Origin of the sequence: Alteribacillus persepolensis, from assembly GCF_900099605.1 — a bacterium.
Taxonomy (GTDB): domain Bacteria; phylum Bacillota; class Bacilli; order Bacillales; family Marinococcaceae; genus Alteribacillus; species Alteribacillus persepolensis.
Map to the genome: position 1 here is coordinate 1 of NZ_FNDK01000019.1, position 57,671 is coordinate 57,671.

The following is a 57,671-nucleotide window of genomic DNA, read 5'->3' on the forward strand; positions in this document are numbered from 1 at the left end:
ACTGCATCTTGACCGCCACTTAATGAGAGCGTTTCAGTAGCAGATCCTCCGTCAATTGAATCAGATCCTTCAGCAGTAACACTAAAGGCAGTCATATCTAATCCAGAAGGTTTATTAGTGTCACCATCTGAACCCTGAATTAGTCCTTCTATGTCAGAAGCTGAATAAGTTATTGCATCATCTAAAGTAATAGTAAGTTCATCCCCCGCAGTATTAAACGATGCTGTTTCATTTCCAGCACCCAAGCCATTTGAATTTGCAAAGGTAATATCAATATTACCTGTACTTTCATTGGAAATTCCAGCTTCAATGGTAAAGTCGTTAGACCCACCGATGGTCCCTGTAGCTTCTGCTTGTGCTGCGTCTTGTCCAGTACTATTTTCAGTAGCTGTAGCATTAACATTTGCAGCTACTTTACCACCTGTTAAGGTATCAGCAGAAATTTCTGCATTGGCAGTAATTTCACGTCCACCGTCTAGCAAGCTTTGCGTGTTAAATTCAGTAGTATTACCGATTCGGTTAATTTCAGAGGTCAATTGATTCATTTCTTTTTGAATTTCTTCACGATCCACTTCTACGTTTGTATCGTTGGATGCTTGTGTTGCTAATTCACGCATACGCTGAAGAATAGAGTGTGTCTCATTAAGTGCACCTTCAGCAGTCTGAATCATGGAAATACCATCTTGTGCGTTACGGGATGCTTGATCCAAACCATTGATTTGCGCACGCATTTTCTCGGAAATCGCTAAACCTGCTGCGTCATCACCAGCACGGTTAATACGAAGGCCGGAAGAAAGCTTTTCCATAGAATTTTGTTGCGCTTGTTGATTGATTCCCATTTGACGATGAGTATTCATCGCTGGAATGTTGTTGTTAATAATCATACTAAAATCCCTCCATAGATTTTTAAGTTCTACGTCCGTGTAGAACTTTTAATATATTTCAAATCTCAAGATAAATAAGAGTTCATCCAGATCTCTTGCTTCCATCCTTGAAAGCTATGTATCTACCTTGAGGATTTGACAAAATTAGTTGAAACTACTTCGTTTCTGTAAACTTACTTATTGTAGTCTTCATAAATTTCTTCTCGGAGTACGGGAATATCTTTTGGGGCCTCGATTTTTAACCTAAAGATATCTTTCTCCTTATCTTGTTCAAGCATGGTAATCTTAATGTTATTACCAATGATAATGCTTTCTCCAGATTGCCTTCCTACAACTAACCCCGTAATTCACCCATCCTCCTTGATGTTATCTACTATTTGTATCGGTCATAACATAAAAACATTAAGACTAAGAACTTGTTTTTTGTTAAACTTTTTATTTTAATATGTAATTTTTTATACAGTGGGGTACATTTCCTACTTGGGAAATGTGATTGATATTAAAAGTATCCTTTCGTTCATTTTGATACTTTCCTCTGTAAGTATTTCCTTCTAAATAAAAAAATCTATTAACTATACCAATTATTTAAAGAAAAAGTTAATTAAATAAATGTACATAAAAGGAGATTGCTAGAATTTAAATTTCACCTATAATATATGTAGATAACCTACTAATGCTTTCTTTTACATCTCCCGTTTATTTAAGAATAATTCCTAGAAAAGACGGTGATATCAATTGAACACTGTGTCTTTTATGACTCAATCCTATCAATACTTGTATGCTATTGAAATGAGCCTACGTGAAACAATAACCCGTGAATTATTGTCCGCCTACGGTACAGCTTGGGAGCAGCAAACTGGAGAAAAACATACATTTTCAACCTGCTACTATCATGAATTAATTCCTTACTTCGCCAAACACTCTCCCTTACAAAAATTCTTTACTGCCACAGAACGCAAACAACTTTATCAACTCACTCCAATCAGAAATAAAATCTGCCACATGCGAACATTAGAAGAAAAAGAATTTAAACAATTAGAGAGCTGTTATCAACTGGTAAAGAGGCGACTTCATAAATTCGAACTACAAGCATAAGCGTACGATTTACAGATTTCCAACATACATTTATGAAGAAAAAAGACTAAATAAGATTTTAATTAAATCAAAAGCTTAAAATTTATTTGACGTATTCGGCAATCAGCTCATGTAATAGACAGTATTATGTTTGTTCGTTATTTCCTATGAATATACAAAAGCAGCTTAGTGTTTAACGTATAGCCTCCGCCAGCATAATTTTGAACAGGTATTCTGCTTTTCCAACAATTTGTCCACTGCTATTGCCATAAACAGCCACTAATTACGGTAATGTTCAAACTAATTAGAAAGGAATCTTGTTATGTCTTTATCTCGTTCATTATTTTTATGCTTAAAAGAATGGATGCACTACCTCTTATATTTTTTGAAACTTTACTTTAAATCCTCACATGATATTAAATTAGAAAATATTGCCCTCAGAAGCCAACTTGCACTTTACATCCAACGCTGTGACAAACAAAAACTGCCTAAACCAACGCCAACACCTGCTTTTAGACAACTATGGCTTTTCCTCTCTATGCATTTGAAGCAGTGGAAGTCCCACCTTATTCTTGTCAAACCTGACACAGTTATTAAATGGCATCGAACAGCTTTTACATTTCATTGGAAAAGAAAATCAAGGAAGGTTGGGCGACCGAAAATATCTCGTGAAACGATTCACCTTATAAAGCGTGTACATCAAGAAAATCCGTTGTTATCACCTGAGAAAATTCATGAAAAACTCAAGCTGCTAGGAATTGAGAAACCTCCTGTACCAAATACGATTTCTAAATATCTCCCTAGTACGCGTCAACCACCTACTGAAAAACAAATGCAGTCTTGGAAAACTTTTCTCAAAAATCATCAGTCTGATACTTGGGCTACCGACTTCTTTACCATTCCGACTTTAACTTTTGATGTACTCTATGGCTTAGTCATTATTCATCACCAAACTCGTAAGATTATCCATTTTGAAGTAACAACCAATCCAACCGCGGAATGGATGATTCAACAATTTAGAAATGCTACACCTTATGGAAAAGCACCTAAGTATCTTATCCATGATAATGACAGCATCTTCCGTTCCAAAGCATTTCAACGTTTTTTAACTTCATCAGGAATTACTACAAAAAGAACGGCGTTTCAATCACCTTGGCAAAATCCGTATGCGGAAAGAGTCATTGGCACGCTACGGCGAGAATTGCTGGATCATATTATTCCATTAAACGAAACGCATTTAGAGCAGTTACTGACAGAATACATTGAACAATATTACAATACAGAACGCACACACCAAGGAATAAACGGTAAGACACCAGTTCCATCACCTGAATATATACCTACTGATTTAAAAAATATAAAAATAAAAGCAACTCCTGTGCTGAATGGACTTTACCATACATACAAAAGAGTTGCTTAGACAACATAAACCAACTTTTCTTAAACTCCAGCCTTTAAAAAATGCTTTTACAAGGCTTGTTTGTCATGTCTTATTTTAATTTTGGCTTTATCTAATGAAGACATTCTACTAGACGCTTCTAAAAATCTTCCCTTTTCCCCCCTTTTTATCAATAACCTTCTACATATTTTAGTAGGTACTAGCTGTTTTTAGTTACGGATGGACTTTTTGAAGGGTACAACTTCCTTCTTATAAAACATTTGTTAGATATGTTTTTTGCAGTGACAGGCATTCTACCAAGAAAAAGACACCGAAGTAAGACTCAGTGTCTGTACTCGGTGTCTTTTCTTCACTTCTTTCCCTCAATTAATGAAGTTATGAAGTAACGTTTCGGTTATTATTCAGCAATTGCAAGTCCCCAAGTGCTATCAGTTTCATTCCAAGTAGCAGTGTATGTTACTTCATTTCCTGCTTCATCGGTAACTGTGAATTCGATTGTCTCTCCATCATTAGCACCATCTTCTGTGTTTAGAGTAGCTGCTTGAGCGTTGACGGACGCATCAAATGTTACACCAGCCCCCGTACCCTCATCAACCACAGCTACGCCTGAAGCATTTTCGCTAAATTCTACGTCAAATGTTGTATTATCATTTGTACCGTCTGCAGCTTCTGACACTGTTGGTGCTTCAGTATCAATTTCAAAATCGAAGTCATTGTCATCGCCTGTAGCATCTGAAGTTTCGTCGCCACTTGTTACAGTTGCTTTTACAGTGTATTCACCATCATCAAGACCATAAAGATCTAGTGTAGAAGTCACTGTACCACGAAGTAGGTCACTTGATGCAAGTTCTTCAGTAGCAAATTCAAAACCATCAACTGTAACAGTGATAGTATCTCCTGCTTCTACTTCAGACTCTTCAAAGTCTATCACGAAATCTACTGCTTCAGCATTAGCCTCAGTGTATTCCTCAGCGTCGAAGACACCATCCTCTAAATTATCATCAGAAACAGAGACTGTTGGTGCTGTTAAGGATTCTTCACTACCGTTGTCATCACCGCTACCACTGTCGTCGCCCTCATTTGCAACATCTTCTTCCCAAAGAACTACAGCTTCAGCAAAGCGACTATTGTCAGCTGTCAACGCTACACTTACTTCATCTCCAACTTCAATGTCACGCAGTGATTCTGCTGACCAGTCATCTTCATCGGAATCAGTTGCATCATATACTGCATCAGTGAACTCCAATTCATAAGTCTCACCGTCCACTTCGATTTCATTATTACTAACACTTACATCAGTAACAATTCCATTACCTTCATGGTAATATTCATCGGTGGCTACGTCAGTAACAACTGTTCCTGCTTCATTGATAGTAAGTCTATCAAGAGTTCCTTCTTCAACATTAATGTCGGAATCACTTACGTCGTACGTTACTTCTTCACCCTCTACTAAAGCAGTGATACGTACAACATCTCCATCGGATACTGCAACATCTGTAATGAGAGCATAAACGTCTTCTTCATTAGCTACAGTGTCTTCGTATGCAACGATATGAGTGACGTTTCCATCTTCATCATAATAGATAACAGCTTCCTCAGCACCAATGTCCACGCCATCTTCTTTTAGTTCGCCCCAAGTAGTTACGTCTACATCATCAGTGTCAGGGTCACTGTAGTCATCAGCATCAGATACGTCATAGACAACTGTGCTGTCCTGTAAACGGTAACCATCTGCAAAACTATCATCTTCATCGATAGCACTTTCAAGAACCTGAGAGTTCTGGTTAAATTCTAATTCAGTTACATTGCCATCGTCATCTTCAATAACATTAAGGATGTTACGAACTCTATCGTTATCCTCATTCTCTTCAAGGTATTCATCTAGGTCGACAACTACCTCTGCATAACTTTCATCATCATTTACTGCAAGAATGAAACTAGCATTTTCTCTATTGTCGATGTCTGTGTCAAAAGTTTCATTGTCAGTGAATGATTTCGCAAATACAAATTCATCAACTTCTTCAGGGTCATCAGAGTCATCACCTGGGAAGTCTCTATTGACTCTAAATTCTGTTTCAGAGTCGCCATCAATAACCGTGATTTCATCTAATTGACTGAGTGCAAAGTCATAAAGGGAAGAGTCCCCATCTGCATTCACACCTTCGATTTCAACACGGTCATTGTCTAGGTTATCAAAGTATGGAGTAACTCCATCTTGAAGGTAGAGATGATTATCATTTGAAGCAACTTCTTCAGTGTTACCAGTAACGTATACTAAGTCACCCTTATGGTTAAGGTATAATGTTACTTCTCCACCAGCTTGAAGCTCTTGTGCTTCATCTTCATCGAGGTCTTCAAAATCTCCGTCCTCATCAAGATATTTCGCACGTACTTCATCGTCGGATACGTAATCGTATCTTTCTCCATCAATTTCAAAGCTGTCTTCAAAGACGTTTTCAATTTCACCTGTGACTGTATTGTTATAAACAACGGCGAACCCGTCTCCATCATAAGCATCTTCGTTAAAGAATACTAAATCGCCTTCTTCAATGTCATCAATAGAGATTTGTTTACCATCTTTAACAATGATGTAATCTTCAAGATCTAACTCGTTATCATCTTGACCTAAAATGTAGTTGCCATCTACTTCTTCAACCAACACTGGGTCCTCTTCTAGGTCATAAGCATAAACACGTGCTACATCGCCATTGTCATCAAAGATAATTTTTGCATAGTCGTACTCTTCGTCAATTAAGTCTGCAACTTCATCTTGACCTTCCGCAACTACCTCACCATCATCAGAACCAGCTTCATCATTAACGATGAATACTACGTCTTCAGCAAGGTCATACTTTGTGCCTTCATCTACAGTTTCGATTTCATCGTCTTTATTTACTTCGATGGCATCGTAAACAACATCTTCATGAGTGATAAGTTCAAAATCTTGTACTACATCATCAGAGTCAAACCATACACGAATTTCTTGACCAAGAGCTTCTTGGAAGTTAAGTTCAAAGTCTTCAGGTACATCTAATGTAACAGACTCTGCTTCAGGATTATCGGAGTCGCCATAAGTAACTTCAATTTCACGCTCTTCAGAATCAACTTCTGTAACACGAGCATAATCGTCGTCATCAAGGTAAGCTGGACGAACGAAAGTATCTTCTAAATCTCCAAGTTGGATAGTGTACTCTGTAAGACGTTCAATTTCATAGTTATCTTCATCGTCATAAAGAACGATTTCTGCAGACATACCATCAGATGCTAGTTCTACACTCTCTACACCTACACGCTCAAGGCTTGCAGATTCAAAGATGCGGATATCACTGCGGTCAAGCTCCTCACGATAAGGGCTAGTGAAGTCAACTTGAAGTACGTGACCATCTTCAGTAAGCGCACTTACGCCTGCAATTTCAGTTGGCTCGGCAACTTCTAGTGCACGGTCAAGGAATACAGCGAATTGCGCACGGTTTACTGTTTCGCCTGGACGGAATTTGCCGTCTGCTGTATTGGTAATGCCGTATTGAGCAAGGATTTCAATGTTTTCTTTATGGCTGGCGTTTGCTTCGTCAATGTCTACAACGCCTGGGTCTTCGCCTTTGTCTTCAAGGTCGAAAGCACGCACAAGGATAGTCGCCATTTGCTGGCGGGAAAGATCCATGCCGCCTGCGAATACAGTGTTGTCTTCACGACCTTTGATAAGGCCGGCTTCTTTCACTGCTGCAGCGTATGGAGTGTAATAGCTGTCGTCTGTAAGGTCTTCAAATGGAGCAGACGCGTTTTCATCTACTTCCAAATCAAACGCTCTTACAAGAAGTTCTGCTACTTGACCACGCTTGATTTCTGCACCAGGGGCATATGTACCGTCAGGGTAACCATTAATAACGCCTTGGTCAGACAAACGTTGGATTTCTTCAGACGCCCAATAATCGTTGGATACGTCGGTAAAAGATTCAGCTGCTTGAGCATCTTGTTGTACGACTGCTGGTGCAGCACTTGCTACAACGGCAGCAGAAAGGGATGTTGCAAGAAACTTGCGGTAAGACTTAGGTTGGTAAGCCATTTGCAAATCTTCCTCCTTTTTATTAGGTACTCTACTCTAGTATTAGTAGAATACTAGTTTCTAATGTTCAGAGACGATCACGCCATCTGGTTCCTCAACGATCTATTGTCGGGTCATCGGAATACAGAAGCGTTCGCATATCCTACATTAGAATGATATAATTTCCGTTTTTTCTCAAAAACTGCAAAAATTATTATACTTGCCAGTTTTTAGGCTGTCAAACACCCTGCACAAGTGCTAAATGCACTGTAATATAATGGATAATTGAACAGAATACGGCAATTATTGTACACATTTTACAATGAATTCTACTACATTCTACTCATATTTACTACCCATAAGAAAAATTATTTAGATAATTTTCATAGATTACCGCGGCTTTTGTTTTACATATCGTTTTTCTTGGAACGACATTTTTAAATTGGCAACAGAGTCTATCGTCTCTTTTTGTTTTTCCAATGTTTCCCTCACCTTACATATTGAAACATACAAGTTACAGTTCTGTCACGCAAATATTACGTTTTTATAAAAAATGAGCCATTGGTTGCTCCATCGTCTGTCCTGCATACACCGTACGCGGGGATGAAGGGGGACAACCGCTTCTAAGAAAAAAGAACTCCTTCCAAAAGCATACACAGCCTCTATCACACACAACGAAGGGTATGCTTCAAATAGAGAAGTATGCTGCACGTTCTGTGAAAGAGTACAGTTATTTATGTAAAAATATGAAATGTCACAGATCACTCATACGAAACAGCAAAAAAAGCAGCCTGCGCATCATAGTGACACAGACTGCTTTTCTTCCTATTATTCATTGTTTTGTTTATTATTCTTCGTTGTCTTCCTCTTCTTCTGCTTGCATTTGTTCTTGTTGAATTTCTTTTATCTTTTCCTCGATAAACGTTTCTAAATCACCTTCTGCCTCGTTGTAATCGTCGTAGCGGACACTCGATGTTTCATTAAAGGTTTGCAGCTCACCGGCTAATTCAATCGTAAACGTAAACCGGCTGTCATAGCCGCGCAGGCGCATGTCGTCTTTATTAATGTAGGCCGCCATATCAATGCGGTCGAGCTGAATGGATGACTGCTCCTCTTCCCCCAGGCCGTCTCCATCAATAACACCTAAGCTTTGCAGTTTCTTTTCTACTAATGACACATGCCTTTCATCGGTTCCTTTGAACGATACTTCGTAATACTCTTCTTCCTCTTTCATCAGAAACTCGTCTTCAAATTCAAGAAAGAAGCGCATATCTTCTGTTGGCTTGATGAGCGGCTGCAGCTCGTCTGCGTTGGTATCATGATCTTCCCATTCTTTGTTTTCTCTTACTTCTACATCGTCTCCGTTCACACGAAAGTCCAGCTCTACTGCTTCGTTGACATCAATCACATTCATGTTCGATTCTATGTACGCTTGCAGGGGTTCATCATATTGCACTGCCCCGCGCGCAAAGCTTGAAACGGTTTGTTGTTCGGCACTGAGCGTGTCAGAATGCGTGAAATATACGCTGTCAATCTGCTCCATTTCCTCAATGGACTGTTTGTATACATCTTCTGGCAATTGTTCTTCGCCGCATGCACTTAGCAGCACCACGCTGGCACCAGCTGCAAGTACAGCCGCTTTTTTCGCTATCTTCATAGGGTCTCTCCTGCTTTTTCATAATTAATAGTCGCACCCTGTATTTTACAAGCCTCGTCCATAAAAGGCAAAGGCCATTGCTGTTGTCATCGTAATGAATATATATATCACTTGTTATTGGCTGTCAAATCAATGTATATTTTGACAATTATGTGACACAAGTCCGCTTTGTTACATCTGTGTTACAAGAAGAATCCCCTCTGTTACAACCATCGTACCAGTGACAAAAAGCACTGTTTTCATGTATTAACTTGTCACTTTTTTCCTATAAAACGCGGGATATTGGTGATAATTGTATCATTTTGTCTTTATCTTGTTACACAAATGTAAAATCACAGAAGATTCTTAGATGCTAGACTATGAATTGTGTTTAAAAGAGATACAGTTAGACAAGCCTCGACATAATCTTAGAAACAATGAAACGTTACATACAACACATCAGTGCATTATCGACCTTTACGTACTTTCTGCCAAAAGTCGCACACACCTTGTGTCCTAAGCAGAAGTTAACACATGTTAGGCAAGCAACCATTTTTTAATGAAAGAAAGGGGTGGCCATTGTGGTCAAAAAGAGTATTGCAGCATTGTGCAGTTTCGTGCTGCTGCTGTCTGTCTTTGCGATGCAGCCGCTGTCGGCTGATGCGAACTCCAAAGCAGATGGCATTATTGCAGAAGCAAAAAAACATATGGGAACACCTTACAGTTACGGAGGAACAACACCGAGCGGATTTGACTGTTCCGGCTTTATCGGCTACGTTTTCGAAAAAGAGGGAGTTGACCTGCCTCGTACAGCGTCTCAGCAATACAACGTAGGAGATTCTGTAAGCAAGTCCAACTTGAAAAAAGGAGATTTGGTGTTCTTCTCCGGGAACGGTTCATCGATTACACATAACGGGATATACATAGGAAATGGAAAGTTTATTCACTCTGCTTCTTCCAAAGGGGTCAGCATCTCCAAAGTAGATGATCCATACTATTGGGGAAGCCGTTACGCTGGAGCAAAGCGCGTGCTTGAAGATGAAACAGAAGCGGTTAAATCAGAAACGCTCGAGCCGCTTCCGCAAGGTGAATTCCACGACGTAGATGAAGACTTTTGGGCGTACGGCAGTATTACAACACTAGCAAAAGACGGTATTATTAGAGGCTATGAAAACAGCACATTCAAACCATCAAAAGCTTTAACAAGAGCGCAAGCAGCTTCTCTTCTTGCTCGTGCCCTTGATTTACCGCAAGAAGGAACAGACACTGGATTTAACGATGTCAGCAGCAGCAACGTTCACGCGGCTGCCATTAAAGCCGTCAAAGAAGCCGGCCTTTTAAACGGTAACTCAGACGGGGAATTTATGCCAAGTGAACCAATGAAGCGCCAGCACATGGCTGTTGTTTTCCACGCTGCCTTTGACCTTGAAGGGGTGGAATACGACGGAGAATTCGTGGATGTAGGCAGCGACCATCCATATTATGAACATATTCAAGCTGTCGCCGGAAGCGGTATTGCAAACGGAAATGCGGATGGAGAATTCCAACCGAACCGGGAAACAACACGTGCCCACTTCTCCGTCTTTATGGATAACGCTTTGAACGATTAATACCGGCTCTTTCAGACTCGCCCATTGGCGGGTCTTTTTTTATGGAAGAAAGCCAAACAAACATGGTGGGGGCAGCCATGTATCTATGAAACAGGGGCAGGCACATCTTCCTTTTTTGTTCTTCGCGTTATCCTATTATCGTAAGAAGCGGGCACTCCAATCAAGAGGGGGGAGTGAGCATTTATCTTTCTAGTAAAAGTATTACCCCCTCGTTTATGTTTTAAACATCCATTTTTAAAAAATAACTATTTTTTCCTTATGTTCATAGATTGATTCTATCAATCTATGAATGGCTGTTGTACGATAACATATGGGGACAATTTCCATATGAAGAAAGCGGGGAAGTATCTATGCGACAACGAAGGTGGACAATAAGCGCGGCGGCTGCTTTGCTTGTTTCCTTCCCGGCGGCTGTATCGGCAGAGCACGCCGGGGCTGATTCTAACGAACATGTGTATGTCGTAGGTTTTCAAGACAGCGTACAAGAAGACGTCGTCAAAGACGCTGGTGGTGAAATTGGCAGTGTGTGGGAGAGCATTAATGCCATGGAAGCCGTATTAACTGAAGAAGAAGCAGAAGCTCTGGCAGCGTCTGCCGGCATTGTTTATGTAGAGCCTGATGAAATGGTCGGTGTTTCTGCCGAGGCAGCAGACGCGGAAAACTGGGGGCTTGAAGCGACAAATGCACCGGCTGCTTGGGAGCATGGCTTTACCGGAGCGGATGTGGATGTTGCAGTGATTGATACCGGCATCAGCACGTCCCACCCATCGTTAGAGGTAGAAGATGGATATGCAGCGGTGGATTATACCGATTCATATGATGACGATAACGGCCACGGCACCCATGCTGCAGGCATTATTGGGGCCAATCAGCCTCAATCGGGACTGATGGGAGTAGCGCCGCGTGCGGACTTGTATGCGGTCAAAGTGCTTGATGACAGCGGCAATGGCTCGATTACACAAATACTGGACGGATTAGAGTGGGCTATGGAGCAGGATGTTGATGTCATCAATATGAGTTTTGGCACATTAACCGACTCCCGGCCGCTTGAAGCGATGCTTGATGATGCCTACCGTGACGGTATTATTATTACAGCAGCATCCGGCAACCGCGGGGAAGGAGACACTTCTAGCGGACGTGTGGAATATCCGGCCCGTTATGGTTCTGTTGTTGCTGTTAGTGCGGTTGACCAGCAAAAAGAGCGGGCATACTTTTCTGCATCAGGAAAAACGGTCGAGATCGCCGCACCAGGCGTAGACATTGTGAGTACATACAAAGATAATACATACGGCCCTCTCAGCGGCACATCGATGGCCACTCCATTTGTAAGCGGTGCATTGGCGATTTTAAAAGAAGCATATCCTGAGCATACACCCGATGAACTGCGCAGCATGCTTCATCAAGAAGCCGAAGATTTAGGGGAACCAGGACGTGACAGCCGCTTCGGATACGGCCTGCTGCAAATGCCAGACGTTAGTGACAGCGAGGTCGTGCGTGACGGGACGTATCCTGATGATGAGAACAGCGGCGGGTCCGAACAGCCTGAAGAAGATGATATTGATGAACATCCAATCGACGATATACCAACAAATAACGTGACGTTTGATTTAGAAGCTTCGCCGTCCTATAACGACGATGGCTCAGCTGCTGCTGCGTTGGAGTGGACAGCCATTGATGATGCTGATGTCTCGTCTTATTACGTGTATCGTGATGGCGTGCAGCACGCAGAAGTAACAGAGGAAACAGCATTTATCGATGAAGGCCTCTCTTCTGGAACATATGAATATGAAGTGAGCGCTGTGTATGCGGATGGCAGTGAGTCCAACCGCAGTGAAGCTGTTTCGGTAACGATTGAAGACAATGACTCGCCGCCAGCAGAAAACACCGCCTTTCAATGGCCCGAGGTGGTCGAGCAGGCGCCGTCATTTGCCGATGTGAATGACAACTTTTGGGCGGTCACACCAATCACCGAGCTTGCTGCACGCGGCATTATGACAGGCAGCAATGATGAATTCCGCCCGAATGACTCTGTTACACGCGGGCAGGCATTAGCTGTTATCGGACGCTTTTTAGGATGGGACAGCACACCGCGCAACACAGATTTCCCTGATGTCGATGCTTCTTACTTTGGTTCTGGCTATATCGCTCACGCGGTGAATGCCGGGTTTATCTCCGGCTTTGCTGATGGATATTTCCAGCCCAACCGCCCGATTACTCGCGGACAAATGGCAGCGATTTTAGGCAGTGTGTTTGATGTGAATGAAGCAAGCGGTACAAATCGATTCACCGATGTGGATGAAACGACAACCGGCTATGATACAATCGGCTACTTGGCCCGCCACAACATCGTGCAAGGCTATGACAACCAAACGTTCCGGCCAAACAACTCCCTCTCTCGTGCGCAGTTTGCCAGTGTGTTTTACGGGTTTGGCGAACACTTGATTCACAACTAGTTTATTTACCGAAACAGCCAGTGCGTTGTTTCGGTTTTTTTATTGTTTTTTGGTTTTATCATGTTGATTATTAAAACAACTACATATAGACAACATAATGATAAACATGTCCCCTACATGTAGTTGTTTTGTTGTTTGTTCAGTTAAGTTTCCGATTGGTTAAGCAGCCATTTTCCGGCATGCTTGGGCGCATTGATAACAAACGTCCGCGCAGCGCTGACAGTGGTCGTGCTCATGTTTGGCACACTCATCTCCGCAAGCCTGGCAAATCTCTGCACACAATCCGCAAATTTGTGCGGCAAATGGACTGTTCGCCTGCATGGCCTTAGCCGCAAACGCACACATATCAGCACATTCTCGGTCTAATCGAATACAAGCTGCCATCATTTGTACATTTTCTTCCTGCAAGCATGCATCATAACAACGATTGCACTCTTCCATACACGCCATGCAAGCTTGTATGCATTCTTCATACGTCATCTTCTATCAACGCCTCCTCTACATTGTTCTCATTACTAGCCTTCCCTGCTGTCTCTCTATTTAATAGTAAATTACCAAAAAAACAGCAATGTTCTCCTATTACTTGCTGAAACTTGGATTGCTGCCGCTTTTTATCTTTTCACCTTTTTGTTCGCAACGTGTAAAAAACCACCTCCCCTGTCATTGGAAAAGTGGTTACAGATAACGTCTTCTTCTTTTTGGATTTCTATCTGCACTGTGGCAGAAACCCTCTATGGCGCAGCCGATCTTCTGCTGCCAGCCAATCATGGGGATGGACACTTCCTTTAATTACAATATAATCGGGTACTTCTTTATGCAGCATCACAATTAAATCCACAATTAATGGAGAGGATACTTTGCCATGCTGATTGGTTACGCCGATTAAAATAACGGGATTGTTTTTATTGACATAAGAATTCAACTTTTCGTACAGCAGCACAGCATCCGTCGTGAAAGACCGCTTAATATGGATATGAATATGCCCGTGATAGACTCGTTTTTCAATGTCAGCTTTTTCTGGATACGCGGCAATTTGATCCTCTTGTAACGTTTCAATGTACTGTTTCATTTTATAATATATTTTATACCAAGTGTGTGTTTTCATTTTAAAGAGGAGTAAGTGCACTTCAAGTGCTTGTAATTCTAGTGTGTCATTTAGCATAAGATACCTCCTGGTGCCCATCCTTCCATGCCTGTCAGCGGCTGTTGCTGCGTGCACTATATTGAAAGACATACTATTTTTGTTTTCCCTGTCTTTTCGTAACAAAAACGTAACACAGGCGGCACCACCCGCCACCTTCCCTCCTGCAGAAATACTGGTATCGCATACCAATCATGTTATTTCCGAAAACAGAACTTACCGATGAAGCCTCACGCTGGCAGCGGCTTGTTTTCTTACATGTGTACCTGTTCGCAGCGTTACCCTATCCTCTAGCAGAAAACCTGACCCTGCCACCGTATAGAGTCAGGCTTGGGCTGCTAGAAATAACGCTTCACTCCAACAAAACGCTCTTCCCAATAGGCTGTATTCATATTACTAACGGTCACGCCCGTGGACGTTCCCGCGTGAATGAATTGATTGCTTCCGATATAAATACCGGCGTGTGAGGGGCCTTCCTGATATGTTTCATAAAAGACAATGTCTCCAACTTTTGGTTTGTTAACAGACGTTCCCGCATGGTACATGCCGGCAACCGTCCGCGGCAGTTCAATTCCGTTTTTTGCAAACACATACTGCAAAAATCCGCTGCAGTCAAAGCCAGATGGATTATCGCCGCCCCATACGTATGGAACACCGATATGCTCGGCTGCATCAGCAACGAGATTGGTTACATCAACGTTTGTCCCCGCTGCGGGCTTCTCTTGCGGCGCAGGCGGCGTTGTTGTTTCTGATTCTTCTTCCTGCAGCAGCGCATCCAGCTTTTGTGCAGTTTTTTCACCAGCGATACCGTCTTGAGTGAGTCCGTGTGCTGCTTGGAAGTTTTTTACCGCATTTTCTGTCACTTCCCCGTACACTCCTGTTGGTTCCATTTTCATAAAACCTAGCTGCTGGAGCTGTGATTGCAAGGCGGTGACGTTTTCGCCGCGTGATCCATAGCGAAGCACTTCTGTTTGCGGTGCAGACACACTGTCAGACACCGTTTCACTCTTTGCTGCAGATGCTGCTTTTGGATTGTTTTTCAGCTTATTTAACGTCTTCGGGCCCGCCAGTCCATCCACCACAAGACCATTTTCTGCCTGAAAAGAACGAACCGCATTTTCTGTCATCGGTCCAAAGATGCCGGTGATGTCTTTGTTATAGTAGCCTAAATCTTTTAACTGGCGCTGCAGAAGCGATACATCCGAACTTTTATCACCTGTTGACAGCACTTTAAACGTATCAGACGATGCGCCTGTCTGATAGGAAGCAGGTTCGGCTGCCCGCTGCACACTTTGTAAAGCTGCTAACGTTTCTGGTCCGGCAATGCCGTCTGCTGCCAGCTGCTCCTCTCGTTGAAAACGCCGCACCGACTCTTGAAGCTGCCTGCCGTAAAAACCAGTTACTTCTCCATTGTAATAGTCCAGCTGACGAAGCTGGCGCTGCAGCTCTTTTACTTCTTCGCTTTCATCTCCCTTGCGCAAGATGGTAGAGCTGCCAAGCGATACAGAAGATGTCTTTGCTTCACTTGGCTGTGTGTCGGCGGGCGCGGCCGTTTCAGTATGTACAGATGACTGTCCGGTTAACAGCACGCTGAATGTTTGCGGGCCGGCAATGCCATCCATGGTGAGATGATGTTTTTTTTGGAATTGTTCGACTGCTGCTTTTGTATGTTCTCCATAATAACCGGTCGCTTTATCGTATGTAAAAAAACCTTTGTCTTTTAAAAGATGCTGCAGCTTTTTGACATCATCACTTGTGGTACCCGGATAAAGCGTTTCATCTCCAAGCGCTGCATCTGCAGCAAGTGGTGCCGCTAGTACAGCTCCTGTGACTGCCGTTGATGTGACAACTGCTTTTTTTATAGACGTGGCCGTATTAAACAAACTGATTCCCTCCCCAGTAATCACCGTACGCGCGCGTACAAAAAGGATATGTATATGATGACCAGACTAGGCCTATTTGCTCTACACATATTCTTCTACCATTATATAGTGTTACAACCCGTTTCGCTAGAATTTTTCTCTCTATTGAACGAATTTTCTGCAAAATGAACACGTTTTTGACACTTTTTTTACGCTGATCCTTGGTTCTATATAGGTTGTTTAAATTCACTATTATTTTCTCTTTGCTGCTTGGATAATGCAACCCTTTTGCTTGCAGACAAACCTTCTTCACCATGATGTCTGCCTGGATAACTCGTTGACGCAAACACATTGCAGCGGTTCCGACCTATAAAAAAAAGCCGGCGTGGCAAAGGCCGGCATGTATCATAACAGGACTTGACTTCAGGCTATTCTGTATTCCCATTACCAGGGTCTGTTTCATTCTCAATTTCGAGCTCTTCTACAATCTTTGTCGTCACTTCATCCTCTTCTGTTGGTTCGTCACTGCTTCCGCACGCTGATAACATACTTGCGGCGGCAGCCAGCGCTGCAAGATAGAGATGTTTCTTTTTCATGATGTTCTCCCTCCGCTTATGACATCACACGATTTTGACGTTTCGCTTTATCCTAGCAAATCAAAATATACACGTCTATCCTTTACGTCTATTTTTGAAGCTGTTTTACATTTTCCCAAAACAATGTTTATTTTTTTCACGAAATCGTGAAACGTGTTCTCTTTTGGCTTCGTAAAAAAAGTAGAAGCATATTTTCCAATTTTTATAGTTTTTGCAAGTTTCATCCTGTATACTAGTTTTGGAAATGTGCTGGAATTATCTAGGAGGGGATACAATGAAAAAGTTTGTCAGTGCTGCAGCAGCTGTTGGCTTATTTGCTTCACTCGCTTTTCCGGCAAGTGCCGACACGACGTTTAGCGATGTGGACGACGACTATTGGGCAAAAGATGACATTGATTTTTTAGTGGAAGAAAACATCATTAATGGGTTTGAAGATGGCAGCTTCCGCCCAAGCGAACCAGTGAAACGTCAACAAGCAGCATCGATGCTTACACAAGCGCTGGGTTTAGAAAGTGAAAATAACCCCGGTTATTCCGATATAGAGCCTGATGATGCTACATACGACGCGATTGCAGCAGTAACAGAAGCGGGCATTTTCAGCGGGAAAAATGGGGAATTTAATCCAAATGATTCACTGACACGAGCACAAATGGCGAAAGTCATGACCGTTGCTTATGACTTGTCTGGCGAAGCAGCTGAGGATTATGCCGATGTAGACAGCAGCCATTGGGCGTATGACTATGTTTCTGCTGTAACAGCAAATGGTATTGCTTCCGGCTATGAAGAAGACAATACATTCCGGCCGAGCAACGAGACAACACGTGCTCAATTTGCCGTGTTTATGACCAGCGCTTTGCAGGATGACGACTCAGAAGGCGGCGAAGAACCAGGACGCGGCGATGAGCCGGAGCGTAACGAGGAAATTGTTCAAGTGTTAGAAGATACATTGGACGCGCAGTTTGAACTCGACAGCTATACGCTGGACGGTTCCATGGATCTTTCCATGTCGTTTCCAATGCCTGAAGACTTGACAGAAGAAGAAAAGGAAATGTTGAATGAGTCCACACAAATGACAATGGATATGTCTGGTGCTTACCAAAAAGACCCGATGATTTCCGAAGTCATTATGGAACAAACGATTCCTGGATTTGATGAAACAATGATTATGCCTGCCATTGCTACTGATACAAAGAGCTATGAATATGTCTATGATGCTGCATTTATGGGCTACCCGGAAGAGTGGCAGGACAAGTACATTGAAATAGACTATGAAGATTTACTCGGTGAAGATGCTGATCTGCTCTATGATGTAGAGAAGCAGAAAGAAATGGTATTTGACATCTATGATGTATTAATCGACAACTTCGGTACCGAATATTTTGCTTTGCATGACAGCCATGAAAGCATTCCAGAAGATGTTTCTTACGAACAGGTGCTTTCGTTCTCCATTGAAGACGAAGACCTCAAAGACATTATCACAGTAGTGGAAGAATCGGTTATACCAGAACTAGAGGGCATTTTCAGCCAGCCGGGAATGGCTTCTATGCTTGGCGGTGTGACTGCTCAAGAAGCGAGCAAATTGCAATCTGAAGCAGAAGCTGATTTAGACGCCTTTTTAGACAACCTTGACATCGAAGCGTTTGATGTACATCAAGCAATCACAGAAGACGATTATATCGTCTACGATACTGGTAATTTTGACATCAGCTACACCGATGAAGAAGGCACCATTTCCTTTGGCATCAGCTACGATATGGCGATGGACAACTTCAATGAAGATGTGACGTTCACATACGGCTTGCCAGAGAGCGAAGATGAAATTATCACATTTGATGAAGTCATCGAATGGCAAGAAGAACAACTTGAAGGCATCGAAGACTTTGAAGAAGTAGAAGCCATCGAAACAGAAGAATAAAACCCTGCTGACTGTTTCGTGAAAGCAAAAAAGACCAGCCGTGAACACGGCTGGTCTTTTTGCTGGCGTATTGCTTCAGGACTTCGTTAATTTGTCTTCCCACTTCATAAATCCGAAATATAGTACGATAGATAAAATACTGCTGACAATAGGCGCAATCACATCTGCCGGATCTGGGTTCGTTGAACCGAGCACCGAGCCAATCGCCGTGACGATAACGAACAACACAGCTCCGATGAAGCTTGCCTTCATTCCGCCGCTCCTCCTTTGTCTTCCTCGCGATCTTGCAGAGCAAACATTAATTCTGCTTCTACCGCAACGTCTTCTCCTACTTTCGCAACCGCCTTGCCTTTCCCGATGCTGCCGCGCAGTTTGATAATTTCTACTTCTAACTGCAGCTGATCACCCGGTGTTACCTGCGATTTAAAACGGCACTTGTCGATGCCGGCAAATAACGCAAGCTTGCCGTGATTTTCTTCTTTTTTCAAAATCGCCACGGCACCCGTTTGTGCCAGCGCTTCAATGACAAGCACACCCGGCATAACAGGATAGTCAGGAAAGTGGCCGTTAAAAAAGTCTTCATTGCCGGAGACGCTTTTTATCGCTACCGCCCGTTTTCCCTCTTCTACTTCCTGCACACGGTCAATCAGCAAAAACGGATAACGATGCGGGATAATATCTTTAATCTCTTCTATGGATAGCATGTATAACTCCTCCTTTATTATGTAAGAGCCCTCGACTTTCTATAAGAAAAATCGCGGCTTCGGCCGCAAGACCTCGGCGGCAAGCCGGTTTTTCTCATCTATGGCCTGGCTGGCGGCGGTTCATCAAGGGCGTACCTGCGGGGGAGGCCATCACTGAAACGCCTTTCAATCAGACAGATGGCGGTTATGTTACCCCCACCAGCATTCTTTTGCTTTTCGTGCAAAAAAAGGCTCCCTTTTCCACAAGCAGGAGCCACACACGTGATGTTTTCTTTTAATTGCCTTGGATGAAGTCCATCATACTCTGCCATGTTTCCCACTTTAAAATATTGAAGGAACTTCCTTCTCCAATCAGCGCATACCCAACCAACAGTCCTGCTATGATGCTGAACAGAAACAACAGCAGGACAATAACAAGCCTTGCCCAGATTGGTACCAAGCGCACATTCTGGCTTTCACGTTTGGCCAGAAGTCTCGCCAGACGGGACTGTTTTTTCTCTGGCTGTTTCTCCGTCTTGGCATGTTCATTCGTATCTTTTTCTTCTCCATGGTAGTCTTCCATGGCAGATATGTTCATTGTGTCATCTTTTCGAGTCATAAGCATAAACTCCGTTTTTCTATAGTTCCTTAACCACGAACACTGTTAACAAGGCCCATCATTTGATCTCCTTGCGAAATCGCACGGGCATTAAATGAGTAGTGGCGCTGGGAATGGATCATATCGGTCATAGCTTGAGCAATGTCGACATTTGACTGCTCCAAAGCACCTTGTACGACAACATTTTCTTCTCCTGGCACAAACTCTACCACATCCGCTAATCCTAAATCAAGCTCCGCTAAATCTGGAAATTGGAAGTTATTGCCTTCTGCCGCTTCAAGCAGCTGTGGTTTGGTGACTTCCGCCAATTCTATTTGACCAACCTCAACATTTTCCCCATTCTCTAAAACGGCCTCTACCGTCCCGTCTTCCAATAACGTAAAATCACGTGCACCAGCTGGCACATCCATTCGCTCTCCAGCCGCATTCACCACATAATCGCCTTGGTTATTCACGAGTGTCCAGCCGTCCTCTGCCTCATCGTTTTCACTTAAATAAAACGACCCGTCTCGTGTATACTGGATTTCTTCTTCACCATTTGCAGCAGATTCTACCTGAAAGAAAACATCTTTGTCCGTTAAAGCGAAATCAAGCTCCCGGTTCGTTTCTTTCAGTGATCCTTGATCCAAGCGCAATGCTGTTTGCGCTGCCGCTGCGCCTGTTCCCACCCTTAATCCTTCCGGTGTAAGGCGTCCAGCTCCATTCTGTGGAACGGGCTGGTTGTTCACCTGTTGAAATAACATATCCGAAAACGTTGTCTCTCTGCGTTTATAACCAGTACGGTCACTATTTGCCAAGTTATGAGAAATACCATCCAGCCGATTCTGAACGTGTCCCATCGTGTTGGCAGAGGATAACATGGATGAATACACAGCATTTTCCTCCTCTTCTCTTATCCAAGCCGTCCAATGTCATTGACTGCTCGTTCCATGCTTTGATCATAAGCACGCAATACGCGCTGATTCGACTCAAACAGCCGGTATGAATTCATTAACTCTGTCATTGTTTGGCTGGGATCGACATTGGCTCCTTCCAAAAAGCCTTGCTGCAGTTGATACGCAATATCTTCATCACCAACCGCCGTCGGCAGCGCTTCGACATCATCCGCTTCTAAACGATACAAGCCGCTGCCTTCTTTAACGACATCATTGGCATTTTCTGCATAGCGAACATCGATGACACCAAGCTCCTCGCCCGCTTCATTCATAACCATGCCATTTCCTGTTACTGCAAAGTTTTCATTTCCTGTTTCGAGTGCTTCACCATCTTCTCCTAACACATAATGGCCGTGACTCGTCGTTAAAAACCCTTCTCCATCCACTGTCCAGCTGCCATTTCGCGTATACCGCTCTTCTCCATCTTCACCTTGAACAGCAAAAAACAGCGCGCCTTGTTCACCGTCCCCGTTTTCTGGAAGCAGCTCCTGCCATAACCCAATGTCTGTCGAATTTCCTGTCTCGCGCATGTCACCTTGGGAAAAATCAGGGGTCCGCTCTTGCATATAAACCCCCGTCGCCATTTCCCCAATCGGCTGTGATGACCGTCCAAACGGCGCTTGGGCTTGCTGTGCATGAATCAACATCTCTGGAAATGTGCGTACCGAGCCTTTGTCTTCCTTATAACCGGGAGTATGCAAGTTCGCTATATTATCTGACAGCATTTCCGTACGGCGCTGCTGGGCTACCATACCTGAAGCAGCTCCATAAAACCCTCTCAGCATGTTCACTCGGCCTCCTTTTTACAGGAGGCGGCAAGTTTGCCGCCTTCCCCATCGTTATATTTTTACTTTTTTCTTGCTTATTCGATCAAGATTCTCAAGCAAAATACCCGTACCATTCGCAACACAATGCATCGGCTCTTCCGCTGTAATGACAGGGACTTTTAACTCTTCGGTCAACAAACCATCCATGCCGTGCAGCAAAGCACCGCCGCCGGTAATGATGACACCGCGGTCAATAATATCAGCTGACAGTTCAGGAGGAGTGCGTTCCAACACATTTTTGGCAGCTTGCACAATATGGCTGACCGATTCTGTCAAAGACTCATATATTTCTCCAGAACTGATAGTGATCGTACGCGGAAGACCACTCACCATGTCACGGCCGCGAATGTCCATGTCGTTCTCCCGGCCGCCGGGCGCCACCGTCGCTACTTCTTTTTTCACCATTTCCGCTGTGCGTTCTCCAATTAACAGCTTATATTGCTTCTTAATATAGTTCAAAATCTCATGATCAAACTGATCTCCGGCTATTTTGATGGAGGAAGCCGTGACAATAGATCCCATGGACAATACTGCAATATCAGTGGTTCCGCCTCCTATGTCTACGACCATGTTGCCGCTTGGCTGAAAAATGTCCATTCCCGCACCAATCGCTGCCACTTTTGGTTCTTCTTCAATAAACACATTTTTGCTGCCGCTTTTTTCTGCTGCTTCGATAATCGCTTTTTGTTCTACCGAGGTGATATTTGTCGGACAGCAAATCAAAATGCGCGGTTTTGAAATCATACTTTTGGCGTTCACTTTTGTCAAAAAATGTTTTAACATCGCTTCCGTGTGATCAAAATCAGCAATTACGCCATCTTTCATTGGACGTATCGCAACAATGTTGCCAGGGGTCCGCCCTACCATCCGAAATGCTTCTTCACCAACAGCCATGACTTGTTTACTATCTTTTTCAATCGCTACAACCGCGGGCTCATCCAGTACAATGCCTTGTCCTTTAATATGTATGAGTACATTGGCGGTCCCTAAGTCAATTCCAATATCCCTGCCAAACATGCTTTCACTCCTCCTTCAAATGTTGAAACTCCCCCTGTAACGGTGCATGTTGAACGCATGTATATATACAAATCAGCTGATCGATATCATGCTAAGGTATCACGTCGTTTGTCTCTAACTGTATATTCTATCATATGTCATTTAAAATCGGAATATAGTAGAAAATGTATGCGGAAATTGGAAAATCAGCCATGAAAAAACTTGGCCGTACGCCAAGTCGAAAAAAGGCGGTATACACCGTTTTGAGCATGTTTGTCTTATCTGTGACAGCTCCTTTAGATACCGTTAGTTATCCCCCCATTTTATCTAAAGCATACCTCCGCACGCTGCCTCAAAAGAGGTGCTCTCTCTTATAAAAAGTATGACGATTGTACCGGCTGATGATAGGAGACGAGTCTTATGTCTTCTCCTAGATGTTTTTAAGCCGAAGGTTCTGTTTCGAGCGGTTTCCCTTTTCTATATTTAATTTTCGTCGCTTCTCCGCCGCGAAGATGACGAATGGATTTATGATACTCAAGAATGTGCTTTACTTCTTCGGCAAGTTCAGGATTAATATCCGGCAGCCGCTCCGTCAAGTCTTTATGCACCGTACTTTTTGAAACGCCAAATTCTCTGGCAATCGTTCGTACTGTTTTGCGAGTTTCCACAATATACCTGCCCATCTTGATGGTTCGTTCTTTGATGTAGTCGTGCACACCACTCGCCTCCTACTCATTCTTGGTGATTTAATACATTTTATTAAGCAGAGGCGTCAGATATACCAAAAACTCCCGTTAGGACAAGGGGTTTCCCATAATTTTTCCTTTTCATTTTTGACAAGGACAAACATTCGACAAGTTTTGCTATATTTTGGTCGTTCCATAGTCATTTCGAGTGGCATCCAGTACATCACCAAGCCTTGTTTTGCCGCGTTGATGAAGATGACACACCAATTCCACAAATAAATGAGCCGTTGTTAATGCATCGCCAAGCGCACTATGCCGCTCAAACATTTTCGAACCAAACTGCCTGGCATAGTGATTAAGGTCACGCATGTCCCAAGACGGATTCAAGCAGCCAATTAAATCAAGCGTATCGATATACTGCGGCTGTTTAAACGCATATTTTTCGCGCTGCAGCTCTTTTTTTAATACGACCATGTCAAATGCCGCATAATGACCGACCCAGCACGCACTGTGGTGTGTTTCAACAAATTGAAACAATGATTCAACAGCATTGAGAGCATTCGGGGCTCCTTGAACGTTTTTTTCGTGAATACCGGTTAATGCCACTATTTCCTGGGGAATATCACGGTTTGGATGAACGTACGTTTGAAACGTATGATTCGTCACTTTCAGCCCCTCTACCTGAACAGCGCCAATTTCAATCAGCCGATCTTTCGTCCCAACCGCAAATCCCGTCGTTTCCGTGTCAAAAACAGTGAATGTTATCTCAGACAAAGGGGTGTCGAGCGGGATTTCTTGATTAATTTGATAAGGAAGAGTTTTCTTTTTTTTAAACATCTCTATGTCGCTCCTCTTCTTGCGGAACTATTTACGTTATACCAAAGCTTTGAATCATTTGAGACTGCAGGGCACGGATATACTTTAAAGCCACCATGAGCTCTTCTTTGTCACGCGACTTCATCTGTGTAAACTTTATTTCACTCGTCGGCCGTTCATTTCTTTGGTAACGATTCCACGAATGTTTGATTCGAATAGAAAGAATGACTTCATACGCAAATTTCCATTCATCGGCCGTTTTCTCACTGATTACTCCTTGTGCTTTTAACGATGCTATCAAGTGAAGCGGTGTGTTTCCGAACACGCCGTGTTTTGCCGCTAAAATTTGCAAGGAATGATGAAACGGAAACAACGCGTGTTTTTTGATGTCAATGCCTTGCCTTTTCAACCGGAAAAGCGCGCGAATCGGATGATCAAGCACAGGAACGGGATGCTGCTTTTCCTGTTCGGCTGCACGCAGCAAAAATATCCGTGACTGCTGAAACTGTGTCTGTACCATATGAACAAAGTCATCATACAGCGCAGGATCTCCATATACATAACGGAAAGCAAGAAAGTTATGGCCGAGCAGAATGTTTTCGTTCGTTGCGCGAAGCCCCCACGTCCGCAAGCGGTCTTTCCAATGTGACAGCGTTCCTCTCCAGTTTATTTCGCTTGCCATCATGTTGCCATCGCAGCGTTTGTAGCCTGCTTGTTCGAGCCAATAGACAATCGCGTTGCCCAGTGCACGGAAGTACGCTTCCACCTGTTCTGTTTCCGCTTCGCTGTGTGTATTGTCATATACGAGAAAATGATCTTGGTCAGTTAACATAAATTGCTCTGCTCTGCCGCCGCTGCCCATTAAAAAGAAAGCAAAGACAGCGGGTGGTTCCCCCAGCTTTTCCCGGACACTTTCTATCGCCAGCTCTACAGAGCGCCCAATCAAACGGTCATACAGTTTTGTAATGACTTCGAGGGTATGAAATGTTGGTATGTCATCTTGCAGAAGAGTAGCAACTACATCATAAATAGCATGCTTTATGTGGGGAAGTGTCTGTTCATCCGCTTGTTCGATTTCTTGTAAAATATCAAAGGTGCCGCGGTTTTTCTTTTTTAACAAGTCTGATAAGCTGATCATCCCGATGGCGTGCTTCTCATTTTTTTCATCTACAACAGGAAGATGCTTCACACCGTTGATGAAAAAACTCGACATCGCTTCGTAATAATAGGCATGTCTTGTGATAATGTAGGGGTTGCTGCTCATTATATCTTCTGCTGTTCCTTCGCGTTTGTTCGCAGCAACGACACGTTCTACCACATCTTTTTCCGTAATGATGCCGGCAATCTCTTCGCTTCTATTCACGACCACAAGCGAGCTTGTGTTTTCAGCAATCATCGTTTGTGCTGCTTCTGTGACGGGGGTGTGAAGATCGACCGTACAAACCGGTGTCACCATCATATCTTGCACCCGTTGAATAAACGGATTGGACTCTCCCCAGTGATGAGCAAGATGTACTTGTTCCGCTAACGACGCGTAGATATCACGCAGCCTGACAGATACTTGCCGTAATACATAATCGCGTACATCTTCATCAATCCAGCGTGCTTCAATAACGCTGTACGGAATATAAAGGCAAACGGCTTTTTCCACTGCCCGCACTTCCACCGTATACGAAGATTCATAGTGAGCTGGTTCTCCTAGAAAGTCAGCTAAACTTGAAAAGCCGATAATATCGTTTTTCTCCAGGATTTCAAGCACTTCCGCATGTTTCGTTGTGTCGTGAAACGCCACATATACTTCCGTCACGCCTTCTAAGATGAGCAGCAGCCCATTTCTTGGACTTTGTGAATAAAGCAGGCGCTCATTCTTTTCATAGTGCAGCAGCTGGCATTGCTCTAAATAAGCACCAAATTCAGCGGCAGATGCGCCGCTGAATATGGGATGATTATGAATTTGTGTGTAGTAAGGTTTATTTTCCGGTACCATCATTCATCCAAACCTCGCCATCTTTATACGTCATTTGCTCTGGATAACGAAGGTCAATCACATCGTCTTGCAGGCGTTGTGCTGGTGGTGCTGTCATCAGCGACACAATGATACAAGCTAACAAGTTCATCGGTACGCCAATCAAACCAGCCCCTGTGTCTTGAATACCAAACAGCATAATGCCGTTCATCGACAAGAAGATGTAGCCAAGTGTACTTCCCAAACCGATTAACATCCCTGCAACAGCTCCTTGGGCATTCATGCGTTTCCACCATACACCAAGGAACAGCACTGGGAAGAACGTACCGCCGGCAAGCGCAAATGCCCAGGCAACAATTTGCGTAATAACCCCTGGTGGATCAAGCGCAATCAAACCTGCGACAACCGTAGATAATACAATCGCAATCCGGCCTGCTTTCAGACGGCGCTGATCTGTTGCCTGCGGATTGACAAGGCGGTAATAAATATCATGAGCAAACGATGAAGAAATCGTAATCAGTAAGCCGCCTGCTGTCGAAAGCGCTGCTGCCATGGCCCCGGCTGCAACCAGTCCAATAACAAACATTCCTAAGTTCGCAATTTCCGGTGTTGCCATCACGACCATGTCATTTCCAACCGCAATCTCGGTCCAATCAAGCACACCGTCTCCGTCTTGATCGGCAATTTCTAATAGGCCGGTATTAATCCAGTTATCCGTCCAAGCCGGAAGCTGATCCATTGGCTGTCCAGCCACTTGTGTCATTAAAATAAACCGGGAGAAAGCGGCATATGCTGGTGCAGATAAGTATAAGAAGCCGATAAATAACAATGCCCATGCACCACTCCAACGCGCTGCTTTCATCGTTGTTACCGTGTAGAAACGTACGATAACGTGCGGCAGTGCTGATGTACCTACCATCAGCGTAAACATAAGTGCAATAAACTGGCTTTTGTCACTTTCTGCAAAAGGAGCGAAATATTCCGACAATCCCAATTCTCTGTCAATTGCGCCGATTTCATCAACAACATTTCCGTATGTGAGCCACGGGAGCGGATTCCCGGTGACTTGCAGCGACATAAATACAATGGGAATGATATAGGCGATAATTAATATGATATATTGGGCAACTTGCGTCCAAGTGACCCCTTTCATCCCACCTAACGTGGCATAAATCGCAATAATCACAACCCCGATCATCGTTCCGTACATAGCCGGGATGCTGAACAATCTCCCGATAACAACCCCTGAACCAGACAGCTGGCCGACAATATAAGTAAAACTAATAATAATCGTAGCAATCGCCGCTATTAAACGAGCAGGATTACTGTCAAAGCGGTCGCCAATAAATTCTGGAACCGTAAAACGTCCATATTTGCGAAGCTGTGGAGCAAGCAAGAAGGTAAGCAGCAAATAACCGCCTGTCCACCCCATAATATAAGCAAGCCCATCATAACCAAGTGCTAAGACAGTACCTGCCATCCCAATAAATGAAGCGGCACTCATCCAGTCGCCGCCAATGGCCATCCCGTTCCAAAACGGCGGGATACCTCGGCTTGCTACGTAAAAGTCCGATGTCTGCTTCGCTCGATTAAAAATAGAGATTCCTATATAAAGCGCAAATGTTGCTAGAATGAGTCCGAGTGATACTAACATTTGTCCGTCCACGCTGAATTCCCCCTATTCACGTGCAAAAATGTATAGCGAAACGATTTCTCTTTTTCCTTGCGTCATTAGTGGTTGATCGTTTTTCCGTTGCTAATAGAGGTGTTCGCCTCATCATCGATACCAAATTTCCGGTCAATGCGGTCACTTAAAACGGCGTTAAAGAACAGGCAGAGAATAAAAATGACAACAGCACCTTGTGATCCCATGTAATAGTGCAATTCCACACCTAAAAATGTAAACTGCGAGAAAAACTCAGCAAATGCTACAACGCCAAATGATACTAAAAACCCGATACCTAGAAAGATGATGATCAATGTCGTCCGCGTTCGAAAATATCTGTCTGCTACTTCTTTTTCGACTTTTTTCATCATTTCCACCTCCATATGGTTATCATTCATGTCATGACTTCAGCACGTATGTTTGATTTCACCCCCTTTATGTCATAAAGGCTCTTGTTCCTGATATGTCTGCACTTCCTTTGTAATCGCTTACAAAGAGGTAAAAAAATTTTTATGATGTATTTACAGAGCGGAAGAGTAATGAGATTTTCCTTTCGGCTGCGCGGCCGTATGTTTGCAGTCTCTGCACACAACAAGCGGTGCTTTTTTCTTCGATAACATATGATTCGTTAAAATAACAGCCGGTATAAACAGAACAAATCCCGCGTGTATGATTACCGCAAATAAAACAGCAGCTAAAACCGGCAGCACAGACATAAAAAATATGTAGCGTAAGGGTGACATTACCCACACATTGCTGCTTTTACATGCTGAACAGGCTTGATCACATCCCATAACATTCCTCCTTTACCGCAAGTCAAAAATCATCTGTACTGTTTCCCAAAATGGCATCGGAACTTTTATGATTTCGACAAACATATACAACCCCATCGCTGCAAATGGAACTGTTAATAAAAGCGGCTTCTTCCATTTCAATGCGGCAATTAAACTGACAAGTGCCACTGCCCAGAACATAACCAGTATTGTCACAGATGCGCCTCCTTCCTGGGAAATAACAAGTACACCAGCCAACCACCTATGTCTGAATGGTATTAGCTGTATTGTATTAAAACAGATTTACTATTAGTACAATACACATTATTTCAAATTATCAAACAAAAAGTCAAGCACTTTTGTTCAAAAACTGTTCATAAATTGTGTGCTCTTTGATGCCGTACTATTCTGATGCTGTCTGCAAACATTTCACACTTTTTATTTTATTAGGCATTTTGAACTAATTACTAAGGCTTGCATTTTTCCGTTCCGCTTACATTCATGCCAAGCTGCTTTTTCTTTCATGTATTATTTGCCTGCCACTTCACAAAAAAAACTGCTCGGGGGCCGAGTCCCGAACAGTTGTGGGGGGATTATGCATCGCAGGGATGCTTATTCTTCCTCATTGTCTTCGTTTGTGTCTTCTTCGTTGGATGCGTCACTGTTATCTGCATCCTCTTCTGTATCCGATTCCTCTTCGTCGTCTCCGCCTATGATTGGAAATTCATCCAAAGAGGATTCATCTTCTTGACTGGTCTCTTCCTGTGTATCTGCTTCTTTGTTATCTTCGCTTTCTTCTGGCTGTTTAATGTCTTTTACTTTTTGATGAAAAACGTCAGAAGGATTCAGCGGTTCGCCATTCATGCGAACTTCAAAGTGTGCGTGAACACCAGCGTCACTGTTGTATACATTTCTTCCAGCAGAACCAATGACTGACCCTTGTGTCACCGTGTCGCCTTCTTCCACTTGAAGGTCTTCAAGGCTGTTATAAGATGTCACAATATCGTTGGCGTGTTTAATATCGACAACGTGGCCTAACACATCGTCTTTTTCTGCTTTTACGACTTCACCAGTAGCTGCTGCAGTTACTTCAAAGCTTTCGCCATCATTTGCTGCAATGTCAATTCCTTTGTTTTGGTAGTACATATTATTGTAATACACGAGAGCATCTTGTTGTTCTTCAGCTGCTGCATCATGATCGTAATAATATCCAATGATATCCACGCTCTCTTCATCCATCACAGGCATTTGCAGTGTTTCACCTTCTCCTGCAGTAGGGACAGAATCTTCTCCTTCACCCGACTCATTGTTCCACTCCTGCTCGTCACCAAATGATCCATTTTCCTCGGCCTGATCCGTGCCGGCAGGGCTTTGAATGAGAAAATATGCTCCAAGCAGAACAGCACAAGCGCTCAAGTAAACAGCCGGCCAAAACCAGCCTTTTCGCGTCCACTTTCGCAAGGCATTTCCTGCTCCTTTTTCTTCACGGGTGGCGGATTGCTGCTTTTCTTCATCTTTCATTTCATCATCACCTCAGCACCCATTCTGAGCAGATGAGAGGAAATTTATACCTTTTCTTAAAAAATAATCTGAAATTTTGTTCGATATTTTTTCTTGCGCTTGGTAAAAGGTGATGATTGTTCGTGAAAACATAGGAGCGTTTAACAGCTGCCGGCAAGTCAGACAAGAGGCTGCAACACCTGCTGACACCGCTTCTCTGTAAGTTCACAGCAAGCGCCCCATAGTAAAAAACAACAGAATGAACAGCTTTTCTCTTTAAAGAGTAGAAATGTTCACTCCTTGATAGTAATGGCGGACAATATCCTGATAATTCATGCCTTCTTGCGCCATTCCTTCCGCTCCATACTGGCTCATCCCGATGCCATGGCCATACCCTTTTGTTGTAAATACAAATTCGTTATCACGGCGGGCAATCTCAAAATCACTCGATGGAAGCTCTAATTTTTCACGAACTTCTCGTCCGCTGAACGTTTTGCCGCCTAGTTCTACTTCCTGCACACGCCCGCTTTCGGTTCGGCTTATGATACGGGCTTCTTCGCCTGCTGCGACTGAAACGCCAAGCAAGCGCTCCACATCCGCTTCTTGTAACACGTTGTCGCTTGTATACTTCGGTGATGCCTGATCCCACGGACTTTCGACGCTTTGTAAGTATGGGACAGGGTTTTCCCAATAATCTTCCGCATTTTCGGTATATCCGTTGCTTGTTGAAAAAAACGCCGCGGTAATGGGTTCGCCTTCATAGGTGAGAACCTGTCCTTGTGTGGCCAGTACTGCCTCTTGAATACGATTCATCTTCCATTGAAAATCGTCTCCCCATTGTTCACGAAGCTCCTCTTCGCTTTTATACACTTGATGCATTTGTGTATCCGTCACAACCGCATCACCCGGTAAGTCGATATCAGTTGGTGACAGAAGTTGGCGGGCGATATAGGTGCGTGCTGTCAGAGCTTGCGCTTTCAATGCTTCCATCTCAAATTCTGCGGGCATTTCAGAGGCGACGACGCCTGCTACGTATTCTTCCAAACCAATTTCCTCTACTGCTTCTGTTTCACTGCGAAAGACAGAAACACTGATTGGATCTGCCGAAGATGATGTCTCTTCTTTTGTTAGAGGCTTTGAGACATCCTTTTCTCCGGTTGTCAGTGAATCTAATGGATTTTTCTCTTCTGGCAGCATTACAAATACGATTGGTACAAGAAAAAACAGGCAAATAAGCAACAACGACATAAATATCCATTTTTTCACGTAACAGCCTCCCGTCGCAATCAATATGAAGCCAGGAAGATGTCATGTAAGGAATGCTCGCGCTACCTGACTAGCTTGTAACCATGACACACTATATGTACAATAAAACGACAATATGACCGTTCTCCAAACGTCCGGGAATATGGTGCTGTATCAAACGTTGGGACGTGTGTGTCGTGTGTTTTCTGTCTTGCCTCGTTGATGGATGTGTCTGATCAATAGCAGCAGCCACATGTCCTGCAGCAAGCCTTAAGCCGCCACAGAAACGAAAGAGAAGCACGACCTGTGTGAAGACAAGGCAGGACTCGTCAAACCGTTAAAAATCCCGGTGCTCTTTATACACCGGGATGACTGCTTTATTAATTGTTTGCCGTACGCAATACAGCTGCGTCTGCCTTTGTTTTTTTCGGCTCTTCTGGTTCTGGCTCTGTCACACGTTCTACTCTAGCACCGAGAGCCTGCAGCTTTTTATGAAAATCGACATAGCCGCGGTCAAGGTGGCGCAATTCAGTAACAGCTGTCTCTCCATCAGCGACCAGGCCTGCTAAAATTAAGGCAGCTCCTGCCCGTAAATCTGTCGCTGCTACTTCTGCTCCTTGTAAACGAACCGGGCCGGTTACAATCGCAGTTCTTCCGTCAATCTTGATGTCGGCGTTCATACGGCGGAATTCTTCTACGTGCATAAATCGATTTTCAAACACGGTTTCGGTGATCACAGCCGTTCCTTTCGCTTGCGTTAACAGCGCCATAAACTGTGCTTGCATATCTGTTGGAAAGCCAGGGTGCGGCATTGTTTTGACATCGACCGGCCGCAAAATATCAGGACCTGTCACATTCATGCCGTTATCATGTTCTTCAATAAGGACACCCATCTCCCGCATCTTCGCAACAAGCGGACGTAAATGCTCGTGAAGAGCGCCTTCAACAAATACTTCTCCACCAGTAATTGCCGCTGCTATCATAAAGGAGCCCGCTTCAATCCGGTCCGGGATGATAGTATGAGCCGCTCCATGCATCTGCTCGACACCTTCAATTTTAATCGTGCCAGTACCAGCGCCTCTTACTTTTGCTCCCATTGCATTTAAATAATTGGCCAAGTCGACAATTTCCGGCTCTTCCGCTACATTCTCAAGCACTGTCGTGCCTTCTGCTAATGTAGCTGCCATCATGATATTTTCGGTTGCGCCGACACTTGGGAAATCAAGATAAATACGTGCACCTTGCAAACGGTCCTTTACTTTCGCTTCAATGTAACCTTGCCCAATTTCAACCGTAGCACCCATTGCTTCAAATCCTTTTAGGTGTTGATCAATTGGTCGTGAACCAATTGCACATCCGCCAGGAAGAGCGATTTGCGCACGCCCCTTTCTTGCCAGCAGCGGTCCCATCACAAGAAACGATGCACGCATTTTTCGCACATATTCAAATGGGGCTTCAGTCGTTAACGACCCGTTGCAATCGGCAGTAAACACTCCGTTATCATAATGAACATCAGCATCCATATAATTTAATACATTTTTCATTGTAAATACATCTGCTAAAGGTGGTACATCATAGATAGTACTCGTGCCTTCTTCTGCAAGGAGAGAAGCAGCTATAACTGGAAGGACAGCATTTTTTGCGCCTTCGGCTTTGACAGTTCCTTTTAGCCGCTTTCCTCCTCTGACAATAATTTTATCCAACGTATTCCCCTCCGCGTCCTATATTGATCCTTTATTTTTTGTGCATAGTAAAAACGGATAGAGTAAAAAGAAAAACTGTCCAATACGCGGAAAACAAGTTCTTCTTTTATGATATCCCGCTTTTTCTCACTGTTGTTTCTATCTATCAGGCATAAAAAGACAGGATATTGGTTTTAATTTATACGTATTCATTCGTTTCAATAGGCGTTCCCTGTCCGCCTTCGAAACGGGCGCCCAATCTGCCGTCCCGTCTTTTTGGAGATGAAGCTGCCTGTATGGTTGTTGTCCATTCCATCCATTTCATGTTGTCGTTACATATTGGTTTTTGTTACTGTTTTTTATTACATAGACATAACGACATCGACATTCCCACTTCACTTCTGTATCAAACGTGCAGGCTCCACACAGAATTAACCACGCTGCTCCACTTGCCTTCTTATTAACATTTTCACCTAAGACAAGAGAGGAATACATGGAAGATGAAGGGGAAAGCAGCTGCTAAAACAAATAACGCAGCATCAGTGACTTTTCTAAATAATCGAGGAAAAATGAGCTCACGAGGTAACTGATGGCAATTGTAACGAACACCATCAGCACTTTCGCTTTTGCCCCCTCTGGATTTCGGACAAACACATCAAATCGAAACGTCTGTAAACTCCACCAGACGACAACCAAACATCCAAGGTTGACCATGATATGTAATAAAGCTTCCTGTCCGTCAGGGTGCATATGCAAAACTCCTTATCTTCACCCTTTTCACAATCCGACGTTATCATAGAGCATTTTCTGCGAATTGAGAAGGGTCCATGTGCCCAAGTACATGGTTTGTGACATCCCAACTTACTATTTTAAAACGTTGACGTATGATTGGCTACAAGAAAGCTTCAATATTAAATAATTTGTAAAGAATCGTAATGAAATGTACACAGTTTATGCGTACCACTATTTTATGATAAATAAACAACAGAACGTGTCGAAATGTAAATGTTTTTACAATTTTATTACAATCGAGAATATCGTTGGATAAATGACTGGGAAAGATGTACTATAACTTGATCAAATATTATAACAAAAGGTATTCTTTTTGACCTGTTTTCGGATATTATGTTAAAAAGCCTTGGCACCATGAAAGAAGGAGATTCGGCTAAGAATGCGGAGCTTCTTGAAAAGACTTCTTTTGTACTCACCACGCGTCCTGTGAAGGCATGTCCTCTGCGCAGCACAGCACCATCACCTCTCTTGTCGACGAGCATATACTCTGTCACAGTGATGAACAGCTTGACATTATAGGCACGTGCGCAGCTTATGCTTGTGTTAGATAAGATGAACGTTAGAAAAACTCGGCTGGTCGCCGAGTTCTTATGGCGGAAGCTGCAGTTTTTCTTGTACGTTCATCCTTTAACAAAAGCAATGCCCTTTCTTAACGTGTAAAAAAGCTGCTCTGAAGCGTAGAGTTAGCTTCAGAACAGCTTTTACTGGTGCATTACTTTCCAGCTACCTCTAACCGGGTATTAGCTCGTTTCAGAGCAAGTTCAGCCCGCTTAAAGTCGACCTCTTCCTGTTTGGCACTGTTAAGCCGGTCTTCTGCCCGCTTCTTCGCTTCACGGGCACGTTCTACGTCGATTTTTGTCGGCGTTTCTGCCGCCTCGGCGAGAATCGTGACTTTATCCGGACGGACCTCAATGAAGCCGCCGCTCACCGAAACAAGTTGAACTTTTGATTCGTGTTTCAGGCGGGCAGCGCATACCGAAAGCGGTGCCACCAGCGGAATGTGGCCGGGCAGCACCCCTAACTCACCGCTTTCAGCGCGGACACTGACCATTTCCACATCGCCTTCAAATACTGTGCCATCAGGAGTGACAACATTGACATTTAACGTTGACATAATAAATCCTCCTTAATAGCATCTACGCTTCGGACATAGCCTTTGCTTTTTCAAGTACGTCTTCAATTGGTCCGACCAGGCGGAAAGCATCTTCAGGAATATCATCGTGTTTACCGTCTAGGATTTCTCGGAAGCCGCGGATAGTATCTTTCACTTGCACGTAGGAACCTTTTTGTCCAGTAAACTGTTCTGCTACGTGGAAGTTTTGAGACAAGAAGAACTGGATGCGGCGGGCGCGATGCACCACCAGCTTGTCTTCTTCCGATAATTCATCCATACCGAGAATGGCAATGATATCTTGAAGTTCATTGTATTTTTGCAGTGTTTCCTGCACTTCACGTGCTACTTGGTAATGCTCTTCTCCAACAATTTCTGGAGACAACGCTCTGGATGTAGACGCAAGTGGATCCACGGCTGGGTAAATACCCATCTCAGAAAGCTTACGTTCTAGGTTTGTTGTCGCATCCAAGTGAGCAAATGTTGTCGCAGGAGCAGGGTCTGTGTAGTCATCGGCTGGTACATAAATGGCCTGAATAGATGTTACAGAACCTTTCTTTGTAGAAGTAATCCGCTCTTGCAGCTGCCCCATTTCTGTAGCAAGTGTCGGCTGGTAACCAACGGCAGACGGCATACGTCCGAGCAAGGCAGATACTTCAGAACCAGCCTGCGTGAAACGATAAATGTTGTCGATAAAGAGCAGTACGTCTTGTCCATCGACATCACGGAAATGTTCAGCCAATGTTAGACCGGTCAAGGCAACACGCATACGTGCACCAGGCGGCTCGTTCATCTGGCCAAACACCATCGCTGTTTTGCTGATTACTCCAGAATCCTGCATTTCATAGTAGAGGTCGTTCCCTTCACGGGTACGCTCCCCGACACCAGCAAATACGGAAATACCGCCGTGTTCTTGGGCAATGTTATTGATAAGTTCCTGAATTAATACGGTCTTACCAACACCGGCACCACCGAACAAGCCGATTTTACCACCTTTTACATATGGAGCTAATAAATCAACAACTTTGATACCTGTTTCTAAGATTTCTGTCTGGGTAGACAGCTCGTCAAAGTTAGGCGGCTGCCGGTGAATAGGATTTCTTTCCGCTTCCGCACCAATTGGATCTTCCAAGTCAATCGTTTCACCAAGTACGTTAAATACTCGTCCTAATGTAGCTTCCCCAACTGGTACGGAAATCGCACCACCTGTGTTTACAGCTTCAGCACCACGTATCAACCCGTCAGTAGACCCCATCGCAACTGTACGGACCGTATCGTTACCTAAGTGCAACGCGACTTCTAGTGTCACTTCTAAATCCTGCTCCCCGTCTTTTTGAGCTTTTTGGGAAACAGTCAGGGCGTTGTTTAATTCAGGCAGTTGACCGCTTGGAAATTGAACGTCAACTACCGGCCCCATAACCTGGGTGACTCGTCCATTGCTCATTGCTTTCCCTCCTATCTAAATCCTGCCAAGTTCATTTCGTTACATTTATTCTAATGCCGCTGCACCGCCGACAATTTCACTAATTTCTTGTGTGATGGCAGCTTGTCGTGCACGGTTATAAGACAGCGTCAAATCATCGATAATGTTATCTGCATTATCTGTCGCTGCACTCATTGCCGTCATGCGAGCACCGAACTCACTGGCTTTGGCGTCCAAGAGTGCACCGAATATTAAGCTTTCTGCATATTGCGGCAGAAGCTGATTGAGTATAGCTTCAGCGGACGGCTCATACTCGTAAGTTTGATTCGTATCAGTATCTGTACTGATGTCTGTTAACGGAAGCAGTTTCTTTTCCGTTACTGTTTGCTGGATGGGACTGATAAAGTGGTTGTACCACAAATACAGTTCATCTACCTCTTCATCTTCGTACAGTTTCACCGCACGTTTTGTGATGTTTTTAATATCGTTGAATACCGGCTCATCTGGCAGTCCTGTAATTTCATCCAAAATAGGGATACCCCGACTCTTTAACAAGTCTCTGCCGACCCGTCCAAGCACAAGGACGCCGTACTCATCTGTAGATTGATGGCGTTTTTCCACCTCATTGATAAAAGCACGAATCAAATTGGCATTGTAACCGCCGGCCAGCCCTTGGTCAGAAAAAATAGCGACATACGCTGTCTTTTTAACAGACCGTTCTTCCAGCATAGGGTGGCTGGCATCTGAGTTGCCAGCAGCAATACTTGCAACCACTTCACGGATTTTCTCTGTGTACGGCTCATAAGACTGTGCATTCGCTTGTGCTTTATTCAACTTCGAAGCAGACACCATTTCCATTGCTTTAGTAATTTGCTTCGTTTTCGTCGTCGAGTTAATCCGTTTTTTAATATCACGTAATGAGGCCATCTCTTTTCACCACCTTCTCCGTAAGGACACAAAGGTTGAGGCGTGTTTAAAAAGGAGAAGCACCAGCTGGACGGCTCGTCTCTCCTTTTCTATACGCCTTCCTAACACATTTATTTCGATACGTTAAATGACTTTTTAAAGCCTTCAATAGCTGCATTGAAATCTTTTTCATCTGGGAGTTGTCCAGTTTCTTTAATGCTGTTTAAGAGGTCTTTATGGTTGGAATCCAAGTAAGCAAACAATTCGGATTCAAAACGCTGAACGTCTTTGACAGGAATGTCATCTAAGAAGCCTCTTGTTAGTGAATAGATAATAGCTACTTGTTTCTCAACCGCAAGCGGCTGGTGAAGTCCCTGCTTCAATACTTCCACTGTACGCTCACCACGGTTAAGTTTCGCTTGTGTCGCATCGTCAAGGTCAGAGCCGAACTGAGCAAATGCTTCCAGCTCACGGAACGACGCCAAGTCCAGACGAAGTGTACCGGACACTTTCTTCATCGCTTTGATTTGTGCGGAACCACCAACACGAGATACCGAAATACCTGGGTTAACGGCTGGTCTTACACCGGAGTGGAATAAATCAGTCTGCAAGAAGATTTGTCCATCCGTGATGGAGATAACGTTCGTTGGAATGTACGCCCCTACGTCACCGGCTTGCGTTTCGATAAACGGAAGCGCAGTTAGTGACCCTGCACCTTTATCGTCGCTCAGCTTCGCAGCACGCTCAAGCAAACGGGAGTGAAGGTAGAATACATCCCCTGGGAATGCTTCACGGCCTGGCGGACGGCGGAGCAATAGGGACAGCTCACGATACGCAGCGGCCTGTTTTGTTAAGTCATCATATACAACCAATACGTGCTTGCCGTTGTACATGAATTCTTCGCCCATGGATACCCCGGCATATGGAGCAAGGTAAAGAAGCGGTGCCGGATCAGACGCACCAGCGTTAACAACAATCGTATAGTCAAGTGCACCGTACTGGCGGAACGTTTCCACAACACCTGCAACGGTGGATTCTTTTTGTCCGATTGCAACATAAATACAAAGGATATCTTCTTCTTTTTGGTTAAGAATAGTATCCACTGCAATAGATGTCTTACCAATCTGACGGTCACCAATAATTAACTCACGCTGACCTCTGCCGACTGGAATCATCGAGTCAATTGCTTTAATACCTGTTTGAAGAGGCTCATGCACTGATTTACGGTCCATAACACCTGGCGCCGGACTTTCAATTGGACGTGTTTTTGTCGTCTCTAGTGCACCTTTTCCATCAAGCGGCTGACCGAGCGGGTCGACAACGCGGCCAAGCAGTTCCTCCCCGACAGGCACTTCCATAATACGTCCGGTACGTTTTACTTCGTCTCCTTCACGAATTTCATCGTACGGTCCAAGAACAACAATACCGACGTTATTTTCTTCAAGGTTTTGAGCCATACCCATAACCCCATTTGAGAATTCCAGCAATTCTCCGGCCATTACATTCTCAAGGCCATGAGCACGTGCAATACCGTCACCGATCTGTATAACGGTGCCGACTTCATTTGCTTCTACATCAGACTGAAAGTTTTCAATCTGCTGTTTAATGAGAGAACTAATCTCATCAGGTCTGATGCTCATTGACGTTCACCCCTATCTTTATCGTTTCCCAGAAACCAGTTCGCGTTCCATACGGTTCAACTGCCCTTTCACACTGCCATCAAAAATGGTATCTCCAATTTGGACTTTGATGCCGCCCACCAATTGAGGATCAATTTGGTTTTCGATGTAAAGGGTGTCTTTCCCGACTTTCTTCGCGAATTTCTCAGAGATTAATGTACGTTCTGATTCGGAAAGCGGCTTAACTGTAGACACTACAGCATGTCCCACTTTTTGTTCTTCATCCGCTAATTGTTGAAAGCTCTCAGCTACTAAGACAATATTGTCAATGCGGTCCTTTTCCAAGAGCAAAAGCAACATGTTTTGCACAAGCTCACTTGCACCAGCGAATCCTTCACGCAAAAGTTGTTCTTTCTTTTCGTGAGATACTTTCGGATGATGAAGAAGCGCAAGTAACTGTTCATTGTCTTGAAAAACGTTTTTTACCGTTTCAAGCTCTGCTCGAGTGTCTTCAAGGACGCCTTTTTCCTTAGCAAGGTCAAAAAGCGCTCCGGCATAACGGTTGGCTGCTTGTGAACTAATCATAATCGTTCGCCTGCCTCTTGAATGTACTCTTCAATCAGTTTTTCCTGCTCTTTTTCATCCAATTCTTTCTCGATAATCTTCGTTGCGATCATTACAGACAGCGTACTAACCTGCTCGCGCAGCTCAGCCACTGCTTGTTCTTTTTCACGGGAAATGTCTTCAAGTGCATTTTCTTTCAGCCGCTCTGCTTCGGAACGGGCCTGTGCGACAATCTCTTCTCCTTGTCGTTCACTTGTTTTACGTGCTGTTTCAACAATAGATTGTGCTTCTTCTTTCGCACGCTCTACTTCTTTGCGCTGTTCTTCTAAATATTTTTCCGCATCCTGGCGGCTTTTTTCTGCTGTATCAATTTCATTGGCAATATGTTCTTCGCGCTCTTTCATCATGTTTACGATTGGCCCCCATGCGAATTTACGCAATAAGAGGAGCAAAATCACGAACATGCCAAGCGAAAATATAACATCGCCCCAGTAGATTACATCTGGCACGGAACTCACTCCTTTCTGCTGTCATACAAAAGGAATGGCGAAGTCTTCATTTAACCTTCGCCATACTTGTTACTGCTGAAGACAGATTGACTATCCACCCATAACGATAAAGGCGATTACGATTGCAATGATCGGAAGGGCCTCAACAAGCGCGATACCGATAAACATAAGTGTCTGCAATGTACCTTTAAGTTCCGGCTGACGTGCAACCCCTTCAAGTGTCCCTTTTACGATTAATGCGTTACCAATACCTGCACCTACTGCAGCCAAACCAGCTGCGATTGCTGCTGCTAATAAACCCATGATAATAATCCTCCCTTAGTATAATTAAGTATAATGAAGTATCAAAGTGAATACTTATTCCTTAGTGATCGTCTGCAACTTTATGTGCCAAATAAACCATAGTCAGCATTAAGAAGATAAATGCCTGGATGGCACCGATGAAAATACTAAACGCCTGCCATGCAATCATTGGCGCTGCGGCAGCCAATGCCCCCAAAACACTTGCACCCCCAGCGGTAGCAAGCAGTGTCAACAAAATTTCTTTTGCATACAAGTTACCAAACAAACGCATCCCAAGCGTCAGCGTGTTGGTGAACTCTTCTAATACTTTTAACGGGAATAAATATGGTATCGGCTTAAAGTAGCCTTTTCCATATTCTTTAAAGCCTTTCATTTTGATTCCATAGTAGTGAGTGAGTAAAATAACCATAACAGCCAGCGTCATCGTAATAACAGGGTCAGCTGTTGGTGATTTCCACCAGAGTTCGTGTGTCTCGTGGTTGACAATCATAAACGGTATCCCGAGCATATTGGAGACAAAAATCCAAAGGAAAATCGTAATACCAAGCCCAAAGAACCTCTCACCTGTTTTCCAATCCATCGCACTGTTAATGGTATTTTTCACAAAGTCTATGATCCATTCGAAACCGTTTTGCATTCCTGACGGCTTCATTTTCAAGCCCCTTGCACTAAAAACACCAATGCAGAATACAATAAGAGCTGAAATAGTTAACATCATGATGTTGGAAAGGTTTACATGAAACCCTGCTATTCCAAACAGATCATAAACAATCGGCGATTCGTGGTCCACTCTTCTTCACCCCTTTACAAATAATCTGTCAGATGCTGTCCCCTCGCCTCCTTGCTTGTCCTGTTAAGCTGAAAAACAATGACGATATAAAGATGATGACATATGGTGTAACAAATCCAGCAACAAGCCCAGCAATGTGAAAGTTTTCAGGGAAGCGGATAAACAGTACGGCAACCAGCGCACCCGCTGCAAATCGCGACAGCATTCCAAACGTAAACTTCCGCTTGGCTTTACCGTTTGCTTCATCGAACTTTTTCACTTCTCGGTACATGCTCCACAAATTAAAAAGTCCAATCAGCGTTCCCGTCCCCAGGCTGAAAAAGGTCTTTTCATAGGGCAGCACCGCCCACCCAAGAACGTACAAGCACATTGCCGTGAAAGAAAATAGGACATAACGTTTAACATTGGCCTCAAAGATTTTCACTCTTGATCGTCTCCTAAATATTTACCGAGCAGACGGACTAGTCCGTACACTCCACCGGCAAGTCCGGCAAGTAAACCGACAATCAAAAGAAAAGGTGCCGTCCCAAACTGCGCATCTAACCATCGCCCACTGAAAATCCCAATGAGAACTGGTCCGACTAAATACGACAAAACCGCTGATGTTAATGCCATCGTCTGAAACGACTTTGGAGGTTTGTTGTCTTTGGCCATGTCCGCCTCCATTCGCAATGTTTTGGGTAAGATGTGATGGGGTATAGAAAATATCACACGATGAAGCAACCCTATTTTATCAAGCAGGATGTACAGCCATTAAACCCCTAGCAGAAAATGTAACGTGTTAAATATGTAAACCCTCTCACATTCCCTTTGTAATCGTACAATAGCCAACCCTTTATGTCAATGTGTTACACAAGAAAAATGCCTTGTCATATAAGGGTTCTGCGGCTTTCAAATGTGACTATTGCGTGACAATTTTTTCAACTTTCCAGATAATTATAAGTTGTGTATTATTTTAGCAAAAACATGTCGAATACTTCTAATATACATATGTCGTTTTTTCGTTTACATGCACATTTTTGCAGAACACCCAACCACTTTGTTCGGTTACAACTCTATCGGCGCATGCTTGCTGTAAACACAGCCTGTCTCTTTTGCACCTAGAAGTTGTGTCTGAATAGCGTGATGCTTGTGCAAACATCAGCATTTGCCTCCTGCTGTGCCAGCAGTCGTTACTATATCACGTATGGAGCGGACAACGTTTACCGCAGACGAGGAGGAAGAAGCCTGCGGGGCGTCGGCTAAGACCAGCCACATCGTGTGGCTGACGCCGACACTAGCAAGGTCCTGTGCGTCGAAGCAAGAGCTGAAGCATTGTCCGCGGCAGGCGAGCCTGAAGAGCCATTCATACGAGAGGGTCTACGTTCATCCAAACAACAAACCTTATAGAACCGAAAAAAGGGCTGTCAAAAGGTCATTATGCATGACCTTTTGATACAGCCCTATTATTTGTTTATCACAGGAATTTCTATCGTTACTCCGTAAACATACGTTACGTTCCGCGGGCACAGGGGCTTCAGCTGTGAAAAACTTTTATTGTGTCGTTCCGATACGCGTTTTTCCCGCTTTACCTTTTTGACCGTTTCTCATCGATTTGTTTTTGCTCTAAACGTATCATCGTTTCTAATACCTCTTCCTTGCTGCCAGCTTTGGCATAAACGACGGCTCTGTATGTCCCTTCAGGAACACCGATATCATCTGCTGCTAACTTTTGTTCGTATAATCCAGGCTTAATTGCTTTATTTTGGTCCAAGATGCCGACAAACGCATACGTATCTGGATCATATAGAGCAATTTCCAACTCTTCGGCCCCGCCAGGCATATACACTTCGTATTGGTATCCTTTGTTTGTGCCAAGAGGCTGCAAATCAAAGGCACCGATACGCGGATAATCCGGCTCATTAATAAACAACAAATACGGCAGGCGGATTGCTTCATTACCACCTTCGATAGTCAATGCGCCGTCCAGCTGATTATAATCAACGGCTGCTGGCTCCACTCTCAGTCGAACAGTGACAGCTTTTTTCTGTCCTGGCTTGACTCTTACCTGTCTCGGCAGTTCCCATTTGAGCCCTAAAAATGGTGTAGAATCTGTCGTAAAGGAGTACGTTTTGACCTTCTTTGAATGGTTCTCCAATACAATTGTTTCTTCGTGCAGCTGCTCTCTCTCTCCTAGCGACCACACTCCAAAAGAAAGTGTCCCCGGATACGCAAGAGTGTCGGTGCGAATAGCTTTTGTCATATCGACACGTCCTGCTCCCTGCACAAATGGCGGGTACTCATTATCACTGTCGTCGGTTAGCGCTACAGCTGTATTCATTAAAGCTGCTTTGATTTGTTCTGCTCCCCATTCCGGCTTTGCTTGTTTTAAGAGCGCTGCCGCTCCGGCAATATGCGGAGCTGCCATGCTTGTTCCATTTAAGGCCAGATATCCGTTTGGCACCGTACTATCAATGTCTACTCCTGGTGCGACGACATCTGGTTTTATTTTCCACGAGCGAGCTACCGGCCCTCTTGAGCTGAAAAAAGCCATATGATCGGTTTCTTCTTCAAGCACGGTACGCAGCACCGTTGTTTTTGCATCCTCTTGTTCTTGAATGGCTTTATGCAGCGCCTCCCCATCTTCTCTAGTTATCGTTACTGCTGGAATGGGCTGTACTTCTTCGGTGGCAGCAGCAAAAGCGCCAGCAACGTTATTATAAATAATAATGGCATCTGCACCGGCTTTACGAGCATTCACGATTTTGCGAATAAGTGGAATCCCGCCTCGTTCAATGAGAACGGCTTTCCCTCTTACGTTTTCTAAATCCTCTGTCATACCGAGCCCTCCATCTACCAATGGAATATCACGCCGAAACTGCCATGGAGCAGTACCTTGTACGGACTGGATGGAAATCGAGAGCTCTGGTTTGCGAAATAATGTTAATTTGGGCATCTTCAGCGGTGGAATCGAGGCTCCGACTGAAATAGCCTTATCAGCAGTTCCAGGAGAGCCAACACTCCACATCGCCGGGCCGCTGTTCCCGCTAGACGTAACAGCTACAATCCCTTTCTCTGCCGCCTTGTCCAGCGCCTCGCTCGTCGGCCAATCCGGGCCGTTAATGGGACTTCCGAGTGAGAGGTTCAGCACATCTACTTCGTCTTCAATTGCTTTATCAATGGCTGCCAGGATTTGTTCTGTGGACCCTTGCCCTGCCGGCCCAAGCGCACGATACATATAGATATCTGCCTCCGGTGCTACGCCTCTTACTGCGCCATTTGCCGCGATAATTCCTGCCACATGTGTTCCGTGCACTGTCCCTTGACCATTTTTATCTTTTCCCTCTAACGGATCATCGTCTTTATCAACGAAATCATACCCTCCTTTGTAGTTTCGGGATAAATCCGGATGATGGTAATCAATGCCGGTATCAATAATTCCAACTTTTATTCCTTTGCCAGTAAGAGCAACACCATTTTTATCGAGTTTGCCGCGGATGGCTTCTGCACCAATAAACGGCACACTGTCTTTTAACGATGAAGTATACGACACAGAAGGATCTGCTCGTTTGACTCCTTCAAAACCAGTCAATACTTGCAATTGGGTGGATGTTGCTTGTACCGCAAATCCCCTAAATCCGTTGTTATACGTATGAACAATCTCTATTTCTGGAAGCTGGGAAGTTAACCTTGCCTCTACCTCTGCTAATGCCATGTCATCTTCCACTGCAATAATCGCTTCGATATACTCTTGTTTGGCCACTGCGGTTTTATTTATAAACGTAAACCATGATGCACTGCATATCATCATGGAAAGGAGGATGATTACCCACTGCTTGCCGCCTAACTTGCCCCTCCTTTTGCAATCAATCTTCATCGTTTTCCTCCTGTCCCCTTGCCATACTCGGTTTTTCTTCTCCTTATCATGCGGCAGACAGATCTTATTTATGCGATTTAGGCAATTGGAAGATACAAACAACTGCATTATTATTTCAGTAAAATATCTTAATAACACAGATGTCCTCAACTGACTGCAACAGAAAAAATATCTCCACAGCAACTTTCGCATAACTAGTTCTAATGACCTATTTTAACAATTATCTAAATATTATGTTTTTTATTCTTCCGTTTATAAAAGATAACAAAAAGCGTGAATAGTCTGAAAAAAGGCGGTTTGACTACGGTTATGGAACTTTTACTACGTACGGCCCCAGCTGCTATGGGCAGTTTAGAAACCACCTCCTGCAGCAGACACATCCTGCTTGCAGCAAGATTGAGCCGGGTCACGTTGTATGGTTGAGTGCTTGAGCGAGACGAGATAAATGAACCCAGCACAAATGTCAGGGTGAATACATGTATGCTTGTTATCTATGACCTGGTTGATCGCAATCAACGGAGACGCCTTCGGGAAAAGCAGCAGCTGACGTGCTGCCCGCGGCAAGCGAACCTGCCAAGCGGCCCAACCAGAAATGCAATTATCCCCATCAACCTTTAAAAATTCGTCTCGTCGCCGAGTCTTTGGTAAATACACCGGACGTAGAACCAAAAACTCCAACCTTTATTCTTTTTTGCGCACAAAAAAACTTCAGACAGCATCTGCCGTCTGAAGCCAAATCGATATCTTATTATTTTGTGCCAAACAAACGGTCACCAGCGTCACCGAGGCCCGGCACAATGTAGCCTTTTTCATTTAGCTTTTCATCAAGAGAAGCTAGGTAGATATCAATGTCAGGATGAGCTTCGTGTACGATTTCTACCCCTTCCGGTGCAGCGATAAGACACATCAGCTTAATATTAGTGGCACCGCGTTTTTTCAAGCTGGTAATCGCTTCTGCAGCGGAACCGCCTGTCGCAAGCATTGGATCGACGACAATAAATTCACGCTCTGCCACATCGCTTGGAAGCTTCACGTAATATTCTACTGGCTTCAGCGTCTCTGGGTCTCTATACAAACCAACGTGCCCTACTTTGGCAGCGGGAATAAGCCGCAAAATACCATCGGACATGCCCAGACCGGCACGCAGTATCGGAACAATACCTAACTTTTTACCAGCAAGCGTGTGAGATTTAGCCGGACCAACCGGCGTTTCTACTGTTACTTCTTGCAGCTGCAAGTGTCTCGTGATTTCAAAAGCCATCAATGTAGAAACTTCATCAACGAGCTCACGAAACTCTTTTGTACCTGTCGACACGTCTCGAATAAATGTTAACTTATGTTGAATGAGAGGATGATCTAATACATGTACTTTCCCCATATAAGAAATCGGCTCCTTTATTCCGGGATTTATCCGGTAGAATTTCTAATCCTGTATACGGACATGCTTTTTCCTATGAAATTGTACAGAAAAATAGGAACACCTTCAAGCACTAAAAAATAGCCCTACGATTCTGATTATTTTTGTATGGACACTATCTCATGCTTATCGTCTCTCTTTTGTCCGCGTTTACTCTTTATATGTTTCCCGGACAACGTCGTCTCATTCGTAAAAAAGACTTGGCTGGCGTCAAGTCTTTGGATGCAGATGGCGGGTTCATTGCATGTATATTGATTTCTTCCACATATAAACGACGTCCATCATTTACCCGTGCTAACACGTTATCCTTTCCTATCAGCAAAAAGGGTTTTCATCCAAGTGCTGGAGTGAATAGATGGTTTGCTTATTGTCTATGTCCCGGTTAATGGCGATTAGATGAGATAAACAACAGCCGCGCTGCTCGCAGCAAGCGAGCCGGCAGAGCCATTCATTCAGAAAAGGAAGAGGTGATCATAATCCCGGCAGCCTTTATGTTAGAAAAAATGAAGGTATCACCTTTTTGGACCGAAGAAAACCCGAGCGAGCAGGCGCTTGCGCTGGACAATGAAAACGCCAAACTTTTATACGTTCTTCCCTTATAAAAAGAGACTGGGACAAATCTAAAACAGGTTACTCAAAAGCCAAACAATAAGATATGAAAGCATATTTTAAGCAAACGTCGTCAACATACGGAGACTCCTGCGGGACGTCGGCTAAGACCAGCCGCATCGTGTGGCCAACGCCGACACCAGCACGTCCTGTGCGTTGAAGGACGTGCCGAAAATCCACGTGGTAAAGGCCTGTTCTTTACCAAGTCAGCTGAGGCTGTGCCCGCGGAACGCGGCGTATGTTGACGGAGCAACGATAGAAATTCCTTTGATAAACAAATAATCCGAACTGATTTTTAATAAATCAGTTCGGATTATTATATAGTTCCTATACTTGTGTCGCAGCCTCTTTCAGCGTTTACAAGTATTCATACATTGGATACTGCTGGGTTAACGCATCGACACGTTCAGCAGCTACTTTTAATGATTCTTCGTGGTCGTGATTTTTCAATGTCAGTGCCATAATTGCTCCAATTTCATCCATTTCTTTCTCACCGAAACCACGGGATGTGACAGCAGCCGTACCAATACGGATACCACTTGTTACAAATGGACTTTCTGGATCAAATGGAATGGCATTTTTATTGGTTGTCAATCCTACTTCATCCAGCGCTTTTTCGGCTACTTTTCCTGTAATTCCAAGGCTTTGCAAGTCAAGAAGCAGCAAGTGGTTGTCTGTTCCATCAGAAACAAGATCAATGCCTTCTTTCTTTAATGCTTCTCCAAGACGCTTCGCATTTTTTACCACATTTTCTGCGTATGTTTTAAATTCATCTTGCAGCACTTCTCCAAATGATACAGCTTTTGCGGCAATGACGTGCATTAATGGACCGCCTTGCAGCCCTGGAAAGACAGCTTTGTCGATTTTTTTCGCAAACTCTTCTTTACATAAAATCATGCCGCCGCGAGGTCCGCGCAATGTTTTATGCGTCGTCGTTGTTACAAAATGCGCATGCAAAACAGGATTTTGGTGAACACCCGCAGCCACAAGACCAGCAATGTGTGCCATGTCTACCATGAGATAAGCTCCGACTTCATCAGCGATTTCGCGAAACTTTTTAAAGTCAATTTCGCGTGGATAAGCACTTGCACCCGCAACAATAAGTTTTGGCTGATGTTCTTTTGCTGCTTTTAATACTTCATCGTAATCAATGACTTGATCTTCTTTTGTTACGCCGTATTCCACGAAATTGTACTGCACACCGCTGAAGTTAACCGGACTTCCATGTGTTAAGTGGCCGCCGTGAGATAAGTTCATTCCAAGAACCGTATCTCCTACATCCAGCGCGGTGAAATAAACAGCCATGTTTGCCTGCGCACCAGAGTGCGGCTGTACGTTGACGTGTTCTGCACCAAAGATTTGCTTCGCACGATCGCGAGCAAGATCTTCTGCTGTGTCTACATGCTCACATCCTCCATAATAGCGGCGGCCGGGATAACCTTCGGCGTATTTATTCGTTAAAACAGAACCTTGTGCTTCCATGACAGCGCGGCTGACAAAGTTTTCAGAAGCAATAAGTTCAATTTTATCGCGTTGGCGGGAGAGTTCATCTTGTAAGGCTTGAAACACACTAGGGTCTTGATTTTTGATGGTTTCCATAAAGATTGCGTACTCCTTTCTTTCCTTTGCATATCGGTGACTCATTCGTGTTTTAGTCGTTCCTTTTTGCATTCAATCGCTATTGTAACATGAAAATGAGCTTTAAATCCGTATTTTATAATAAAAAAATGCAAAAATATTAAGTTTTTCATATGAAACATTATTCATAAACGGCACGCGGGCCGCCGATTAACTTCGGTCTCGTTTTTGCCATGGTGACGTGGGCATTACCGATTGCTGTCACTTCACAACGAACGGGCACAGCAACATGTTTTAAATGCATGCCGATGAATGTATCCCCAATGTCGATACCCGCATCCGCACGAATGTGCTCTACCACTGCCGGATCTTGAAAATGATGATACGCATGTGTGCTCATGGCTCCGCCTGCTTTACGGTGTGGCACAACACGTACTTCTTCTAACGCAAACATGCGCGCTGTCTTTCTTTCTAATATAAGCGCTCGATTAATATGCTCGCATCCTTGAAATGCCAAATGTACGCCGGTTCGCTGATGAAATGCCATGAATTCTGCAAACAAAGCTTCTGCAGCTTCCTTTGAACCAGATGTTCCAATTCGCTTTCCGACCACTTCACTTGAACTGCAGCCAATCACAAAAAGATGGCGGTGATCTAGATCCATATGAGAAACGATTGCATCAAGACAGGTTTTTAACGATGCTTGCCATTGTTTTTGTACATCTTCCATCGCGTTCACCTCTTATGTAAAGGTATCATAAAATGCTTCGTCACGAAAAAGAATTGTTCATCCAATCATACAAAGAAAAGCGCAAGCGCCTTGCTGAGGGACGTTCGACTAAGAACGTCCCGTCCTGGGACAACGCCGAACTGACTCCCGTCCTGGGAGCCCGCGACAAGTCCTGGAGGGCCGGCATATGGAAAGCTGACTTTTGCTTTCCATCGACGGACCGAAGGAACCTCGAGCGAGCAGGTGCTTGCGCCGGACCATGAAAATGCCAAACTTTTACACTTTCTGTTAAAAAAACGGACCCAATGATTAGGTCCGTTTCAGGCAGCCATTACTTTTCTTCGATTGCCATCATTTTATCGACGCGCTTTTCGTGGCGTCCGCCTTCAAAGTCCGTCTCAAGCCAAGCTTTGACAATTTCTGCTGCCAGTCCCGGCCCGATAATACGCTCGCCCATTGCGAGGATATTCGAATCATTGTGTGCTCTCGTTGCTTTGGCCGTAAACACATCATGGACAAGCGCACAGCGGATGCCTTTTATTTTATTAGCGGAAATAGACATGCCAATTCCCGTTCCGCAGATAAGGATGCCTTTGTCTACTTCACCAGCCGCAACTTTTTCCGCTACTGGAAGCGCGTAATCGGGATAATCAACGGAATCGGTACAGTGACACCCCACATCCTCAAATTCGATGTTCATTTCTTCCAGCACTTTTACAATTTCTACTTTTAAACGGTAGCCTGCATGATCAGAACCAATCGCAAGTTTCATCTCGCTGCCTCCTCATTGTCTTTTACCACTGTTTTAGTTTTTTCATTACTTGGTCTAAAAGCTCGTCTATTTCATCCGCACAAGCTCGGTACGTTTCATCCGTTCCTCCAATTGGGTCGGCAATGTCTGCACCATATTTATCATCCCATGCAAATTCACGCAGCGTAAAAGCTTTATCCATCGCTTTCGGATGTGTTTGATGAACGATATCGCGATGGCTTTTTGTCATCGTTAAAATAATATCAGCCCAATCAATTAATTCATCTGTTAGCGGCTGTGATGCATGCCCAAACGCTATTTGCCGTTCATGTAATACCGTTTTGGCTCCCTCTGATGCGGGCATGCCTTGTGCTGCATAAATGCCGGCGGAACGCGCCTGTACCTCTTCCATGCCTTTGGCCCGGAACAATGCTTCTGCCATCGGACTTCGGCATGTATTCCCTGTACACACAAACAAAACATTTGTCATGATGGCGTCCACATCCTTCCATATCATTTGCATTATATTTTATCATATTTCCTGTCTGTCTAGCGATTACATGATTAATTTTAGGCCAAACCCAAATAAAATAACTCCGCCAAATATTTCACTGTAGCGTCCTAATGTATACTGCAGGTGATGGCCAAGTGTAAGTCCAGCCCACGTAAAACATGCACTAAATAAACCAAACATGCACAGCACTTGTGCTAATGGGGCATTTAAAATACCAAGGGTAATCCCTATAGAAAAACTGTCTAAACTGACAAGAACCGCAAAAAGAAATAGACCGATTCCTACTGGAACAATGACTCCACCGGTTTCTCCGTCATTTTTCCATCCGGCCCACACCATTTGTCCCCCAATTATCAAAAGCAGCACACCGCCTGTGATAATCGCAATTTGCTCAAAAGACGACGCAATCCAACGTCCTCCGAATAAACCGAGAAAAGGCATTAACATGTGAAAAAAACCAACGACACAAGCAGTATACAGCTTATTAATGCGCCTGGCCCCTTTCATGGCCACGGCCAGAGACATCGAAAAAGCATCCATACTTAGTGCTGAAGCCATCATCGCTAAAACCAACCATCCGCCCATTGCCCAATCTCCTTTCCGGACATGCTTTTACACTGTATGCATGTCCAAAGAGGAACATTCAACAATCAAGCGTTTACGATTGAAAAGAGGCTTTTTCAAGCCGATTCATAATAGCTTCCCCAATACCTTCTTTCGGAAATGTTTCACAAAAAATGATATCAGCATCCCATTGATCTGCTTGGCGAAGATTATCATACAAGTGAGCAGCTATCTGCTCTAATTTGTTCATAGAACCAAGACAAATAAATGCATCCGTGTCCTGTTCCAACATTGCTTGATGTTCGTTCACTGCCATAACAACCGTTTTGCGCCCTGTTTCTTTTGCTTCTTGGAGATTCTGCTGAAGCGACTTCGTATCTTCCACTAAAACGAGCGGCGAATCAGGAGCATAATGCCGATATTTCATCCCTGGAGCCTTTGGAGCGTGATGGCTCTTTTGTTTCTTTGACTCTATTCGGACGCTCCCTTCTCCAAGTACCGATTCTAATTGTTCTTTCGTCACACCGCCAGGACGCAAAATCCAAGCGATATCACCTGTACAATCCACTACGGTCGATTCCAGCCCAAACCCTGACGGCCCCCCATCAACAATCCCGGCAATTCTGCCATGTAAATCGTGATAAACATGTTGTGCTTTTGTTGGACTTGGCCGGCCGGACTGATTAGCACTGGGAGCAGCCACAGGAAGCTCTGCTTCTTTTAATAACGCACGCGCAACAACGTGATCAGGCATTCGAACAGCGACCGTGCCGAGTCCAGCTGTAACTTTTTCTGATACATTCGCTCTTTTCGGGAAAATAAGCGTAAGCGGCCCTGGCCAAAATTCTTTTATCAGCACTTCCGCCATGCGGGGGATGAAAGCCACAAAATCTGTTAACTGCTTTTTCGATCCTATATGTACAATAAGCGGATTATCTCCCGGTCTGCCTTTCGCCTTAAATATTTTTTCCACAGCGCTGTCACTTGTCGCATCTGCCCCAAGACCATATACCGTTTCTGTTGGGAAGGCGACTGCTTCTCCTTGTTTTATCCACAGCGCTGCTTCCTTTATATCAGGGTCTGACGTATACCCGTCATTCAAGTTATCCACATTCCACACCTTTGTTTGTTTATAACTCATAGTCTCTCCCCCTTCTTTTCATAACATAGCATCCTTTTATTACAGGGAATCTGCCGTTATACTGGTAACGAGCAAAAGTTACCCACAGCGGAAATTCATTTGTGGATAACTTTTGTAATTCCTTTTATGAAAGGCTTTAAATTCGTCTCATCAACTTTTACCGAACCATTTATTCCACTTTTCCACAATGAAAAAAGAATATTCTTTTTCATTTTCCACAGAATCATCATTTTTGTCCACAAAACCCTCTTCTGCATCGATGTTTTCCACAGGTTCTGTATTGTTTTCCACATCCTCTTCTTCATTTGCAGAGAGAAAACAAAGCGGCGGAAACAAAACACACCACCAATTTTCTCCTTTTCCTTCCCCAATAGACACAACTAAGGCTTCGTATTCACCAGCCGGATAAACAAGCGGTCCGTAAATTCTCGTCGGAAACTCTACTTGCTCCTTTAATCCAATTGTAAATGTGTGGGACAAATGGTGGTCTGCTATCACATTTCGCACTACTTTTTCAATAGCATCCACGTTTGCTTCCATTACGCCTCTTGCTTCTTCTTTTTCTGTAACGCCTTCCATAAGCTGGCGTACTTCTGCATTCACCGCATCGCGGACTTCTCGTTTTAATAATTGCTCTTTTGGTGAGTCATCGTGTGCCAAAATACGCAAACGAATCGCTTCTTCTGGAATCGTATCTATACTTGGATTAGACGCTGAGGCATTTTGCTGCTGTTCCATATGCAGCCAAGCAATAAGAACAAGAAAAATAACATAAATAAGTGCTTTGTTTTTCATCCCAATGACACCGCCCTTTCAGCAATCAGTTTGGACGGTGCAGCATTGTTATAAACAATAAATCGCTCGACAACATTTGCACTGGCGCGGCTTACGCTCTCCTTTCACAAAAAACCATGCGTTCTTTTCCATTTATGTCACGATAAATATTTACCGCTGCTTGAGGAAGTGCCTCTTTTAATATCTTTGCTGTTTGTTCTGCTTGATTTTCTCCGACTTCAAATGCAGCTAAGCCGTTTTCTTTTAATACGCGCGGAAGCTTATCCGCAATCGCACGGTAGCAATACAAACCATCATCATCCGAACCAATAAGTGCAAGCTCTGGCTCGTGATCTTTCACTAACGTATCAAGCTGTTCCCAATCTGCTTTTGGAATATATGGAGGATTTGAAACAATCACGTCAAAGCGTTTGTTCTGCTGAAGAATCGGCTGTACCAAGTCTCCTTGTAAAAACGTAACAGATGCTCCGTGGAGAGAGGCATTACTTTTAGCTGTATCTAACGCCGCTTCATTAATATCAACGGCGGTAACAGAAACCCCGCGCAGCTCAAGTGCAAGTGTTACCGCAATGGCTCCACTGCCAGTGCCAATATCGCAAACCGTCAGTGGATGTTGACGTTGTCTCCCCCATTCAATTACGCCATTAACAAGCTCTTCAGTTTCTGGACGTGGTATTAAAACATCGCTGCTCACGTGAAAGGTTCTTCCAAAAAACTCTTCCACACCTGTCCTGTGCTGAATCGGCACACCTGTGCTGTGAGCGACAATATCTTCATAATACGTTTCCCACACACCCTCTGGCAGCTTCTCTCGTCTCATGAAATGAAACTCTGTCCAATTAGAAACCCCTAACCGATGTTTCATTAATATCTCAGCCGCTCGTGTTTCTCTGCCTCTTTCAGCTAAAAAAGAAGAAGCCCAGCTGAGGGCTTCATACACAAAGGTTGGCTTCATTAAGAGTCGCCTGCCTTTTCCATCATTTCTGCCTGCTCTTCTACAATGAGGGAATCAATAATTTCATCAAGTTCCCCTTGCAGAATTTGGTCAAGCTTTTGCACTGTCAAATTAATGCGGTGGTCGGTCACGCGGCTTTGCGGGAAATTATACGTTCGAATTCTTTCCGAACGATCCCCTGTGCCAACTGCTGATTTACGATTTTCCGCATACTCTGCTTCAGCTTCACGCTGATACATATCATAAATACGTGCACGCAGTACTTTCATTGCTTTGTCTTTATTTTTGATTTGCGATTTCTCGTCCTGACAGGAAACAACAATGCCTGTCGGCTCATGTGTTAAGCGTACAGCAGACATAGTCGTATTGACGCTCTGTCCGCCGGGGCCGCTTGATGCAAACGTATCGACACGAATATCTTTGTCGTGTACTTCGATTTCTACTTCCTCTGCTTCCGGCAAAACAGCTACGGTTGCGGTTGAAGTATGAATACGCCCGCCAGATTCTGTGCTTGGGACACGCTGCACACGGTGAGCACCGTTTTCATATTTCATTTTCGAATAGGCGCCTTCTCCGTTAATCATAAAAATAATTTCTTTGTAACCGCCAAGCTCTGTCGGACTTGCTTCAATTACTTCCGGTTTCCAGCCGTTTTTCTCCGCATAACGAGAATACATTTTATACAAATCACCGGCAAACAGCGCGGCTTCATCTCCTCCTGCTGCACCGCGCACCTCTACGATAACGTTTTTGTCGTCATTCGGGTCTTTTGGCAGCAGCAAGACCTTCAACTGCTCTTCTAATTCTTCTTTTTTCTCCGAAAGTTCATCAATTTCCAGTTTGACCATGTCTTCCATTTCATCATCTAAATCATCTGCCAGCATGGATTTGGCATCGTCAAGCTGCGTGGTTACTTCTTTGTATTTCCGGTACGCAGTAACTGTCTCAGATATATCCGATTGCTCTTTGGAATATTCTCGTAATTTTTTAGAATCATTGATAACTTCCGGATCACTTAACAATTCATTCAATTCTTCATAGCGATCCTCTACGGCTTGTAGTCTCTCTAGCACAAGCGTTCACCTCTTTATCGGTTGCATAACAGTACAATTATAATATAACGCTATGTTTGCGTCAAAGTTGCACTTTCAGGTTTTTATCTATGATATTAGGGTATAATACCACCCAGGGGTTTTCATACATACGTCTAAAAGGGGGAATATCATGGATTATGTCATCATTGGCGGTGATGCCGCTGGAATGAGTGCTGCAATGCAAATTGTACGTAAAGATGAAAAAGCCAATGTTACAACACTGGAGCGGGGCGGTATTTACTCTTACGCTCAGTGCGGCCTTCCGTATATTATCGGTGGCGCCGTTGAAAGCACAGATGATTTAATTGCGCGAGAGGTAGACACATTTCGTAATAAACATGGCATTGATGCCCGAACGTTCCATGAAGTAACAGACGTTGACATCGAAAAGAAATTAGTAAAAGGAATGGACCTCCAACACAATCAGCCATTTGAAATACCTTACGATAAACTGCTGATTGCAAGCGGCGCATCTCCCGTTGTTCCTGATTGGGAAGGCCGTAATTTACACAACATTCACACCTTAAAAACCATCCCTGATATAAAAGAGATTGCCGCTGATTTAGACGGTGTGTCAGACGTCACCATTATCGGCGGCGGCTACGTTGGATTAGAACTGGCTGAAAACTTTATCGAAACCGGACGACACGTGCGAATCATTGAACGCAACAACCGTTTAGCCAAAATGTTTGATGAAGATATGGGAGAATTGATTTTAGAGGAAGCCAAAAAACACGGTGTCGAACTATGTTTAGAAGAATCTGTTGAATCATTTACTGGCACCGATCAAGTTGAAGCTGTTGTTACGGACCAAAATACCTATCAAACAGACATGGTTATTGTCGCAGCAGGTATTAAACCAAACACAGAATTCTTACAAAAGACAAATGTTCACGTAGAAGACAACGGTGCGGTGAAAGTAAACCGCTACATGCAAACAAATGAAAAAGACGTCTATGCAGCTGGTGACTGCGCGGTACAGTACCACCGTATCAAGGAAAAAGACGATTACGTTCCGCTTGGCACCCACGCAAACAAACAAGGCCGCACAGCGGGGTTAAATATGATTGGAAAGCCCAAAGCGTTTCAAGGTATTTTAGGAACATCGATTTTGCGCTTTTTTGACCTTACCCTTGCAAAAACAGGTTTGAACGAGGCGGAAGCTGATGATATCGGTTTTGCCTATGACACAGTGACAAACAAAACCGTTAATATTGCTGGATACTTTGCCGGCAAAACCGCCCTGCACGTCAAGCTGCTATACCGCACCGATAATGACATGGTTATCGGCGGACAAGTCATTGGAAAAGATGGTGCAGATAAACGTATTGACGTATTAGCGACTGCGCTGTTCCACCACATGACATTGTCGGATTTTGAAGATTTGGATTTATCGTATGCACCACCATATAACGGAGTGTGGGATCCGATTCAACAAACCGTACGCCGGGCCACGTAAACATCTGTTTTCAATCCGGCACCAGCAAACTGCACCACCTGGTATGTAAAAACGGTCAAAAGCCAGCACGATTGCTGCTTCTGACCGTTTTTTGTTATTCACCGCCATTTACTACATAAACACGCACGTCATAACGAGGAAATGCCTGCTGATATTTTTGTTCGAGCTCTGATTTCTTTTGATCCTTTTCATTTTTATTCCACGAGTCATCAGCGTTCACATACACATATGCGTAACGTCCGCCAAAGGTGGTATAAAGCGGGGAAAACCCAAGGTCTTGCGCAAAGCTCTCAGCCATTTCTTTATCTGACCCTTGTGTTTGTTTTCTCGTCGTCATCGATACATTTCCCGGCCCCTGATTATAATCAGACGGACTGCTGCCATCTTGTGCAGGCCGCAGGCGCTCAGAATTTGCAGGACCAGGCCCGTTCAGTGATTCAAGCCATGGTGCACGCGGTTCACCTGCTTGCTCGTTATCTTCAGCTTGTTGACAAGCTGCTGTAGAAAAAAGCAAGAGAATGAACACAGCACATGTCCATTTTTTCATTCTACAACCCCCTTGCAGTAAAACGATATGATCTGCAGTGTTAGGGTTTCCAAAAATGTACTGTTTCATTCCCCCAAGCAGTTCTGCACGGCTGCATAAACGAAAAAAACGCTTCCTCCTGTTCTTTTGGAAGAAGCGCCCTTGGCCCGCTACGTTGTGTGATTTTTCACCGGCATCCCTACGTCATAGTCCGGCTTTCCAGGAACTTCATGACAATGGCGGCAGCGCGGCTCATACGCTTCATCTGCGCCAACCAGTATAATTTCATCGTCATAATGAGCCGGTTTTCCACCAATCAACCGCTGCGTTCTCGAAGCCGGAGAGCCACAACAAGGGCACACTGCTTGCAGCTTAGTTACATCTTCCGCAGCTGCCATGACGTCGCGCACTTGAGTAAAAGGTTCCCCGCGAAAATCTTGATCCAAACCAGCCAGCACAACGCGCACACCATTATCAGCAAGCTTTTGTGACACTGGTACAATGTTTTCATCAAAAAACTGTACCTCATCAACGGCTACCATTTGTACACTGCCATCAATTTGGCTGATGATGTCTTCAGATGATGCCACCGCTTTTGCTAACACTTTCGTTCCATTATGAGATACTACTTCTTCGTCGCTGTAACGGTTATCAATGAC

54 protein-coding genes (1 of these 54 running past the window's edge) are annotated in these 57,671 nt (G+C 44.1%); 6 read left to right on the forward strand and 48 right to left on the reverse strand.

Translation table 11 applies throughout. The features are described 5' to 3' along the window. Together BLT18_RS18550 and BLT18_RS18685 are read right to left on the reverse strand one after the other, a co-directional pair. Positions 1-884, reverse strand: an 884-nt coding sequence (locus tag BLT18_RS18550; protein WP_245705274.1) for a flagellin N-terminal helical domain-containing protein, incomplete at its 3' end; no start/stop codon positions are given. A 173-nt stretch (positions 885-1,057) separates the two neighbouring features. Further along, positions 1,058-1,231, reverse strand: coding sequence for a carbon storage regulator (locus BLT18_RS18685; RefSeq protein WP_091274935.1), 174 nt, complete (start codon positions 1,229-1,231; stop codon positions 1,058-1,060). Between the two features lie 1,049 nt (positions 1,232-2,280). On the opposite strand from BLT18_RS18685, the gene BLT18_RS13185 reads away from it, so the two are divergent. Further along, entirely contained in the window at positions 2,281-3,378 is a 1,098-nt protein-coding gene (locus BLT18_RS13185; protein ID WP_091274938.1) for an integrase core domain-containing protein, read from the forward strand. Between the two features lie 376 nt (positions 3,379-3,754). Here the strand turns inward: BLT18_RS13185 and BLT18_RS13190 are convergent, their stop codons facing one another. Further along, positions 3,755-7,420 carry an S-layer homology domain-containing protein gene (locus BLT18_RS13190; protein ID WP_091274941.1) on the reverse strand — a complete coding sequence of 1,222 codons (3,666 nt, stop codon included), beginning with the start codon at positions 7,418-7,420 and terminating at the stop codon, positions 3,755-3,757. A gap of 826 nt (positions 7,421-8,246) precedes the next feature. Next, entirely contained in the window at positions 8,247-9,056 is an 810-nt protein-coding gene (locus BLT18_RS13195; protein WP_091274944.1) for a DUF6612 family protein, read from the reverse strand. Positions 9,057-9,616: 560 nt separating this feature from the next. Here BLT18_RS13195 and BLT18_RS13200 point away from each other — a divergent pair. After that, the gene (locus BLT18_RS13200; protein ID WP_091274946.1) at positions 9,617-10,645 is read left to right on the forward strand and encodes a C40 family peptidase; all 1,029 of its coding nucleotides are present in this window, start codon (positions 9,617-9,619) and stop codon (positions 10,643-10,645) included. A 350-nt stretch (positions 10,646-10,995) separates the two neighbouring features. After that, positions 10,996-13,098, forward strand: a complete 2,103-nt coding sequence (locus BLT18_RS13205) for a S8 family peptidase (protein WP_091274949.1) — start codon at positions 10,996-10,998, stop codon at positions 13,096-13,098. Positions 13,099-13,257: 159 nt separating this feature from the next. On the opposite strand, the gene BLT18_RS13210 is transcribed toward BLT18_RS13205, so the two are convergent. The 4 genes from BLT18_RS13210 to BLT18_RS18290 all read right to left on the reverse strand — a co-directional run bounded on the left by BLT18_RS13210 (position 13,258) and on the right by BLT18_RS18290 (position 16,697). Further along, the gene (locus BLT18_RS13210; RefSeq protein WP_091274952.1) at positions 13,258-13,578 is read right to left on the reverse strand and encodes a four-helix bundle copper-binding protein; all 321 of its coding nucleotides are present in this window, start codon (positions 13,576-13,578) and stop codon (positions 13,258-13,260) included. Positions 13,579-13,804: 226 nt separating this feature from the next. Further along, positions 13,805-14,260, reverse strand: coding sequence for a hypothetical protein (locus BLT18_RS13215; protein WP_091274955.1), 456 nt, complete (start codon positions 14,258-14,260; stop codon positions 13,805-13,807). Between the two features lie 317 nt (positions 14,261-14,577). After that, positions 14,578-16,122: a C40 family peptidase gene (locus tag BLT18_RS13220; RefSeq protein WP_139184740.1), complete on the reverse strand. Its 1,545-nt coding sequence runs from the start codon at positions 16,120-16,122 to the stop codon at positions 14,578-14,580. Between the two features lie 407 nt (positions 16,123-16,529). Next, entirely contained in the window at positions 16,530-16,697 is a 168-nt protein-coding gene (locus BLT18_RS18290) for a hypothetical protein (RefSeq protein ID WP_175487510.1), read from the reverse strand. Between the two features lie 274 nt (positions 16,698-16,971). Here BLT18_RS18290 and BLT18_RS13225 point away from each other — a divergent pair, with 274 nt between their 5' ends. Continuing rightward, positions 16,972-18,612, forward strand: a complete 1,641-nt coding sequence (locus BLT18_RS13225) for an S-layer homology domain-containing protein (RefSeq protein WP_175487511.1) — start codon at positions 16,972-16,974, stop codon at positions 18,610-18,612. A gap of 75 nt (positions 18,613-18,687) precedes the next feature. Here BLT18_RS13225 and BLT18_RS18295 read toward each other — a convergent pair whose 3' ends face one another. The 28 genes from BLT18_RS18295 to BLT18_RS13360 all read right to left on the reverse strand — a co-directional run bounded on the left by BLT18_RS18295 (position 18,688) and on the right by BLT18_RS13360 (position 44,879). After that, positions 18,688-18,864 carry a hypothetical protein gene (locus BLT18_RS18295; protein WP_175487512.1) on the reverse strand — a complete coding sequence of 59 codons (177 nt, stop codon included), beginning with the start codon at positions 18,862-18,864 and terminating at the stop codon, positions 18,688-18,690. Next, on the reverse strand, positions 18,861-19,316 hold the full coding sequence (gene fabZ, locus BLT18_RS13230) for a 3-hydroxyacyl-ACP dehydratase FabZ (protein ID WP_091274963.1): 456 nt from the start codon (positions 19,314-19,316) through the stop codon (positions 18,861-18,863). Before fabZ ends, BLT18_RS18295 begins: the two co-directional genes overlap by 4 nt. Before the next feature lie 274 nt (positions 19,317-19,590). After that, positions 19,591-19,914 carry a DNA-directed RNA polymerase subunit beta gene (locus tag BLT18_RS13235; RefSeq protein WP_175487513.1) on the reverse strand — a complete coding sequence of 108 codons (324 nt, stop codon included), beginning with the start codon at positions 19,912-19,914 and terminating at the stop codon, positions 19,591-19,593. Between the two features lie 29 nt (positions 19,915-19,943). Further along, complete coding sequence (locus BLT18_RS13240) at positions 19,944-20,786, reverse strand: flagellar hook-basal body protein (protein ID WP_091274967.1); 843 nt, start codon at positions 20,784-20,786, stop codon at positions 19,944-19,946. A 20-nt stretch (positions 20,787-20,806) separates the two neighbouring features. Then, positions 20,807-21,634: a flagellar hook-basal body protein gene (locus BLT18_RS13245; protein ID WP_091274969.1), complete on the reverse strand. Its 828-nt coding sequence runs from the start codon at positions 21,632-21,634 to the stop codon at positions 20,807-20,809. Between the two features lie 54 nt (positions 21,635-21,688). After that, on the reverse strand, positions 21,689-22,693 hold the full coding sequence (gene mreB / locus BLT18_RS13250; protein WP_091274974.1) for a rod shape-determining protein: 1,005 nt from the start codon (positions 22,691-22,693) through the stop codon (positions 21,689-21,691). Between the two features lie 419 nt (positions 22,694-23,112). Then, positions 23,113-23,388, reverse strand: coding sequence for a sporulation transcriptional regulator SpoIIID (gene spoIIID / locus BLT18_RS13255; RefSeq protein WP_091274976.1), 276 nt, complete (start codon positions 23,386-23,388; stop codon positions 23,113-23,115). Between the two features lie 147 nt (positions 23,389-23,535). Beyond that, positions 23,536-24,195: a 3'-5' exonuclease gene (locus tag BLT18_RS13260; RefSeq protein WP_091274978.1), complete on the reverse strand. Its 660-nt coding sequence runs from the start codon at positions 24,193-24,195 to the stop codon at positions 23,536-23,538. A gap of 31 nt (positions 24,196-24,226) precedes the next feature. Next, the gene (locus tag BLT18_RS13265) at positions 24,227-26,164 is read right to left on the reverse strand and encodes a DUF294 nucleotidyltransferase-like domain-containing protein (RefSeq protein WP_091274981.1); all 1,938 of its coding nucleotides are present in this window, start codon (positions 26,162-26,164) and stop codon (positions 24,227-24,229) included. Next, the gene (locus BLT18_RS13270) at positions 26,145-27,806 is read right to left on the reverse strand and encodes a sodium:solute symporter family protein (RefSeq protein ID WP_091274983.1); all 1,662 of its coding nucleotides are present in this window, start codon (positions 27,804-27,806) and stop codon (positions 26,145-26,147) included. Before BLT18_RS13270 ends, BLT18_RS13265 begins: the two co-directional genes overlap by 20 nt. Positions 27,807-27,871: 65 nt before the next feature. After that, a complete protein-coding gene (locus tag BLT18_RS13275) occupies positions 27,872-28,174 on the reverse strand; it encodes a DUF4212 domain-containing protein (protein ID WP_091275075.1) in 303 nt (100 codons plus the stop codon). Between the two features lie 153 nt (positions 28,175-28,327). Continuing rightward, entirely contained in the window at positions 28,328-28,600 is a 273-nt protein-coding gene (locus tag BLT18_RS13280; RefSeq protein WP_091274985.1) for a hypothetical protein, read from the reverse strand. Positions 28,601-28,612: 12 nt separating this feature from the next. Next, positions 28,613-28,795, reverse strand: coding sequence for a hypothetical protein (locus BLT18_RS13285; RefSeq protein ID WP_091274988.1), 183 nt, complete (start codon positions 28,793-28,795; stop codon positions 28,613-28,615). A gap of 396 nt (positions 28,796-29,191) precedes the next feature. Further along, the gene (locus BLT18_RS13290; protein ID WP_091274991.1) at positions 29,192-30,100 is read right to left on the reverse strand and encodes a M23 family metallopeptidase; all 909 of its coding nucleotides are present in this window, start codon (positions 30,098-30,100) and stop codon (positions 29,192-29,194) included. A gap of 255 nt (positions 30,101-30,355) precedes the next feature. Then, positions 30,356-31,345 carry a stage II sporulation protein D gene (gene spoIID, locus BLT18_RS13295; RefSeq protein WP_245705276.1) on the reverse strand — a complete coding sequence of 330 codons (990 nt, stop codon included), beginning with the start codon at positions 31,343-31,345 and terminating at the stop codon, positions 30,356-30,358. Between the two features lie 359 nt (positions 31,346-31,704). After that, on the reverse strand, positions 31,705-33,027 hold the full coding sequence (gene murA / locus BLT18_RS13300) for a UDP-N-acetylglucosamine 1-carboxyvinyltransferase (protein ID WP_091274995.1): 1,323 nt from the start codon (positions 33,025-33,027) through the stop codon (positions 31,705-31,707). A gap of 498 nt (positions 33,028-33,525) precedes the next feature. Continuing rightward, positions 33,526-33,756, reverse strand: a complete 231-nt coding sequence (locus tag BLT18_RS13305) for a DUF1146 family protein (RefSeq protein WP_091274997.1) — start codon at positions 33,754-33,756, stop codon at positions 33,526-33,528. A gap of 754 nt (positions 33,757-34,510) precedes the next feature. Then, positions 34,511-34,912, reverse strand: a complete 402-nt coding sequence (locus BLT18_RS13310; protein WP_091274999.1) for a F0F1 ATP synthase subunit epsilon — start codon at positions 34,910-34,912, stop codon at positions 34,511-34,513. A gap of 22 nt (positions 34,913-34,934) precedes the next feature. After that, entirely contained in the window at positions 34,935-36,353 is a 1,419-nt protein-coding gene (gene atpD / locus BLT18_RS13315; RefSeq protein ID WP_091275002.1) for a F0F1 ATP synthase subunit beta, read from the reverse strand. A gap of 45 nt (positions 36,354-36,398) precedes the next feature. Continuing rightward, a complete protein-coding gene (gene atpG / locus BLT18_RS13320; protein ID WP_091275004.1) occupies positions 36,399-37,259 on the reverse strand; it encodes an ATP synthase F1 subunit gamma in 861 nt (286 codons plus the stop codon). A 110-nt stretch (positions 37,260-37,369) separates the two neighbouring features. Then, positions 37,370-38,878: a F0F1 ATP synthase subunit alpha gene (gene atpA, locus BLT18_RS13325; RefSeq protein WP_091275007.1), complete on the reverse strand. Its 1,509-nt coding sequence runs from the start codon at positions 38,876-38,878 to the stop codon at positions 37,370-37,372. Between the two features lie 18 nt (positions 38,879-38,896). Continuing rightward, positions 38,897-39,442 carry a F0F1 ATP synthase subunit delta gene (locus BLT18_RS13330; protein WP_091275009.1) on the reverse strand — a complete coding sequence of 182 codons (546 nt, stop codon included), beginning with the start codon at positions 39,440-39,442 and terminating at the stop codon, positions 38,897-38,899. Further along, complete coding sequence (gene atpF / locus BLT18_RS13335) at positions 39,439-39,885, reverse strand: F0F1 ATP synthase subunit B (protein WP_091275081.1); 447 nt, start codon at positions 39,883-39,885, stop codon at positions 39,439-39,441. Before atpF ends, BLT18_RS13330 begins: the two co-directional genes overlap by 4 nt. Positions 39,886-40,020: 135 nt before the next feature. Then, positions 40,021-40,233, reverse strand: coding sequence for a F0F1 ATP synthase subunit C (atpE, locus tag BLT18_RS13340; RefSeq protein WP_139184741.1), 213 nt, complete (start codon positions 40,231-40,233; stop codon positions 40,021-40,023). Positions 40,234-40,294: 61 nt separating this feature from the next. Continuing rightward, positions 40,295-41,023 (reverse strand): F0F1 ATP synthase subunit A, encoded by a 729-nt coding sequence (atpB, locus tag BLT18_RS13345; RefSeq protein WP_091275013.1) that lies wholly within the window; start codon positions 41,021-41,023, stop codon positions 40,295-40,297. Between the two features lie 28 nt (positions 41,024-41,051). Then, positions 41,052-41,447, reverse strand: coding sequence for an ATP synthase subunit I (locus tag BLT18_RS13350; protein ID WP_091275015.1), 396 nt, complete (start codon positions 41,445-41,447; stop codon positions 41,052-41,054). Then, a complete protein-coding gene (locus tag BLT18_RS13355; protein WP_091275017.1) occupies positions 41,444-41,677 on the reverse strand; it encodes an AtpZ/AtpI family protein in 234 nt (77 codons plus the stop codon). The genes BLT18_RS13350 and BLT18_RS13355 overlap by 4 nt, the downstream gene beginning before the upstream one ends. Before the next feature lie 913 nt (positions 41,678-42,590). Continuing rightward, on the reverse strand, positions 42,591-44,879 hold the full coding sequence (locus BLT18_RS13360) for a S8 family serine peptidase (protein ID WP_281242362.1): 2,289 nt from the start codon (positions 44,877-44,879) through the stop codon (positions 42,591-42,593). A 480-nt stretch (positions 44,880-45,359) separates the two neighbouring features. Here BLT18_RS13360 and BLT18_RS18300 point away from each other — a divergent pair, with 480 nt between their 5' ends. After that, positions 45,360-45,497, forward strand: coding sequence for a hypothetical protein (locus BLT18_RS18300; protein WP_175487514.1), 138 nt, complete (start codon positions 45,360-45,362; stop codon positions 45,495-45,497). 130 nt (positions 45,498-45,627) lie between these two features. On the opposite strand, the gene upp is transcribed toward BLT18_RS18300, so the two are convergent. The 10 genes from upp to prfA form a co-directional block, all read right to left on the reverse strand. After that, positions 45,628-46,257: a uracil phosphoribosyltransferase gene (gene upp / locus BLT18_RS13365; protein WP_091275020.1), complete on the reverse strand. Its 630-nt coding sequence runs from the start codon at positions 46,255-46,257 to the stop codon at positions 45,628-45,630. Positions 46,258-47,262: 1,005 nt separating this feature from the next. Next, positions 47,263-48,504, reverse strand: coding sequence for a serine hydroxymethyltransferase (glyA, locus tag BLT18_RS13370; RefSeq protein ID WP_091275022.1), 1,242 nt, complete (start codon positions 48,502-48,504; stop codon positions 47,263-47,265). Between the two features lie 160 nt (positions 48,505-48,664). Further along, positions 48,665-49,213 carry a TIGR01440 family protein gene (locus BLT18_RS13375; RefSeq protein ID WP_091275026.1) on the reverse strand — a complete coding sequence of 183 codons (549 nt, stop codon included), beginning with the start codon at positions 49,211-49,213 and terminating at the stop codon, positions 48,665-48,667. Between the two features lie 331 nt (positions 49,214-49,544). Next, positions 49,545-49,985 (reverse strand): ribose 5-phosphate isomerase B, encoded by a 441-nt coding sequence (gene rpiB, locus BLT18_RS13385; RefSeq protein ID WP_091275039.1) that lies wholly within the window; start codon positions 49,983-49,985, stop codon positions 49,545-49,547. Between the two features lie 22 nt (positions 49,986-50,007). Further along, complete coding sequence (locus BLT18_RS13390; RefSeq protein ID WP_091275040.1) at positions 50,008-50,454, reverse strand: low molecular weight protein arginine phosphatase; 447 nt, start codon at positions 50,452-50,454, stop codon at positions 50,008-50,010. A gap of 66 nt (positions 50,455-50,520) precedes the next feature. Next, the gene (locus BLT18_RS13395) at positions 50,521-51,063 is read right to left on the reverse strand and encodes a manganese efflux pump MntP (protein WP_091275043.1); all 543 of its coding nucleotides are present in this window, start codon (positions 51,061-51,063) and stop codon (positions 50,521-50,523) included. A gap of 73 nt (positions 51,064-51,136) precedes the next feature. Continuing rightward, positions 51,137-52,183, reverse strand: coding sequence for an L-threonylcarbamoyladenylate synthase (locus BLT18_RS13400; RefSeq protein ID WP_091275044.1), 1,047 nt, complete (start codon positions 52,181-52,183; stop codon positions 51,137-51,139). Positions 52,184-52,333: 150 nt separating this feature from the next. Then, positions 52,334-52,978 (reverse strand): stage II sporulation protein R, encoded by a 645-nt coding sequence (spoIIR, locus tag BLT18_RS13405; protein ID WP_091275047.1) that lies wholly within the window; start codon positions 52,976-52,978, stop codon positions 52,334-52,336. A gap of 91 nt (positions 52,979-53,069) precedes the next feature. Further along, positions 53,070-53,933 (reverse strand): peptide chain release factor N(5)-glutamine methyltransferase, encoded by an 864-nt coding sequence (prmC, locus tag BLT18_RS13410; RefSeq protein WP_091275048.1) that lies wholly within the window; start codon positions 53,931-53,933, stop codon positions 53,070-53,072. Beyond that, complete coding sequence (gene prfA / locus BLT18_RS13415; RefSeq protein ID WP_091275050.1) at positions 53,933-55,006, reverse strand: peptide chain release factor 1; 1,074 nt, start codon at positions 55,004-55,006, stop codon at positions 53,933-53,935. Before prfA ends, prmC begins: the two co-directional genes overlap by 1 nt. Positions 55,007-55,157: 151 nt before the next feature. Here prfA and BLT18_RS13420 point away from each other — a divergent pair, with 151 nt between their 5' ends. Next, positions 55,158-56,486: an FAD-dependent oxidoreductase gene (locus BLT18_RS13420; RefSeq protein WP_091275053.1), complete on the forward strand. Its 1,329-nt coding sequence runs from the start codon at positions 55,158-55,160 to the stop codon at positions 56,484-56,486. A 94-nt stretch (positions 56,487-56,580) separates the two neighbouring features. Here the strand turns inward: BLT18_RS13420 and BLT18_RS13425 are convergent, their stop codons facing one another. Further along, on the reverse strand, positions 56,581-57,033 hold the full coding sequence (locus BLT18_RS13425) for a hypothetical protein (RefSeq protein WP_091275056.1): 453 nt from the start codon (positions 57,031-57,033) through the stop codon (positions 56,581-56,583). Positions 57,034-57,182: 149 nt separating this feature from the next. Beyond that, positions 57,183-57,671 carry the 3' portion of a thymidine kinase gene (locus BLT18_RS13430; RefSeq protein WP_091275058.1) on the reverse strand. The gene runs 132 nt beyond the window's last position, so only the last 489 of its 621 coding nucleotides appear in the window; its start codon lies off the right edge, out of view; it ends in the stop codon at positions 57,183-57,185.

Coding starts and splice junctions, on each gene's coding strand:
- BLT18_RS13185 (WP_091274938.1), top strand. CDS start 2,281: ATGTCTTTATCTCGTTCATTATTTTTATGCTTAAAAGAATGGATGCAC.
- BLT18_RS13190 (WP_091274941.1), bottom strand. CDS start 7,420: ATGGCTTACCAACCTAAGTCTTACCGCAAGTTTCTTGCAACATCCCTT.
- BLT18_RS13195 (WP_091274944.1), bottom strand. CDS start 9,056: ATGAAGATAGCGAAAAAAGCGGCTGTACTTGCAGCTGGTGCCAGCGTG.
- BLT18_RS13205 (WP_091274949.1), top strand. CDS start 10,996: ATGCGACAACGAAGGTGGACAATAAGCGCGGCGGCTGCTTTGCTTGTT.
- BLT18_RS13210 (WP_091274952.1), bottom strand. CDS start 13,578: ATGACGTATGAAGAATGCATACAAGCTTGCATGGCGTGTATGGAAGAG.
- BLT18_RS13215 (WP_091274955.1), bottom strand. CDS start 14,260: ATGCTAAATGACACACTAGAATTACAAGCACTTGAAGTGCACTTACTC.
- BLT18_RS18290 (WP_175487510.1), bottom strand. CDS start 16,697: ATGAAAAAGAAACATCTCTATCTTGCAGCGCTGGCTGCCGCCGCAAGT.
- BLT18_RS13225 (WP_175487511.1), top strand. CDS start 16,972: ATGAAAAAGTTTGTCAGTGCTGCAGCAGCTGTTGGCTTATTTGCTTCA.
- BLT18_RS18295 (WP_175487512.1), bottom strand. CDS start 18,864: ATGAAGGCAAGCTTCATCGGAGCTGTGTTGTTCGTTATCGTCACGGCG.
- fabZ (WP_091274963.1), bottom strand. CDS start 19,316: ATGCTATCCATAGAAGAGATTAAAGATATTATCCCGCATCGTTATCCG.
- BLT18_RS13235 (WP_175487513.1), bottom strand. CDS start 19,914: ATGACTCGAAAAGATGACACAATGAACATATCTGCCATGGAAGACTAC.
- BLT18_RS13245 (WP_091274969.1), bottom strand. CDS start 21,634: ATGCTGAGAGGGTTTTATGGAGCTGCTTCAGGTATGGTAGCCCAGCAG.
- mreB (WP_091274974.1), bottom strand. CDS start 22,693: ATGTTTGGCAGGGATATTGGAATTGACTTAGGGACCGCCAATGTACTC.
- BLT18_RS13260 (WP_091274978.1), bottom strand. CDS start 24,195: ATGTTTAAAAAAAAGAAAACTCTTCCTTATCAAATTAATCAAGAAATC.
- BLT18_RS13265 (WP_091274981.1), bottom strand. CDS start 26,164: ATGATGGTACCGGAAAATAAACCTTACTACACACAAATTCATAATCAT.
- BLT18_RS13275 (WP_091275075.1), bottom strand. CDS start 28,174: ATGAAAAAAGTCGAAAAAGAAGTAGCAGACAGATATTTTCGAACGCGG.
- BLT18_RS13280 (WP_091274985.1), bottom strand. CDS start 28,600: ATGGGATGTGATCAAGCCTGTTCAGCATGTAAAAGCAGCAATGTGTGG.
- BLT18_RS13290 (WP_091274991.1), bottom strand. CDS start 30,100: ATGAAAGATGAAGAAAAGCAGCAATCCGCCACCCGTGAAGAAAAAGGA.
- BLT18_RS13305 (WP_091274997.1), bottom strand. CDS start 33,756: ATGCACCCTGACGGACAGGAAGCTTTATTACATATCATGGTCAACCTT.
- BLT18_RS13310 (WP_091274999.1), bottom strand. CDS start 34,912: ATGTCAACGTTAAATGTCAATGTTGTCACTCCTGATGGCACAGTATTT.
- atpD (WP_091275002.1), bottom strand. CDS start 36,353: ATGAGCAATGGACGAGTCACCCAGGTTATGGGGCCGGTAGTTGACGTT.
- atpG (WP_091275004.1), bottom strand. CDS start 37,259: ATGGCCTCATTACGTGATATTAAAAAACGGATTAACTCGACGACGAAA.
- atpA (WP_091275007.1), bottom strand. CDS start 38,878: ATGAGCATCAGACCTGATGAGATTAGTTCTCTCATTAAACAGCAGATT.
- BLT18_RS13330 (WP_091275009.1), bottom strand. CDS start 39,442: ATGATTAGTTCACAAGCAGCCAACCGTTATGCCGGAGCGCTTTTTGAC.
- atpF (WP_091275081.1), bottom strand. CDS start 39,885: ATGTTCGTGATTTTGCTCCTCTTATTGCGTAAATTCGCATGGGGGCCA.
- atpE (WP_139184741.1), bottom strand. CDS start 40,233: ATGGGTTTATTAGCAGCAGCAATCGCAGCTGGTTTGGCTGCAGTAGGT.
- BLT18_RS13355 (WP_091275017.1), bottom strand. CDS start 41,677: ATGGCCAAAGACAACAAACCTCCAAAGTCGTTTCAGACGATGGCATTA.
- BLT18_RS13360 (WP_281242362.1), bottom strand. CDS start 44,879: ATGAAGATTGATTGCAAAAGGAGGGGCAAGTTAGGCGGCAAGCAGTGG.
- BLT18_RS18300 (WP_175487514.1), top strand. CDS start 45,360: ATGCTTGTTATCTATGACCTGGTTGATCGCAATCAACGGAGACGCCTT.
- upp (WP_091275020.1), bottom strand. CDS start 46,257: ATGGGGAAAGTACATGTATTAGATCATCCTCTCATTCAACATAAGTTA.
- glyA (WP_091275022.1), bottom strand. CDS start 48,504: ATGGAAACCATCAAAAATCAAGACCCTAGTGTGTTTCAAGCCTTACAA.
- BLT18_RS13375 (WP_091275026.1), bottom strand. CDS start 49,213: ATGGAAGATGTACAAAAACAATGGCAAGCATCGTTAAAAACCTGTCTT.
- rpiB (WP_091275039.1), bottom strand. CDS start 49,985: ATGAAACTTGCGATTGGTTCTGATCATGCAGGCTACCGTTTAAAAGTA.
- BLT18_RS13390 (WP_091275040.1), bottom strand. CDS start 50,454: ATGACAAATGTTTTGTTTGTGTGTACAGGGAATACATGCCGAAGTCCG.
- BLT18_RS13395 (WP_091275043.1), bottom strand. CDS start 51,063: ATGGGCGGATGGTTGGTTTTAGCGATGATGGCTTCAGCACTAAGTATG.
- BLT18_RS13400 (WP_091275044.1), bottom strand. CDS start 52,183: ATGAGTTATAAACAAACAAAGGTGTGGAATGTGGATAACTTGAATGAC.
- spoIIR (WP_091275047.1), bottom strand. CDS start 52,978: ATGAAAAACAAAGCACTTATTTATGTTATTTTTCTTGTTCTTATTGCT.
- prmC (WP_091275048.1), bottom strand. CDS start 53,933: ATGAAGCCAACCTTTGTGTATGAAGCCCTCAGCTGGGCTTCTTCTTTT.
- BLT18_RS13420 (WP_091275053.1), top strand. CDS start 55,158: ATGGATTATGTCATCATTGGCGGTGATGCCGCTGGAATGAGTGCTGCA.
- BLT18_RS13425 (WP_091275056.1), bottom strand. CDS start 57,033: ATGAAAAAATGGACATGTGCTGTGTTCATTCTCTTGCTTTTTTCTACA.